Below are 56,480 nucleotides of genomic sequence, written 5' to 3' on the forward strand. Positions count from 1 at the left end.
CCGGGTGGGCGACGGGGGCGACGGGGGCGACGGGGTAGAGTCGACTGTTAGTCGACTACCGCGCGCAGCGCGGGGATTTTCGCCGTCGGAACGAAGAGCAGTCGACTAACAGTCGACTCTACCCAGTCGACCGTATCCGTATCCCGGCCGATTCCATCCCAGCCGACGCACCGCCGTCGGCGAACGCGCCTTCAATACGCCCCCAGCCTTTCCGGCCGGGGGCGCAGGCGGATCAGTCGACGCTGATCCCGGCCAGGCGCTGCAGCGCCTCGGCGTACTTGGCGCGGGTGCGCTCGATGATCTCGGCCGGGATGGTCGGGCCCGGGGCGGTCTTGCCCCAGTCCAGCGTCTCCAGGTAATCGCGCACGAACTGCTTGTCGTAGCTCGGCGGGCTGGTGCCCACTTCGTACTCGTCGGCCGGCCAGTAGCGCGAGGAATCCGGCGTCAGCATCTCGTCCATGATGTACAGGCGGCCATCGGCGTCGGTACCGAACTCGAACTTGGTATCGGCCAGGATGATGCCGCGCTCGCGGGCGTAGTCGGCGGCGAACTTGTAGATGCGCAGGGTGGCATCGCGTACGCGCTCGGCCAGATCGGCACCGACCTGCTTCACCATCGCATCGAAATCGATGTTCTCGTCATGGTCGCCGACGGCGGCCTTGGTCGAAGGGGTGAAGATCGGCTCCGGCAGCTGCTCGGCCTGGCGCAGGCCATCGGGCAGGTCGATGCCGCTGACCTTGCCGGTGCGCTGGTAGTCCTTCCAGCCGCTGCCGATCAGGTAGCCGCGGGCGATCGCTTCCACCGGCACCGGCTTCAGCTTGCGCGTGACCACCGCGCGCTTGGCGTACAGGGCCGGGTCCACGCCTTCGGGCAGCACGCTGGCCACGTCGATGCCGGTCAGGTGGTTGGGCATCAGGTGCGCGGTCTTGGCGAACCAGAAGTTGGAGACCTGGCAGAGCATCTCACCCTTGCCCGGAATCGGGTCGGGCAGGACCACGTCGAACGCCGACAGGCGATCGGTGGCTACCATCAGCAGGTAGTCGCCCGGCGGGGTTCCGGCTGGCAGCCGCTCGCGCGGGATATCGAACACATCACGCACCTTGCCGCGATGGCGCAAGGGCAGGCCGGGGAGATCGGATTGCAACAGCGTGGTTGGCACGGGCACTCCTGGGGCGTTGTCGATACGGCTGCTGCCCAACGGACCCGGCGGGCCCGCTGACCAGCGGGCGGCCTAGTGTAAAGCCGTCCGGGCCCGCTGTGACGTAAAATGAGCGTCCATTTCGTCGGTCGACCCCGGAGCGCCATGCGCTGGTACGGAAAACTGCTCGGATTCATTGCCGGCGCCCTGCTGTTCCGGCCCAATCCGCTGTTCGGCGCGGTGGTCGGCCTGTTGATCGGCCACGCCTTCGACTCGGACTGGTTCCGCCTGAACAAGGAGAACCCGTACCGGGAGCTGGGGCTGACCTCCGAGGCCACCGATGCCGAGGTCGAGCGCGCCTACCGCAGGCTGATCTCGCAGTACCACCCCGACAAGCTTGGCGGCGCCGCCCCCGAGCTGCAGCAGCAGGCCGAGCAGAAGTCGCGGCGCATCAATGCCGCCTACGACCGCATCAAGACCCTGCGCAAGCGCTGACTCCTGAGCCCGCCTGCGGGCGGGAGAACCTTTTCTCCGTTCCGAAGGCCCCGGCCATGTCCAACTGCCTCATCGCCCCGTCCATCCTTTCCGCCAACTTCGCCCGCCTCGGCGAGGAAGTCGACAACGTCCTCGCCGCCGGCGCCGACTGGGTCCATTTCGACGTGATGGACAACCACTACGTGCCGAACCTGACCATCGGCCCGATGGTCTGCCAGGCCCTGCGCAAGCACGGCGTGACCGCACCGATCGACGTGCACCTGATGGTCGAACCGGTGGACCGCATCATCCCGGACTTCGCCGAGGCCGGTGCCACCTACATCAGCTTCCACCCGGAGGCCAGCCGCCACGTGCACCGCACCATCCAGCTGATCCGCTCGCTGGGCTGCAAGCCGGGCATCGTGCTGAACCCGGCCACGCCGGTGGACATTCTCGACTGGGTGCTGGATGACCTGGACCTGGTGCTGCTGATGTCGGTCAACCCGGGCTTTGGCGGCCAGGCCTTCATTCCCTCGGCGCTGGACAAGCTGCGCGTGGTGCGCAAGATGATCGATGCCAGCGGCAAGGACATCCGCCTGGAGATCGACGGCGGCGTGAAGGCCGACAACATCGGCGAGATCGCTGCCGCTGGTGCCGACACGTTCGTCGCCGGCTCGGCCATCTTCAATGCCAAGAGCAGCTACCAGGACGTGATCGCGCAGATGCGCGCGAACGTCGCTGCGGCGCGCTGACAAAAAGGGGATGGAGGGGATTAAGCTCGCCTGATTCCCTCCATCCCTTTTTCGCCCATGGCACTGTTGAACATCCGTCCGGCCACCGTGGCCGATGCTGGCCTGATCCTGCATTTCATCCGCGAGCTGGCCATCTACGAGAAGGCCGAGCATTCGGTGCAGACCGACGAGATCGGCATCGCTGAGAGCCTGTTCGGCGCCGATGCCACGGCGCGTGCGTTGATCTGCGAAGCCGACGGCGAGGCCATTGGTTACGCCGTGTATTTCTACAACTACTCGACCTGGCTGGGCCGCAAGGGCATCTACCTGGAAGACCTCTACGTAAGCCAGGAAAAGCGCGGCGCCGGTGCCGGCAAGGCGCTGCTGAAGTACATCGCCCGCCAGGCCGTGGCCGAAGGCTGCGGCCGTTTCGAATGGTCGGTGCTGGACTGGAACACCCCGGCCATCGAGTTCTACACCGCCGCTGGCGCCAAGCCCCAGGACGAGTGGACCGTATACCGGCTGCAGGGCCAGGCATTGCACGATTTCGCCAACGGCTGAGGCGAGTGCATCCACGCATGGCGTGGATCTACCAGCCGGGTGGGCGCGAGCCGCAACCCGGTGGGTGCGAACCTTGGTTCGCACTCCCTGCGCACTCCAAAAAAAAGCCACGCCAATCACTGGCGTGGCCTCGCTGCATGCGTGGGAGGCTGATCCTGCCTCCATCCGTCGTCCCTGCTATGGCCTTCCATTCTCCAGCAGCTGAATGACACCTGCGTGACATTCACCGCGGGCAAACAGCGCATTGCTAGCCTGTGCCACCCCGTCCTGGAAGTACCGCATGACCACCCCGCGCTGGCGCCTGATCCTCAACGGAAAATCCGCAGGCAATGACGAGCTGCGCGACGCGGTCGGTCATTGGCGTGGGCAGGGCGTGCAGCTGGACGTGCGGGTGACCTGGGAGGACGGCGACGCCGAGCGTTACGTGGCCGAGGCGATCGATCATGGTGTGGACGTGATCGTGGCCGCAGGCGGCGACGGCACGCTCAGCGCGGTCGCGGAAACGCTGGCGCATCGTGAGGAACCGGCCGATGCGCTGCCCACGCTGGCGCTGATCCCGATGGGGACCGCCAACGATTTCGCCACGTCGGCAGGCATTCCGACCGCACCGAAGGATGCCTTCGCCTTGATCGGGCAGACCGCGCCGCGTGCCATCGATCTGCTGCGCGTGGACGCCGATGGCACGCCGTGGTGGTGCGCCAATCTCGCCAGCGGTGGCTTCGGCACGCAGGTGACGGTGGAGACCGACGCCGGCCTGAAAAAGATGCTTGGCGGGCTGGCCTATGTGATCACCGGCATCGCCAAGCTCGGCCGCATCGAGCCGATCAACGCGCGCCTGTCCGGCCCGGATTTCACCTGGGAAGGCGACTTCATCGCGCTGGGCATCGGCAACGGTCGCCAGGCCGGTGGCGGCCAGCAGCTGTGTCCGCAGGCACTGATCGATGACGGGTTGCTGGATGTGACGGTGCTTCCGGAGCTGGAAGGCGAAGTCACCGCCACCCTCGGCCAGATGCTGAAATCGGGCACCCAGGCTGCATTGGAACAGCTGGCCACGCGTGCGCGGCTGCCGTGGCTGCAGGTCGCCTCCGAGCGCCCGCTGACCCTCAACCTGGACGGCGAGCCGGTGCAGGCCCGCCAGTTCCGCATCGACTGCGTGCCGGGCCGGGTACGGATGCATCTGCCGGCCGATTGCCCGCTGCTGGGCGTGCAGGGGTAGAGCCGGCCGGCAGGGTCGACCGGTAGAGTCGACTGTTAGTCGACTTACGCGCGTAGCGCGGGGGTTTTACGCCGTCGGCACGAAGCGCAGTCGACTGGCAGTCGACTCTACCGGTTCCCGCGCCGGTCGCCGCCACATCGGCCCCGGGCGTCCCGTGGTTCAGTTTCCCAGGGTTCCCCTCCCGCCGATCCTGCGATACAGTCGAGGGGTGTCCAGCCTGACGACCCCGCATACCCTTTCTTCCGCACGCCGTTGGTGGCGATGGTGGCCCGTTGCCGTCGTCCGCCCCCATAACGCTGTGTCCCGGAAGGAAAGTCGTCTTGAACTCGCACGCTCAGTTTCAGCTGCAGGCCGCTGAAGGCCACACCCATATTCCCGTCGTCCGTGAAGTGCTGTCCGACCTGGACACGCCGCTTTCGGTCTATCTGAAGCTTGCCGACGGCCCCAATACCTACCTGTTTGAATCCGTCGAAGGCGGCGAACGCTTTGGTCGTTACTCGATCATCGGCCTGCCGGCGCGCCGCGTGTACGCCTTCCACGGCCACACGCTGACCGTGCGCGAGGACGGCCAGGTGGTGGACACCCGCGAGGTGGCCGACCCGTTCGCCGAGGTCGAGGCACTGCGCAGCGCCCACTCGGTGCCGAAGCTGGATGGCCTGCCGGGCTTCACCGGTGGCCTGGTCGGTTGGTTCGGCTTCGAGTGCATCGGCTACATCGAACCGCGCCTGGCACCGCCGGCCGGCCGCGACGAGCTGGGCACGCCGGACATCCTGCTGCTGGACTCCAACGAGCTGGCGGTGTTCGACAACCTCAAGGGCCGGCTGTACCTGATCGTGCATGCCGACCCGCGTGTCGAGGGTGCGTTCGAGCAGGCCCAGGCGCGCCTGGACGCACTGACCGCCAAGCTGCGCGCACCGGGTGCCGGCTATCCCGCGCCGCTCAACAGCGATGTGCTGGACGAGTCCGATTTCGTCTCCGGTTTCACCCGCGAAGGCTTCGTCGATGCGGTCCAGCGCAGCAAGGAATACATCCGCGCCGGTGACATCTTCCAGGTGGTGCTCAGCCAGCGCCTGAGCGTGCCGTTCAAGGCGCGCCCGGTGGATGTGTACCGCGCGCTGCGTGCACTGAATCCTTCGCCGTACATGTACTTCCTCGATGTCGGCGACCTGCAGGTGGTCGGTTCCTCGCCGGAAATCCTGGTACGCCTTCAGGATGGCGAAGTCACCGTGCGCCCGATCGCAGGCACCCGTCCGCGCGGTGCCACCGTCGAGCAGGATCTGGCACTGGAAGCCGAACTGCTGGCCGATCCGAAGGAACGCGCCGAGCACCTGATGCTGATCGACCTCGGCCGCAACGATGCCGGTCGCGTGTCCAAGGCCGGCACGGTGGAAGTGGGCGAGCAGTTCGTGATCGAGCGCTACAGCCACGTCATGCACATCGTCAGCGAAGTGACCGGGCAGCTGCAGCCGGGCCTGAGCTATGCCGATGTGCTGCGTGCCACCTTCCCGGCGGGCACTGTGAGTGGTGCGCCGAAGATCCGCGCGCTGGAAGTGATCCGCGAGCTGGAACCGATCAAGCGCAATGTGTATGCCGGCAGCATCGGCTACATCGGCTGGCACGGCGATGCCGATACCGCGATTGCGATCCGCACCGCGGTGATCAAGGACGGCCGCCTGTACGTGCAGGCCGGCGCCGGCATCGTTTACGACTCGGACCCGGACAAGGAATGGGACGAGACGATGAACAAGGGCCGCGCGCTGTTCCGCGCCGTCGCCCAGGCCGCCAAGGGCCTGTAAGCCTGCCTCGCCGCGGCCGCTGGGCTGTGGTCGTTGCACCGTTCCCGTTCAAGACAAGGAGTACCGCATGAAGCTGCTGAGCGCATTGCTGTGGTCGTCACTGCTGGCCACGATGGCCCCGTCTGCGTGGGCGCAGGCCAATACCATTCCCTCGCAGCCGCACCTGCTGGTGAAGGGCGAGGCGCGCCGCGTGGTGATGCCGGACCGGTTCGGCCTGCAGTTGAACATCGAAGAGACCGACATGGATGCCGACGCCGCGCGCCGCCGCGTGCAGGACAACGTTGCCCGCGTGCTGGCACTGTTCAAGCAGCACAAGGCGGTGGAAGGCAGCGTGCGCGCGGACAACCTGCGGATTGGTCCTGCGACACGCTATGAGCAGAACCGGCAGGTCTTCATCGGTACCCGCGTGTCACGCCAGCTGCGCGCCAGCTTCGCCAGCGTCCAGCAGATGCAGGATGTCCTGGGTGCGCTGAAGGCCAACGAGAACGTGCAGGTCAGCAGCGTGGCTCCGACGTACTCGGGTGAAGTGGCGCTGCGCCGCGAACTCAAGGGTGAGGCGGCGGCCCAGACCCGCCAGTCCGCGCAGGGCCTGGCCAAGGCCTACGGCACCCAGCTGCGTGGTCTGTACAGCATTTCCGATGTGGCGCCGAACTTCGCCTATGGCATCCAGGCAGGCAGTTGGCCCAGCAGTGGGGACCTGGTGACGCCACCTTCGCCGCCCGCGCCCGAGGCCCCGATGAACAGCATCGAGGCCACGGGTTCGCGCCTGCGCGAGTCGGTGGAAGCCGGCCCCATCACCTACACCGAAAACGTATACGCCATTTTCCTGATAAGCGACGGAACCTGACCATGTTGTGGATGATCGACAACTACGACAGCTTCACCTACAACCTCGTGCAGTACCTGCAGACGCTGGGCGCCGAGGTGAAGGTGGTGCGCAACGATGCGATGAGCGTGGACGAGATCGCCGCGCAGAAGCCCGAGCGCATCGTCATCTCGCCCGGCCCGTGCACGCCCAACGAGGCGGGCGTGTCGCTGGAGCTGATCCAGCGCCTCGGCCCGACCACGCCGATTCTCGGCGTGTGCCTGGGCCACCAGGGCATCGGCCAGGTCTACGGCGGCAAGGTCATCCGTGCCGGCAACATCATGCACGGCAAGACCTCGCCCATCCGCCACGAAGGCAAGGGCGTGTTCGCCGGCTTGCCGGACCGTTACCAGGCCACCCGCTACCACTCGCTGGTGGTGGACAAGAACAGCCTGCCCGATGTGCTGGAAGTGACCGCCTGGACCGAGAACGACGACGGCTCGATCGAAGAGATCATGGGCCTGCGCCACCGCCAGTTCCCGGTGGAAGGCGTGCAGTTCCATCCCGAATCCATCCTCACCGAACACGGCCACGCCCTGCTGCGCAATTTCCTGCAGCGCCCGGCGGCCTGATCCAAGGAGCATTCCCATGAGCTTCTCCCCCCAGGAAGCCCTGCAACGCACCATCGAACACCGCGAGATCTTCTTCGACGAAATGGTCGACCTGATGCGGCAGATCATGCGCGGCGATGTCTCGCCGATGATGACCGCCGCGATCCTCACCGGGCTGCGCGTTAAGAAGGAAACCATCGACGAGATCGCCGCTGCGGCCACGGTCATGCGTGAATTCGCGCTGGCGGTGCCGGTGGCCGATACCACCCACCTGGTCGACATCGTCGGCACCGGCGGCGATGGCTCGCACACCTTCAACATCTCCACCTGCGCGATGTTCGTCGCCGCTGCCGCCGGTGCGCGCGTGGCCAAGCATGGCAACCGCAGCGTGTCGTCCAAGTCCGGCAGCGCCGATGCCGTCGAAGCACTGGGCGCGGCCATCGAGCTGCAGCCAGCGCAGGTGGCCGCTGCGATCGAGCAGACCGGCATCGGCTTCATGTTCGCGCCGATCCACCATCCGTCGATGAAGGTGGTCGCGCCGGTTCGCCGCGAGATGGGCGTGCGCACCATCTTCAACATCCTCGGCCCGCTGACCAACCCGGCCAGCGCGCCGTCGGTGCTGATGGGCGTGTTCCACCCCGATTTAGTGGGTATCCAGGCACGCGTGCTGCGCGAACTGGGCACCGAACGCGCCATGGTGGTCTGGGGCCGCGACAACATGGACGAGATCTCGCTGGGCGCCGGCACCCTGGTCGGCGAACTGCGCGACGGCAAGGTGCGCGAATACGAGATCCACCCGGAGGACTTCGGCATCGCCATGTCGGCCAGCCGCAACCTGCGCGTGGACGGCCCGGAGCAGTCCATCCAGATGCTGCGTGCCGTGCTGGACAACGAGCCTGGCCCGGCGCTGGACATCGTCGCGCTGAATGCCGGCGCCGCGCTGTACGTGGCCGGCGTGGCCAGCGACATCGGTGACGGCCTGGCCCGCGCCCGTGCCGCCATCGCCAACGGCAGCGCCCGCCAGCGCCTGCAGCAGTATGTCGAGACCACCCGCGCGCTGGTTGCCTGAGCGCGCGGTTCAGCCTGACCCCCTTGATGGCCGATAATGGCCGTCCTCACCGCCCCCGCACCGAACCGACGACGATGAGCGACATCCTGCAGACGATCCTGGCCCGCAAGGCCGAAGAAGTGGCCCAGCGCCGCGCCCAGCGCCCGCTAGAGGAGCTGCAGGCCGCCCTGGCCAGCGCCCCGCCGGTACGTGGCTTCGTGCGTGCGCTGCAGGCGGCGGTGGCCAACGGCGACCCGGCTGTGATTGCCGAAGTGAAAAAGGCCAGCCCGTCCAAGGGCGTGATCCGCCCGGATTTCCGCCCGGCCGACATCGCCGTCAGCTACGAGTTCGGCGGTGCCAGTTGCCTGTCGGTGCTGACCGACGTCGATTTCTTCCAGGGCGCCGACGCCTACCTGCAGCAGGCCCGCGAGGCCTGCACGCTGCCGGTGCTGCGCAAGGACTTCGTGATCGACGCCTACCAGGTGTACGAGGCGCGCGTGCTGGGCGCCGACTGCATCCTGCTGATCGTCGCCGCGCTGGATGACACCCAGCTGGCCACCCTGTCCGAACTGGCGCTGTCGCTGGGCATGGACGTGCTGGTGGAAGTGCATGACATCGACGAACTGGAGCGTGCGCTGCAGGTGCCGGCACCGATGATCGGCATCAACAACCGCAACCTGCGCACCTTCGAGGTGTCGCTGCAGACCACGCTGGACATGCAGAAGGCGGTGCCCCGTGACCGCCTGCTGGTGACCGAGAGTGGCATCCTGGGCCCGCAGGACGTTGCGTTGATGCGCGATGCCGGCATCCATGCCTTCCTGGTCGGCGAAGCCTTCATGCGCGTCGAAGAGCCGGGCGAGGGCCTGCGTCAGCTATTCTTCGCGGCATGAAAACGCACTATCCGACGCCGCGCGAGGATGCGCCGCTGGTGGTCTTCGACTTCGACCACACCCTCTACGACGGCGATTCGGGCACCCACCTGTTCGCCTCGCTGATCAAGCGCAACCCGCTGCGCATGCTGGCCGCGCTGCTGGTCACGCCGATCGCCGGGCCGCTGGTGGCGATGCTGCCGACCCGTCGAACGGGCATTTCGGTCTATGTGTGGATCGGCAGTTTCGGCCTGCACCGGGCGCGTGATTTCAACAAGGTGATCGATGCCTACGTGCTGCGCAACGAGGCGCAGATGCGCGCCAAGCTGCTGCCGCAGGCGCTGGACGTCTTTGCGGCGCATCGCGCCAAGGGCGACCGTGTCGTGGTCGCTACCGGCGCGCCGCCGGAGCTGGCACGGGCGATCCTGGCCTTCGTGGCCCACCAGGACGTACCGGTGATCGGCACCGAGGTCGGCCCGCGACTGGGCGGTGTCGGCCCGACCCGGCACTGCCACAACGAAGAGAAGATGCGCATGCTGCGCGAGCGCGGCTACGGCGATATCGACATCGCGTATTCCGACAGCACCGCCGACCTGCCGCTGCTGCTGGCCGCGAAAGCGCCGGTGGTGGTGAACCCGAAGCGCTCCAAGGTGGATTTCTTCCGCAGCGTGCTGCCGGCCGGCACCCGCATCCTCAACTGGGGCTGCGTGGACCGCGGCGGCGACAAGGTGTAACGCGCGGAATCCGCAGGGGATGGGATGGCGGAGTGCCGGGCTGCGACCCGGTAGTGCCGGCCGCTGGCCGGCAACCTCATGACTGCGGAAGGGCTTGCGGGGTTGCCGGCCAGCGGCCGGCACTACCGAATCCCGTGCAGCTGGCGCCGGGCATGGCCCGGCGAGCGCTCAGCGGTACAGGTGCCCGTACACCGCATGCCCGATCTGGAACAGGCTGATGCCCAGCACCAGCACGCCAACGGCCACCAGCACCCAGCGTTCCTTCACCCGCTTGACCAGGATGGCCGCCACCGGTGCGGCCATCATGCCGCCGATCAGCAGGCCAGCGACGATCTGCAGGTGCTGCACGCCCATCGACAGCAGGAAGGTGGCCGAGATGGTCAGGGTGACGATGAACTCGGCCGCGTTGACCGTGCCGATGGTGGTGCGTGCCTGGCCGCCGCGGGCGAGCAGGGTGGACGTGGCCACCGGCCCCCAGCCACCGCCGCCGCTGGCGTCCAGCAGGCCGGCGAAGAAGCCCAGCACCGGGACCCGGCGGATTTCGCCCTTGGGCATCCAGCGCCCCGCAGCGCGGGCCAGGATGATGATCGCCAGCACCAGCAGGTACAGGTAGATCAACGGCCGGATGATGTCGCCGGGGATCTGGGTGAGCACGTAGGCGCCCACCGCGCCGCCCACCGCCCCGGGCAGGGCGAGGCGCAGGAACAGGCGCTTGTCGACATTCCCGGCAGCGAGGTGCGACACGCCCGAGGCGCCGGTAGTGAACACTTCGGCGGTGTGGATGCTGGCGCTGACCTGTGCAGGTGGCAGGCCCATGCTCAGCATCACCGACGAGGACACCAGGCCGAAGGCCATGCCCAGTGCACCGTCAACCAGCTGCGCGCCGAGGCCGATGAGGATGAACCACCAGAATTCGCTGCTCAGTTCCATGCACCGAGCCTAGCGGATGCCGGTGTGCGGGGCGTGCGATGGTACGTCGCATGGCGATCCGCCGGGCATGGCCCGGCGCTACCGTGGTGGACGCATCGGGGGTAGCGCCGGGCCATGCCCGGCGCACATGCGGCAATCAACGGGTGCCGTACAGCACCACGGTCTTGCCACGTGCATGCAGCAGGCCGTCGGTCTGCAGCTTCTTCAGCACGCGGCCAGCCATTTCGCGCGAGCAGCCGACCAGGCGGGCCAGTTCCTGGCGCGACACGCGCAGCTGGCTGCCCTGCGGATGGCTCATCGCTTCCGGTTCCTGTGCCAGGTCGTGCAGCGTGCGCACGATTCGATCGGTAACGTCCAGGAACGCCAGGCGACTGGCCTTGCGGCTGGTATCGAGCAGGCGCTTGGAGATCTGCTGGCCCAGCGCGTACAGCAGGCGCGGGGCGTCGGCCGACAGCGGGCCGAGGAACAGCTGGTGCAGGCGCTCGTAGCTGATTTCGGCCAGTTCGCAGGCGGTACGGGTCCGCAGGATCACCTCGCGGCGGTCCGATTCGACGAACAGGCCCATCTCGCCAACGAACTCGCCGGCACCGAAGTAGCCCAGCACAAGCTCGCGATCGTCATCTTCCTCGGCCATGATCGAAACCGAGCCGCTGACAACGTAATACAGGGTTCCCGCCGGGTCACCGGGTCGGAAGACGTCGGTACGGGTGGGATATCGCCGCCGGTGGCTGTGCGCCAGGAAACGATCGATGGTGGCGATATCCAAGGCCAGTGGACTGCTAGCTAGGCGCACGGTTGACACGATAGGGGCGCTCCCTCTGCGCATGAACGGATTCACGGGGTCGATAGCGGAGCTTAACCAGCGCAATTGTTAAGGGCAAACAGTGTGCCAGAACTCTTGCGTCTTCACGTTCCCCCCGGGGGCAGTTTGCCCCATAATTCCCCCTTTCCCTTCTTACACAGGAATCGACCGCCGTGGTCAAGCCGTTGCCTCGCCTGAGGCTGCAGGGTTTCAACAACCTCACCAAGGCGCTGAGCTTCAACATCTATGACGTGTGTTACGCGCGCACCGAAGAGGAGCGTCAGCGTTACATTGAATACATCGATGAAGAGTACAACGCCGACAGGCTGACTCAAATCTTGACCGATGTCGCCGAGATCATCGGCGCCAACATCCTGAACGTGGCCCGCCAGGACTACGACCCGCAGGGTGCCTCGGTGACCATCCTGATCTCCGAAGAACCGGTGATCGACAAGAAGCTGGCCGGCAAGGAGCTGATCTCCGACGCCGTGGTCGCGCACATGGACAAGAGCCACATCACTGTCCACACCTACCCGGAAACCCATCCGCAGGAAGGTATCGCGACGTTCCGCGCGGATATCGACGTGGCCACCTGTGGCGTCATTTCCCCGCTGAAGGCCCTGAACTACCTGATCGAGAGCCTTGAGTCGGACATCGTGATCATGGACTACCGCGTCCGTGGCTTCACCCGCGATGTGAAGGGCAAGAAGCACTTCATCGACCACAAGATCAACTCGATCCAGAACTTCCTGGCCAAGAACATCAAGTCGCGTTACGAGATGTTCGACGTCAACGTCTACCAGGAAAACATCTTCCACACGAAGATGCACCTGAAGGACTTCGACCTGGACCAGTACCTGTTCGAGGAAAAGGCCAAGAACCTGTCGTTCAAGGAACGCATGAAGATCGAAGCGCTGCTCAAGCGCGAGATCGAAGAGCTGTTCCACGGCCGGAACCTGTCCGAGTAAGCCCCATGCGCGATGCCTGCAGGCATCGCCACCAGGCGGGACGACCCGCCCCGTGGAACCAGTGCTTTACGCGCGTTATAGTTCCACGGTGATGTACCGACCCACGGCCCGGTGTGAAAACACCGGGCCGTTTCGTTTTTCTCAAAAAAGGTAAGGAGCCCCCACCCATGCCCTGGATCTACCTGCTGCTGGCCGGCCTGTTCGAAATCGGTTTCGCCCTCGGAATGAAGTACTCCGAAGGCTTCAGCAAACCCCTGCCCACCGCTGCCACGGTGGTATCCGCGCTGATCAGCCTGTACCTGATGAGCCAGGCGATGAAGAGCATCCCGGTCGGCACGGCCTATGCGATCTGGACCGGCATCGGCGCCCTCGGCGTGGCGGTGCTGGGTATCTACCTGTTCAACGACAGCGCCTCACCGGCCCGCCTGGCCTGCGTGGGCCTGATCGTGGCCGGTGTGATCGGCCTGAAGCTGGTCTCGCCGAACTGATCGGTAGTGCCGGCCGCTGGCCGGCAACCTCCAGATCTTCTGCAGTGCCTGCGGGGTTGCCGGCCAGCGGCCGGCACTACCGTGTGGTCACAGCCGGTAGGCGATGGTCTTCATGACCTTGGAGGCCAGCGCCATCGCCCCCGGGATCGGGAACGGCAGGCGGCGTGCGCCGGCCTGCTCGGCGTGGTCCGCATGGCGGGCCTCGTCTTCCTTCATAACCGCGATGACCGCGCGGCTGCGCAGGTCGCCGGCCGGCAGGTCGACCAGGTGCTCGTCCAGGTGGGCCTCCACCTGGCGCTCGGTCTCGACCACGAAGCCCAGGTTCCAGCCATCGCCGCGCAGCCCGGCCAGGGTGCCGATGGTGTAGCTGCCGGCATACCACAGCGGGTTGAACAGGCTCGGACGGCTGTCCAGCTCACCCAGCCGGGTGGCGCACCAGGCCAGATGGTCGGTTTCTTCCTGCGCCGCTTCCAGCAGGTGTTCGCGCGTGGCCGGATCACGGGCCACGGCGGCCTGGCCGAAATACAGGCCCTGCGCGCAGACTTCGCCGACGTGGTTGATCCGCATCAGGCCAGCGGCGTGGCGGCGCTCGGCGCCGTCCATGCCGGGCTCATCGGTGTCCGCGGCCGGGTAGGGGCGGGCCGCCGGCGGGTTGCCGAATACCGTGTCCAGGGCGCGCTGCGCCTCGGTCAGCAGGTGGTCCAGCGGGGTGGTCTGGCGGAGCACGGTCATGGCAGTACGCGGTGGGGCGGAAGACCCCCCGATTCTCGCCCGGCCCCGCGCCCCTGCCAACCCGGCCCAGGGGGCGGGTTGCGCGCCCCCGGCAAGGTGAGTACAATCCCGCCTCTTACGCTTCACCTTTTCACAACGCGTGGCAGAGTTCCGGCGAGCCTTTCGCCGCAATGAGCCCGACCTAACCTAGAGTTCTTCATGAGCACTTTCACTGCCAAGAACGAGACCGTCCAGCGCGACTGGTACCTCGTCGACGCCGAGGGCAAGACCCTGGGCCGTCTCGCCACCGAGCTGGCCCGCCGTCTGCGCGGCAAGCACAAGCCGGTCTACACCCCGCACGTTGATACCGGCGACTACCTGGTCGTCATCAATGCAGAAAAGATTGCCGTCACCGGCAAGAAGCTGCAGGACAAGATGTATCACCGTTTCACCGGCTACATCGGCAACCTGAAGACCGAGTCCCTGGCCCAGGCGCTGGAGCGCCACCCGGAGCGCGTGATCGAGATCGCCGTCAAGGGCATGCTGCCGAAGGGCCCGCTGGGTCGCCAGATGTACCGCAAGCTCAAGGTCTACGCCGGCACTGAGCATCCGCACGCCGCACAGCAGCCGCAGGTTCTGGATATCTAATCATGGCTATCACTCAAAACTACGGCACTGGCCGCCGCAAGTCCTCCACCGCTCGCGTGTTCCTGCGCAAGGGTTCGGGCAACATCACCGTCAATGGCCGTCCGCTGGACGAGTTCTTCGGTCGTGAGACCGCGCGCATGATCGTGCGGCAGCCGCTTGAGCTGACCAAGAACACCGAAAGCTTCGACATCCTGGTCACCGCCGCTGGCGGCGGCACCACCGGCCAGGCCGGTGCGATCCGTCTGGGCATCGCCCGTGCTCTGGTCGAGTACGACGAAACCCTGAAGTCCGAGCTGCGCAAGGCTGGCTTCATGACCCGTGACGCCCGTGAAGTCGAGCGTAAGAAGGTCGGTCTGCACAAGGCCCGCCGCGCCACCCAGTTCTCCAAGCGCTGATTTGCCGCGCCTGGTTGGGCTCCTTCGGGAGCCCGCTGGTTGGAAAAGCAAAAGCCCGGCTTCGGCCGGGCTTTTGTCGTTTCGGGGTCGTGCATGTCCTGGTTGCCGGCCAGCGGCCGGCACTACCCGTCTTTTTGCATGTCCGACCCCGGGGTTCTCTCTGGAGAGGAGCCCCCTTGATGTTCAAGGGGGCGCGCCGACAGGCGCGGGGATAAGGTGGGATGCGTGACCAAACAAAAAAGAAAAAAGCCTGATCTTTCGATCAGGCTTTTTTCTTTTTTGTTTGGCTGCCCCGGATGGATTCGAACCACCGAATGCCTGAGTCAGAGTCAGGTGCCTTACCGCTTGGCGACGGGGCAAAACGTGCAACTATTTTCTCACTTTTCACGCTGAAAAACAACTTGATTTTCAGTGTGGTGGCTATGGGTGGACTCGAACCACCGACCCCAGCATTATGAGTGCTGTGCTCTAACCGGCTGAGCTACATAGCCTTGGTGAGCCCGCTATTCTGCGGATGTGTATCGCCCCTGTCAACACTTTTGTGTCGTGCTTGTGGGCCGACAGAGGGCATGGGATAGTCCCCGACAGTAGATTTTCTTAGGAGTCCGCATCGTGATCGATCCGGACGGCTATCGACCGAACGTCGGCATCGTGCTGATGCGGCAGGACGGCCAGGTGTTCTGGGCACGACGTGTGCGCCGGGATGGCTGGCAGTTCCCGCAGGGTGGCATGAACACCGACGAGACGCCCGTCGAGGCCATGTATCGTGAACTGCAGGAAGAGACCGGCCTGCTGCCTGAGCATGTGGAAGTGCTCGGGGCGACGCCCGGCTGGCTGCGCTACAAGCTGCCGGCGCGGGCCATCCGCCGCAACGAGCGGCAGGTCTGCATCGGCCAGAAGCAGGTCTGGTTCCTGCTGCGCCTGACCGGCGACGAATCCCACGTGAAGCTGGACCACACCGACTCGCCCGAGTTCGACCACTGGCGCTGGGTGGACTTCTGGTACCCGGTGGAGCATGTGGTGATGTTCAAACGTGGCGTCTATGCGCGTGCGTTGCGACATCTGGCGCCGCTGGCGCGCGGGGTGGCCGGGCAGGGGGTTACCGCCATGCCCAAGAGTGCCGCCGAGGCCTGGATGCCGGGCCATACCGCCGGGCATGAGCGCCCGCGCAAGCGCCCGCGGACCCGCGGCTACTGGCCGAAGAAGGCCACCGGCGACGGCCCGGCCAGCTGACGGGCTGAACGGTATCGAGAATGGTTCAGGTCTCTGATTGACAACCATTCTCGTTTCCATTGGAATAGCCAACAGGCCGCTTCTGGCCTGTCAGCCCGGTCCACGCCTGTGTACGTCTGCATCTGCAACGGAGTCACCGACCACCAGATCCGCGAAGCCGCCAGCCATGGCGTCAGCACGGTGGCCGAACTGACCATGCGTACCGGTTGCGGCGCTACCTGTGGTTCCTGCCTGGACATGGCCGGCGACCTGCTGGCCAAGGCACGTGCCACCCACGATCTTCCGCTGCCGGTATTGGGCCTGGCCCAGGTCGCCTGATCGTCTCTTCGCGGCGCATTGACGCCGCGCTTTCGCATCCTTCACGTGCGGCCGCACAGGCCAATGCGCACGATTCGCGTTCCTTCACGACTGCACGCAAGGCGTTAAAGTGCCTGCGTTTTCAGCGTGCAGGAGCATCCCCATGAAGGGCGACACCAAGGTCATCGAATTCCTCAACAAGGTCCTCTACAACGAGCTGACCGCGATCAACCAGTACTTCCTGCACGCCAAGATGCTGAAGAACTGGGGCATCAAGGAACTGGCCGAACACGAGTACAAGGAATCGATCGACGAGATGAAGCATGCCGACATGCTTGCCGACCGCATCCTGTTCCTCGAAGGCCTGCCGAACTTCCAGGCGCTGGGCAAGCTGCGCATCGGTGAGAACCCGACCGAGATCCTGCAGTGCGACCTGTCGCTGGAACGCGATGGCGTGGTCACCCTGCGCGAGGCCGTGGCTTATTCCGATTCGGTCGGCGACTACGTCAGCCGCCAGCTGTTCGTGAAGATCCTCGATTCGGAAGAAGAGCACATCGACTGGCTGGAAACCCAGCTGGACCTGATCGAGCGCATCGGCGAACCGAAGTACCTGCTGAGCAAGCTGGAAGAGTGAGTCAGCCGCCCTGGCCGGCGCGATGCTGTGCCAGGTAGCCCGTCAGTGCCACGCGCGCACGGGCGAACTCCGCCACCAGCAGCGCCACCGCCACTGCGGGGCGCTGCAGGCTGCCGCTGCGGGCTTCATGCTCGATGCGCTGCGCGACTGCCGACAGCGACAGTGCGCCCACGTTCGCGCTGGATGACTTGAGGCTGTGCGCGAGGGCCTGCAGGCGTGGCTCGTCGCCGGCCTGCGCAGCCTGCTGCAGCTGCTGCACCATCGCCGGCGCATCCTCCAGGAACACCGAGATGATCTGGAGGGAGGTGTCGCCGATCACCGCGTGCAGCTCGTCCAGCACGTCGCGGTCCAGCACCGGCTGCGTCACCGCTTGGCTTTTCGTGCCTTGTAGAGCCGAGCCATGCTCGGCTGGCGGTGCTCGATCGGGTGCGAGGGCTTCGCCGTCGGGCAAGCTCGACGCTCCGACATCGCGTGATCGTTGCCCCCAGCGCTGCAGCAGCGCGTGCAGGGTGGCACGTGCAATCGGCTTGGACAGATAGTCGTCCATGCCAGCCTGCAGGCAGCGCTCACGGTCACCGGCCATGGCATTGGCGGTCATCGCGATGATCGGCAGGCGCGGACGCCCGTTCTCCACTTCCTCGGCGCGCCAGCGGCGGGTGGCGGCATAGCCGTCCAGCACCGGCATCTGGCAATCCATCAGCACCACGTCCACATCGCCTTCGCGCAGGGCAAGCAACGCCTGCTCGCCATCGGCGGCGTTGCGCACCTCGCACTGGAACACGCGCAGCAGCTGCTCGGCCACCATGCGGTTGACCGTGTTGTCTTCCACCAGCAGCACGCGCAGGTGCAACGGCGGCAGCGCGGGCGTGGGTTGTGCCTGTCCGGCATTGGCCAGCAGCGCGGCGGGGCGCGCATGCGCGACAGGTGCAGCCAGCAGTGCATGCAGCGCCGCGTCGTCGAAATGCGAGGGCAGCTGCCGCTGGCGCGGGCGTGCCGGAAGGGTATCGTCCTGCAGCCACAGCACCTGCAGCGCGTCGTCCTCGCCACGTTCGGCCAACGCCTGTTGCAGCGTCGCTTCACCGATGCGGCGGGCACGTGCATCGACCAGCAGCCAGGCCGGTGCTGGTTGCCCCGGCCTCGGTACCGCGCGCAGGCGCTCGACCACGGCATCGAACTGCGCCATGGCGTGCACCAGCAGTCCATGATGGGCCGCGATGCGCTCGATGCGTGCCTGCAGGAGGGCATCGCTGCTGAACAGCAGCAGCGAGTCTGGCGTGCGCGCCATGGCCGGCAGGTCGCCGGGCACCTTCAACAACGGGATCTCGAACCAGAACGCTGCGCCCTGGCCTGGTGTGGACTGCACGCCGATGCGCCCATGCATCAGGTCGATGATGCGCTTGCAGATCGCCAGGCCCAGGCCGGTGCCACCGTAGATGCGGGTCGTTGAGGCATCGGCCTGGCTGAAGGACTGGAACAGGCGCGCCTGCAGTGCCGCGTCGATGCCGATGCCGGTGTCGATGATCTCAAAGCGCAGCTGGTGCTGTGCGGCACCTTCGCCCAGGCGCTGCACGCGCAGCTGCACCTGGCCGCGTGCGGTGAACTTGATCGCGTTGGCCAGCAGGTTGCTCAACACCTGGCGCAGTCGTACCGGGTCGCCACGCACCGGCAGGCGCACCGACGGGTCCAGCTGCAGCCCCAGCGACAGGCCCTTGGCGTCGGCGGCGCGCTGCATCAGCTGCACCACGCCATCAAGCAGGTCGCGCAGGTTGAAACTGGTGATCTCCAGTTCCAGTGCCTGCGCTTCCAGTCGCGAGTAGTCGAGAATGTCGTCGACGATGCGCAGCAGCTGCTGCGAGCTGGCCGAGGCGGTGGCCAGCATCTGTCGCTGGTCCTCGCCCAGCGGGCCGCGCGCGATCAGCTCCAGCATCGGCAGGATGCCGTTGAGCGGCGTACGGATCTCGTGGCTCATCGTGGCCAGGAACTCGCCCTTGGCCAGCACCGCCGCCTCGGCGGCCTGCTTGGCCTGCAGCAGCTGTTGTTCCAGCTGCCCCTGGCGTTCGGTGGTGCGGCGCAGCTGGTCGCGTTCGCTGGCCAACGCGCTGCGCTCGCGCTGCAGGAGGGCCAGTGCTTGGTTGCGCGCGCGCAGCCGCAGGCCCAACAGCAGCGCCGTGAGGGAGGCCGCGGCAAGGGCAACCAGCAGCGCGACCCACATCGGCACGTCAGAGCACCGCGTTGTGGAAGTCGAAGTTCAGATCGCTGCCGGCAGACTGCACCATGTTGCCCTGGATGTAGTCGACACCGCCCACCCACATCGCAGCGGCGGCCTGCGGATCTTCGATCTGCTGGCCGATGATCTGCTGCCCGGCGGCGTGCGCCCGTTCGATTGCCCGGCGCAGCTCTTCGCGCGTGGCCGGATTGGCGTGGCTGCTGGAGAAGCGCGCGGCCATGCGCACGAACGACAACGGCAGCTGGGTCAGCAGTGCATCGGCTTCGCCACCGGGTTCGAACTGGCTCAGGCAGAAACGCACGCCGGCCCCTGCCATGCGTTCGCAGAACTGCTGCAGCGGCACGGTGTGGATCAGCGCGTCCGGCAGGCGCACGTCGATCACCAGTGCGTTGCCGGGCAGGCCGCGTTGCTGCAGTGATTCCAGCAGCCAGTCGGCGAAGGCATCGCGCTGCAGCGTGCGCAGTGACTGCGAGACGAACAGGTTCAGCGGCTGCGTCGCGTGCCGGTACAGGTCGAGAAGGCCCAGTGCATGGTCCATCACCTGCTGGTCGAGATCGGCGATGCGCCCGGCAGCCTCTGCGGCCGGAATCACCTGGCCTGCCGCCAGCAGCGTACCGTCGGCCTGGCGAAGGCGCAGCAGCAGCTGGTACTGCGCGGTATTGCCGCCGGCGACGGCGACGATCGGCTGGTAGGCCAGTTCAAGCTGGCCTTCCAGCAGTGCCAGGTGTTCCTGCTCGCTGATCACGTCGCGGTGCACGTGGCCGGCCACGCCGGCACTGAGCAGGCGTGCCTGCAGGGTGGTGCGCTCGACTGCTTCCAGCGCGCTGCTGGCATCGTCGAAGCCCGGCGACAGCGGTGCATAGCCGACCACGCCGCGCAGGTGCACGGATTCGTCATCGCGGATCACGAAGGCCCGCGCCGACAACTGCTCGCGCAGCGCAGCGGCAATGCCTTCCAGGCTGTCTTCGCTGACATTGCGCGCAAGCAGCAGGAAGCTGTTGTCGTTCAGGCGCGCCAGCAGGTGCGGGTGGCCGGCTTCTGCCAGGCGTTGCCCGGCCTGCACCATCAGGCGCTCGAAGGCGGCATAGCCATAGCGCTCGCGCAGGCCCAGTGCACTGGATATCTCGACGAACAGCACGCCGCCCTGGTCGCGGTGGGCAAGCGCGGCGTTGAGCTGCTGCAGTACGTGATGCCGGGTCGGCAGCCCGGTTTCCGGATTGCTGGTGGCCGGGGTGCCGGATACGCCGGGGAGGGTTGCGGCCTGCGCCCGCGCGCGTCGGATGCGGTTGGCCACGGCGGCGATCAGGTGGCGCGGGCGGATCGGCTTGCTCAGGTAGTCGTCGGCGCCACTGTCGAGTACCTCGAACTGGCGTTCCGGGTCCGGGTCGCCGCTGAGGAACACGATGGGCAGCAGCTGCAGGCCGGGCTGCTGGCGGATCAGCGCGGTCAGGCGCATGCCGTCCAGGCCGGGCAGGTGCAGGTCCATCAGGATCAGGTCGGGGCGATGTTCCTTGATCGCCTGCAGTGCGTCATCGGCATCGCTGTGCACGATCGCCTGCATGCCGGCGCCGTGCAGCACGCTCTGTGCGAACAGCGCCTGTGCGCGATCATCCTCGACGATCAGCACGCGGTAGGGCGAATCGGAATGCAGCAGTGCCGGGTCATTGCTGCCGGCTTCGGCCCGCAGCGATGGACCGGGCAGCGGCGGTGGTGCGCTGCCAATCCCTGCGGGTGTATCGACGGCCGCCAGCGGCGCGGCTGATGCCGGTGCTGCCGTGACCGCGGCCGCCGGGCCTGGCGCCCAGCGTTGCCAATGATCGGCCGGAGGGGTTTCAGCGCGTCCCGGGCGGGCGCCCGCGGGGGATTCGTTTGCGGCCATCGATGCTCCTGGTGTTCGCGTCCATTATGCGACAAGCCCGGCGATCAACCGGTGCCGGGCTGGCGTGGACTGTCGGGCGACGCAGTGCGTGCCAGCCAGCGCACGCCCTTCCACAGGGCACGCCAGACCAGCCACACCAGCAGTGCGCCGGCCAGGCTGCAGGCCAGCACCACGATCAGCGCGATCCACGGGTGTGCCAGCGCCAGGGCCAGGCCACCGATCACCACGGTGTCCTCGGCGGCGGAGGCGACCCAGTTGCTGGCCGGTTCCGGCGACGTGTTGAGCAGGGCACGGGTGCCGGCTTTCAAGCCATGGCTGGCCAGCGCAACACCCGCACCGGCAGCGAGCGCACCGGTGCCAAGCTGACCGTCCGGCGACAGTGTGGCCGCGGCGAGGAAGGCGCCCGCAGGCACGCGTGCCAGGGTCTGCACCAGGTCCCAGGCCGAGTCCACGCCGGGGATCTTGTCGGCGAAGAATTCGGTCACCGCCAGTGCCGCCGAGGTGCCCAGCACCCACCACGATTCGGTGGCCTGCAGGGCGGGGGGCAGGTCGACCCAGCCGAGCAGGCCGGCCAGGCCGACGCCGAACACGGTGAGGTAGACGCGGATGCCGGCCAGCCAGGCCAGCAGGATGCCGATCACGAACAGGTGGGCTTCGGTCATGGCGGTGCTCCGGCGACGGAACTGTGCAGGGGGCCACACTATCGGCGATGGCGTGCCTGAACGCCACAGACCACGGTCGGGCGCTGCGCAGGAAACCCACCCGTCCTGTCATACACTAGCCCGTCGTTTGCCACAGGGGCCGTACCGGTGTCGCCCTCGCGATGCCCCGGAATCCACCCATGACCAACCGTCCTCCCATGCGCGTGCAGGTCCGCCTGCCCGGCGCGCCACAACCGCCGGCCGACCGTCGCCGCCTGCTGGTGATCGGCGGCATCTGGCTGCTCAGCCTGGTGCTGGCGGTACTGGGCGGCTGCTGGATGGCCACGCCGCGCGATGCGCAGGGCCAGCGCCTGCAGGCCGCCGAGAAGCGCGCCGAGACGCTGCAGGCACAGCTGACCGAACTGCGCCAGAAGCAGGCCACGCTGGAAGCGTCCGACCGCATCAGCCGCGCCGCCAATACCGAGGTGCAGTCCTCGCTGGCCGAGCGCGATGAGGAAATCGCCGGCCTGCGTGCCGACGTCGCCTTCTATGAGCGCCTGGTGGGCTCGACCAGCCAGCGCAAGGGCCTGAACACCCATTCGATCGAGTTCAGCCCGGAAGCGGCCGGCACCTGGCAGTACACCGCCGTGCTGACCCAGAACCTCAACCGCGGTGCCATCAGCCAGGGGCAGATGCGTTTCACCGTGGAAGGTGTGAAGAACGGCAAGCTGGCCACGATCAGCTGGGATGATCTGCACCAGCGCAGCAAGGTGCCGGGACAGGATTACTCGTTCCGGTACTTCCAGCAGATCACCGGCAGCGTGATGCTGCCGGCTGACTTCACCCCGCAACGCGTGCGGGTGACATTGGGGAGTGGTACGGGGGGTACCACCCAGGTATTCGACTGGAAACAGGCCGGTGCGCCGGCCAGCAAAGGGGAGTAGGCAGATGTTCGGAAGCAGCAAATCCAACCGTGAAGGCCAGCTGGTGGTGGATGCCCTGATCGGCAACCAGGTGGTGATCCGCGGCGATGTGGAATTCAGTGGTGGCCTGTATGTGGAAGGCCGCATCCACGGCAAGGTGATCGCCGCCGAAGACGCCAGCGGCGCGACCCTGACGGTCGCCGAGCATGGCGTGATCGAGGGCGAGATCCGCGCCCAGGTGGTGGTCATCAGCGGTCGTCTCGATGGCGACGTGCATGCCACCGAAAAGGTCGAGCTGACCCCGAGCGCGCGGGTCAACGGCAACGTCCATTACCAGGTGGTGGAGATGAATGCGGGTGCCCAGCTGAACGGCCGCCTGATCCATGCCAGCGCGCCGATGGCGGCCCTGCCGGCCCCTGAAGGCGACGACGCCAATGGTGGCAAGGGTGACACTGCCGCACGCCGCAAGCTGGCCGAGGCGATGGCTTGAAAGCCGTCGTCGGCGCCCCCATGCTGACGGCATGAGCACGCTAGTCTCCCTGCCCGGCGCCACCCCGGCCGCCGCGCCCGATTACCAGTCGCTGGAGCGCCCGCTGATCTTCACCGAGTCGGCGGCCGCCAAGGTCAAATCCCTGATCCAGGAAGAGGGCAACCCCGACCTGGCCCTGCGCGTGTACATCGAGGGAGGCGGCTGTTCGGGCTTCCAGTACGGGTTCGAGTTCGACGAGAACCGCGCCGAGGACGACCTGGCGGTACAGACCAGCGGGGTGACCCTGCTGGTCGACCCGCTGAGCCTGCAGTACCTGATGGGTGCCGAGGTGGACTACACCGAAAGCCTGACCGGTGCGCAGTTCGTGATCCGCAACCCGAACGCGAAGACCACCTGCGGCTGCGGCAGCAGCTTCAGCATGTAGTAGATCCACGCCATGCGTGGATGCGCGGTGTCCACGACCTCGCCCGTGGACCACTCGGGCAGACTGCGCACAGCGCCGACCTTGCCACCTGCATCGATTGGCGGCACGCTTGCCGGATGCCCAATACTCCTTCGCCGCTTTCCGGTTTCGCCTTCGTGGGCGAACCGCTGGAGCGCGCCGATGCCCTGCGCGAAGATGCCGATGCACTGGCGCGCCTGTGGCCGGGCGCGCGCATTCTGGTGCTCGATCAGGACGGCAGCACCTTCATCGGCGATGACGACCAGCCGCTGGCGCTGACCGGCGCCGACATCGGCGGTGGTCCCGGCTCCGCGATCTTCCTCGGCCTGCGCGGGGAACAAGCGTGGTTCTCGGTTGAAGCCGCCAGCGTCACCGTCACCGCACCACGTCGCCTCGACCTGCGCCAGGCCGCCCTGCTGTGGCCGGTGGCTGATGCGACCGCTTTCAGCTACGCCCGTGGCATGTCCTACTGGCACTCGCGCACCCGTTTCTGCGGTGTATGTGGTGGTGCCGTGGCGTTCGCCCGCGGCGGCTTCGTGGGGCGTTGCGCGCAGTGTTCCACCGAGCACTACCCGCGTGTCGACCCCGCTGTGATCGTGGCGGTTGAAAACCAGGGCCGCCTGCTGCTCGGCCGCCAGTCGAACTGGGCGCCACGTCGCTACTCGGTGCTGGCCGGCTTTGTCGAACCGGGCGAGACCTTCGAGCAGACCGTGGTGCGCGAAGTCCACGAGGAGAGCAAGGTGCGGGTGACCGCCTGCCAGTACCTCGGTTCGCAGCCCTGGCCATTCCCGGGTGCGCTGATGGTTGGCTTCCGCGCACAGGCGCACGCCGATCTGCCGACCGTGGATGGTGAACTGGAGGATGCGCGCTGGTTCAGTGCCGAGGAGGTCGGTGCCGCGCTGGCACGTGATGACCAGGACGATGGCGAGGGTATCCGCCTGTCACCGCCGATCTCGATTTCGCGAGGGCTGATCGAGCACTGGTACCGGCAGCAGAAGGGCTGAGCCCGGCCGGCGGGGGCGCCTGTATTGCCGCCACCTGAACACGGCCCGGGTTACAGTCCGGTTCACCGCTGAGGGCGTCGCTGCGACAGGTAAGGTAGCGACGCCGAGCGATCTGTTTCGTAGGGAGACCCGCCATGTTCACCACTCTGGCCGCCGTGCTGGTCGCATTGGCCCTGGGCCATGTCGCTCCGGCCGCTGCTGCCTCGCTGCGCCGTTTCGACGGCTTCCGGCGCTGGCTGGGCTGGCTGGATGCGCGTGGTGGAAAGGCCTGGCAGGGGCCGGCGGGTGTTGCCCTGGCACTGCTGCCGCCGCTGCTGCTGATGGGTCTGCTGGCCTGGCTGCTGCGCGGGGTACTGTTCGGCCTGCCGTCGCTGTTGCTGGGCGTGGCGGTGCTGGCCTGGTGCTGGGGCCCGCGTGACCTGGACCGTGATATCGAGGCCATCATCGATGCCGACGATGCGGCCACGCGGCAGGCTGCAGTGCGCAACCTGCAGTCGGCTGGCGGCAGCCTGCGCGAAGACATTCCGTCGCTGGTCGAGGCGACGGTGCTCAACGCACTGCGGCGCTGGTTCGCGGTGTTGTTCTGGTTCCTGTTGCTGGGCCCGGCCGGCGCGCTGGGTTACCGGCTGCTGGCGCTGATGGCGGAAAGCCCGATGCGCGCACGCGTGCCGGTGGAGCCGCTGGCGCTGGCGCAGCGCCTGCTGGGCTGGATCGAGTGGCCGGTGGCGCAGCTGATGGCGTTCTCGATGGCGCTGGTCGGCAATTTCGATACGGCGTGGAAGGCCTGGCGCCAGGCGCACGGTGAGCGCCTGGCAGGCAGCATCGGGTTCCTGGGCGCGGTGGCGCGGGCCAGCGTCAATGCCGAACTGCGCGAGGATGCGCATGACTACACCGACGCAGGGCTGTTGCCGGTGTGGCAGCGGTTGCCGGACCTGCGCGATGCGATGAGCCTGGTGTGGCGGATGCTGCTGCTGTGGCTGGCGATCCTCGCCCTGCTGGTGATTGCAGGCTGGGTGACGTAGTTGCTTTGCAGGGCTTGCAGCCCTGCACCTGCAGAGGCAACAGCAACAGCAACAGCAGCTCTGGATTGGTGATGGTTGGGCGGGGCGGTGTGGGGTTGCAGGACACGCCGTAAACCCGTCCTTGGGGGCTCGATGGCGCCATCCATGGCGCCAACGGTCCTGCAGCCCCACACCGCCCCACCCCCGACAGATTCCCGCGGCTGTTGGTAGGTGTCGACCTTGGTCGACACGGTAGATCCACGCCATGCGTGGATGCAGAGCGAAGCGATCCGCTTTTGCTTTTGATCTTTTCTTTCTTTTCCGTGGTGGACGCGCACGGAAACTGTCCGTGGCCGGGCGGGTGGGCTGCGCAGGGGCGTGAGCCGCATGGATGCGGCGACCGAGCTTACATGGACGTACTCGCAGCGACCCCTGCGCAGTCCACCCGCCCGGCCTATCCCATGACCGACAAACGCCGCCCACCACGAGGGGCTGCGCCGTTGGCTGGAAACCTAGATCGGCGCCAGTGCAGTGAACGGTGCCCACGGCAGGTTGCGCAGCAGCGCATAGCCGGGCAGCACCCAGAGCCAGAACACGGGATTGGCCAGCACCCGCATCAGCGGGTCGAGCACGCGTGGGCGGATGCCGGCGATGTTCAGCAGCATCAGCAACAGGAACGGCAGGCTGATGACCAGCAGCGGGTTCATCGCCATCGCGCCGGGCAGGTCGAAGTGGACCAGGGAATACAGGCAGCGCGTGCTGCCACAGCCCGGGCAGTACAGGCCGGTCAGCGCGTACAGCGGGCAGCTCGGCAGGGGATTGCCGGCCACATACGGATTGACGTTGCGCAGCACCACCGTGGCACCCACGGCCAGGCCGGCGGAAACCAGCAGCGGCGCCCAGCGGGCAAGTCGGGAACGGGCGGGAAGCGCGGACATGCAACAACGGATCCGGCGCAGGCGCCGGACCCGTCCAGGCGTATCAGTAGCCGCTGTTGCTCATCGCGCCCATGCCGCCGAGCACAACGAAGAACAGCACGTACAGCACGACCAGCACGGCCCAGGCGATGGCCGACCAGATGGCCCACTTCTTGGCCTTGGCGGCCGAATCCTGGGCGCCGGCGATGTCGCCAGCGGCCAGCTTGCCGTTGACCTGGGCGGCGTAGACGATCGACACGATGCCGGCCGGCAGGCAGCAGAACAGGGTGGTCAGGATGGCCCAGACCAGGTTGTTCGGGACCTGCGGAGTAGCGGTATTCATGGGTTCAAGCTCCTTGATGGGTGGTGGTGGTGAATCATTGGTCGGAAAGAGCGCCCAGTACGGCCAAGCCGCCGAACAGCCCGAACCACAACAGCAACAGGACCGGCAGGGCCACGGCCGAAGCCACCGCCCACCAGCCCGCCTTGCGCGACGCGCTGTAAGCCCCCGGCAGATCGCCTGCCGCGCGGCGGCCATCGACCTGGGAGGCATAGACGATCGACACCACGCCCAACGGCAGGCAGCAGAACAGCGTCGTCAGGATCGCCCAGACCAGATGGTTGGGGATGTAGACCGGACGGCTGAGCGGTGGTGGTTGATTCAAAGCGAGACTCCATTCCTTGGTGGCCGGCCTTGGTGAATCAGCCGGACCTCCCCCCTGTGGGTGCGTAATCTACCGCAACCGGCGTTGCATGTATGCGTTTACAGTCACTGCCCGCCGTGTTTGCCACTGGACGGTGGCGTATGCGGGGCGGGTCGCTGGGCCCGCCTGGCGGGCCGATTCCGTCAGGCGTGATCGCCACGCAGGGTCCGCACCTGGGCTTCCAGTGCCTGGGCGCTGGTGGCGTGGCCATCCACGGCCGGTGCCGCCACCACCTCGACGGTGGCGCGGAAACGGCGCGGCACCCGCATGCGGCCCAGGCGGCTGTCGCGCCGGCTCCACATGCTCGACCACATGCCGCGCAGGGCCATCGGCACCACCGGCACCGGCCGCCGTTCGAGGATCTTCTCCACCCCGGACTTGAACGGGGCCATCGCGCCATCCTTGGTCAGTGCGCCTTCCGGGAAGATGCAGACCAGTTCGCCTTCGGCCAACGCGGCGTCGATCTCATCGAACGCGCGCTGCATCAGCACCGGGTCCTCGCGTGCACCGGCAATCGGGATCGCCTTGGCTGTGCGGAAGATCCAGCGCATCACCGGGATGTTGAAGATCTTGTAGTACATGACGAAGCGCACCGGGCGCGGGATCGTCGCCGACAGGATCAGTGCGTCCATGTAGCTGACATGGTTGCAGACCAGCAGCGCGGCGCCTTCGTCGGGCACGTTGGCCTCGATGCCGTGTGGGCGCAGCCGGTACAGGGTGCGCACCATCAGCCAGCTGAGGAAGCGCATCAGGAATTCGGGGACGATGGTGAAGATGTAGATCGCCACCAGCGCGTTGGCGATGGCCAGCGCCAGGAACTGCTGCGGGATGGTCCAGTGCAGCAGCTTGTGCGCGGCCAGCGACAGCAGGGCCGCGCCGACGATGAAGCCGGAGTTCTGGATGTTCAGCGCGGCGAACACGCGCGACATCTGCGCTTTCGGCGTACGGCTCTGGATCAGCGCGAACAGCGGCACCACGAAGATGCCGGTGAACAGGCCGATGCCGATCAGGTCGATGACGATGCGGATGCTGCCGGGCTGCTGCAGGAAGGTGCCGACGGTCAGTCCGTGCGCGGTCGCCTCGCCGTTGCGGGCGAAGTACAGGTCAAGCAGGAAGGCGGTCATGCCGAACGCGCCCAGCGGCACCAGGCCGATTTCCACCGTGCGTGCCGACAGCTTCTCGCACAGCAGCGAGCCGACGCCGGTGCCGACCGAGAACAGGGCCAGCGCGAAGATGTACAGGGTCGGCTCACCGCCCAGATTGGTGACTGCGTAGGCCGGCAGCTGCGAAGTCAGCACGGTGCCGACGAACCAGAACCAGGACACGCCGAGGATCGAGTTGCGCACCGCTTTCTGCTGGCGCGCCATGCGCAGCACCGCCAGCGATTCCGGCAGCGGGTTCCAGTTGATCTTCAGGTTGGGATCGCCGGCATCGACCCTGGGAATCAGCCGTGCGGCGATGTTGCCGCAGATCGCCAGCGCGATGATCGCGCACGCGGCCACCACCGTGCCGTGGCTGCCGGCCACGGTGAACACCAGGCCGCCGACGATCATGCCGGACAGGATCGACATCGAGGTGCCCATCTCCACCAGGCCGTTGCCACCGGTCAGTTCCTCGGGCTTGAGCACCGACGGCAGCACCGAATACTTCACCGGGCCGAACAGCGTGGATTGCATGCCGGTGCAGAACAGCGCCACCAGCAGCACCGGCAGGCTCTGGGTGAGGAAGCCGGTGGCGGCCAGCGACATGATCACGATCTCCATGGTGGTGGTGATCACGATCAGTCGCGATTTTTCCAGTTTGTCGGCGATCTGCCCGGCCAGTGCCGAGAACAGGAAGTACGGCAGGATGAAGATGGCCGGCGCCAGCGTGGCATACAACCCCAGTTCTTCCTCCGGCACGGCCATGAACAGCAGCATGCTGATGATCGCCTGCCGGTACACGTTGTCGTTGAACGCACCGAGCGCCTGGACGACGAAGAACGGCAGGAAACGGCGCTGGCGCAGCAGGGCGAACTGGTTGTGACCGGACATGGAGCCTCCTTGACCGGCGCAGCCTAGCATTCCTGCCCGCGTGTCGGGACTGCGGCGAGGCGCATCCACGCATGGCGTGGATCTACCCAGCCCCCATCGCTGTGGGTGCGGACCTGTGGGTGCGGACCGTTGGTCCGCACACTTTGAAAGATCTCAGACGATATCGTCGACCACGCCGCCATCCACGCGCAGCGCCGCACCGGAGGTGGCCGAAGCCTGCGGGGACGCCAGGTACACCACCATGTTGGCTACTTCCTCGACCGTGGCGGTGCGCTGGATCACCGAAGAAGGCCGGTGTGCCATCACGAACTCGCGGCCGATCTGCTCCAGCGGCTTGCCACTGCGCTGGCGTTCATCTTCGAACATTGCCGCGAAGCCGTCGGACAGGGTTGGGCCGGGCAACACCGCGTTGACGGTGACGCCACTGCCGGCCACGCGCTTGGCCAGGCCGCGCGACAGCGACAACTGTGCGGTCTTGCTGACCCCGTAATGGATCATGTCGGCGGGAATGTTGCGTGCCGATTCGGAGGAAATGAACAGCACGCGGCCCCAGCCGGCGTCGACCATCGCCGGCAGCAACGCCCGCGACAGGCGCACGCCGGACATCACGTTGGTCTGCCAGTAACGCTCCCAGGTTGCATCGTCGGTCTCGAAGAAGTCCTCGGGGCCGAAGATGCCGGCATTGTTGACCAGGATGTCGACCCTGGGCAGGCCGGCCAGCAGCGTGTCGACGCCGTCCGCATCGGAGAGGTCGGCGGCGACGCCGATCACGTCGGCACCCGGAACGGCGGCGAGCAGGCGCTGGCGGGCACGCTCGACGCTGTCGGTGCTGCGGCCATTGAGAATGACCCGCGCACCCGCGGTGGCCAGCCCCTGGGCGATGGCCTGGCCGATGCCGGCGGTGGAGGCGGTGACCAGCGCGGTGCGGCCGGCGAGTTCGATTTTCATGGCGATGATCCGGAGCAGGGGATCACCCAGTATCCGCGCGGGAACGTGATCGAACTGCAGCGCCAGGCGCAACGCGCTGTTGCACACGGCGCAGTAGATCCACGCCATGCGTGGATGGGATGTCCGATCAGCGCTGGGCGATCAGGTCAGGCTGGTCACCGCCTCATTCGCGGCCGCCCGCACCTTCGGCAGCAGGCGCAGCACCAGCGCCATCTGGGTGCGGATCAGCTGCAGCTTCGGCGGCATCGCCTCATCGATCTGTTCCAGCTCGGCGGCCACCGCACGATCAGCGTCGTTGTCATCTTCCGCGACCTGCTGCCGTGCGGCCAGGGCCGCCGCCAGCTGCTGCAGTGCCTTCCGCACGCGATCACCTGCGGCCAAGGCCAGTGGATCGCCGGCGTAGCTGTCCACCTGGTCGCGGTGCGCGCCCAGCGCCGACAAGTGCCCCAGCAGCGTGTTGGAAAGCGCCAGGAAGTGGAAGCCGGCATCCAGGTTGCGGCGCACGTGGCCGGGTTCGCGCAGCATGTTCGACAACGCGGTGGACAGCGCGGCATCGGCGTTGTGCATGTCGCGACGGGCGATGCGGTAGGCCAGGTCATCGCGCATGCCGCTGCGGTACTGGCCCAGCACCGAATCGAGGTAGCGCGCGGCGGTATCCAGCACCCGCGCCAGCACCCGATGCAGCTGGCGGCCCTGCCAGTCGGGCAGGATCAGGAACGCGGCGGCGGCGGCGATCGCGCAGCCCAGCAGCGTATCGACCATGCGCGGCACGATCAGCACGAAGCCATCGCCGATCAGGTTGAAGCAGGTCAGGGCCATTACGGTGATCGCCGCCGATGCCACCAGGTAGCGATCAGTACGGGTGAAGAAGAACAGCAGCGCCGACAGCAGCGCGATCAGCAGCTGCACGTGCAGTTGCGGGAACAGCTGCAGCAGCGCCCAGGTCAGCACGAGGCCGGCCACGGTGCCGACGATGCGCTGTGCCAGGCGCTGGCGGGTGGCGCCGAAGTTGGGCCGGCACACGAATACGATGGTCAGCAGCACCCAGGAGCCGTTCTGTGCGTTGAACAGCCGGATCGCCGCGAAACCGGCGATCAGCGCCAAGGCCATGCGCAGGCCGTGGCGGAACAGCACCGAACCGGGGGTGAGCTGCTGGCGGATACGCACGCCCATCTCGCGCAGGGTGTGCGGATTGCTGTCGCGCAGGCGGGTATCGACGTTGTCCAGGCTGGCCTCGGAGCGCTCGGCATCCAGCAGGCGGCGCTCGATGCTGCGCAGGTTGTGCACCAGCAGGTCCAGCGAACCGAGCAGGCGCTGCCACTGCGGGCGCTGCTGGTCGCGCAGGTAGGCCAGCGCATCGGCCAGGTCGCGCCCCGCCTGCTGGTTGCTTTCGCCATACACGAACGGGCGGCGCAGGCGGATTGCCTCACCCAGCCGCGCGCAGGCCTGGCCCTGCAGATCGAGCAGGCGCTGGCAGCGGTACAGCACGTCGCTGTGGAAGAAGGCATCGACCAGGGCGCCGTACGGGTAGTGCGAGGAACTGGCGCGCTCGTGGAAGTCCTGTGCCATGTAGTACAGGCGCAGGTACAGGCCGGAGTTCACGCCGGGCCGGCCGGAGCGGCCGAAGCGGGCCAGGATCGCCGTCTTGGCCTCGTTCAATGCGCCGACCACGCGCCGGTTCTGCTCGGCCAGATCGAGCTGCCGGCGTTGCAGGTCGGCCTCACGTACCGGCTCGAACAGGGCGGCCTTCAGCTGCAGGTAGCGGCCCAGTTCGATGTAGAGCCGCGCCACGCGTTCGCGCACCGGGCGGTTGGCGAACAGTGCGGTCCACAGGATCGACAGCAGTCCGTACCAGACCGCACCCGCCAGCAGGTGGCTGACGGCGTCCAGCGCGCTGTGCAGATCGGTGGCGCCGTGCTGCTCCAGGCCGATCATGGTGTAGATCGCCAGCGTGACCGTGGCCTGGGCGATGGATGCATAGCGCTCGCCGAGCGCGCCGAGCAGGGTCAGGCAGAAGGTGGACAGTGCCAGCGCGCCGATGAAGATCCACGGCCACGGGAACAGCCAGATCACCGATGCCGCGGCGATGCAGAAGCACAGCAGCGACAGCACCACGGCCTTGGTCCGGCCCCACCAGTTGTCGTCGGTCTCGGCAATGGCGCTGGCGATGATGCCGAGGAAAACGCCGGGCAGGGCGGTCAGTGCATCCAGCTGCCAGCACACGGCAAGCGCTGCGGTCAGGGCGATGAACACCCGCAGGCCATAGCTGGCCTTTTCGTGTGCCCACAGGCGGCTGAGGCGGGATTCGCGTGCGGACATGCAGGCTCGGTGGAAGGATCTCCCACCATTATTGCGGGTGCGGGGTGAAGGGGACAGCCCGCGAAGGAATACCCGGTAGTGCCSGCCGCWGGCCGGCKCTCATGCGCCCGGACGGAGGTGCGAGGAGCCGGCCGGCGGCCGGCGCTACCGGTATGCCGGGCATTACATGTCGAACCGCACGCTCAGCGCAACGGTGCGCGGCAGGCCGGCGCCGGCGTTGGACCAGTACTTCCGGTTGGCCAGGTTCTCGACGCTGGCACGCAGGGTCACCGGGTGGCCCGAGGCAAGCAGCCGGTAGCCGACGCCGGCATTGACCAGCGTGTAGCCGGGTAGCTTCAGCGTATTGTCGGCGTCGTACCAGATATCGCCGTAGTAGCGCACGGCCGCATACGTTTCCAGGCCGTCCACCCACGGCAGCTGGTAGGTGGCGTGCAGTACGCCGCTCCAGCGCGCAGCACCGGCGGTGCGCTTGCCTTCCTGCGAGGCGCTGCCCGGCGACAACCTGTCGTAGGTCGGGTCCAGCCAGGTCACGCCGCCCCCCACCGTCAGCGCGTCTGTCAGGTGCAGGTCGGCACTGGCTTCGATGCCTTCGTACAGCGTGATGCCATCCTGCACCAGGCGCTTGCCGGCCGGCGTGAGCTCATCGATGTTGGCACCACGTTCCAGCCGGAACGCGGCCACGTTCGCATTCCAGCGCGCCGCTTCGACCTTCGCGCCGATCTCGTACTGCGTGCTGATGGTGGGATCGAGCACGTCGCCCGCGTTGATGTAGCTGTTGCCCACGCGGCTGCCGGCCTCCAGCGATTCGATGTAGCTGGCGTAAAGGGTGACCGCCTCGCTGGGCTTGAACATCACGGCGTAGGTCGGGGTGACCGGGTAGGTGTGGTAACGCCCCTTGGTTTCGAAGTCGTTGTAGCGCCAGCCCGCCAGCACAGACCAGCCACCGCCGAGGTTCACCGTATCGCTTGCGAACACCGCCTGCTGCACGGTCTCGTCGCCACGGGTCATCACCCGCGAACCGACGGCGTCGTGGCGGATGGCATGGCGCTGGTACAGGTTGGCGCGGCCGATCAGGCTCCATTCGTAGGGACGGTCCCAGCCCAGCCCGGTCTGGTGGCTGATGCCTGCCACCACCTGGTGCTGCAGCGGACCGGTGCGGAAGCTGCCCTGCAGCATCGCCTGGGCCAGCTTCCACTCGCTCTTGCCGCCCAGTTCGTAGACGTTGACGTCATGGTCGCCGTTGAGATCGTCGATGTAGGCGAAGATCTTGTTGACGTCGTTCCACGAGGTGGTGACGCCGTAACTCACGCTGGCATTCCAGTTGCTGTTGATCTGCCAGTTCAAGCCGGTCGACAGCAGGCTCGATCGGGTGTCGTAGTAGGTGCCGGGCACGCCATTGTCGACGTCGCCGGCAATCGGGCGCGGTGCCGAGGTAAGGCCGCGGAAGTAGTACTGCGGCGCTTCGCCGCTGAGATCGCGCGACTGGAAGACGCCATCCAGGGTCCAGGTCAGGCGATCGGTCAGCCGTGCGTCCAAGGCGAGTGCACCGACCTTGCGGTCCACGCGGCCCCCGTTGAAGGTCTCGCCCTTCTCCCGGTAGGCGTTGAAACGGTAGCCGAACATCTGCTCGTTGCCGAAGCGGCCGCCGGCATCGATGCCGCCACTGACGATGCCCTGCTCGCGCCAGCCCAGCTGGGCGGAGAAGGTGGGCGTATCGGTCGGCTTCTTGGTGATGTAGTTGACGATGCCACCGGGTGCACCGAAACCATAAAGGAAGCCGCCCGGGCCTTTCAGCAGATCGACCTGTTCCATTACCTCCAGCGGCCATTCGGTGCCCCAGGAAGAGACCTGCAGGCCATTGACCCGATAGCTGTCGAAGTTCAGGTCGATGCCACGGTTGCGGATCGGTGAACTCCAGCCACTGGCATAGGCGCTGACCTGGGTGGTGACCGAAGGGTCGAGCAGGAAGGCTTCGCCCAGCGAGACCACCTGGCGCTGCTCGATCTGCTCGCGGCCCACGGCGGTGATCGCAAACGGGGTATCGCGCAGGGCGCGATCACCAAGGGCGCCAGCGTCGGCGTGGGTGCGTTCGGCGGTGACCTTGACCGCATCCAGTTCGGTGGCACTACGGTTGCCGCGGTCCGGTGCGGATTGAGCATGCGCGGCACACGCCACGGACAGGGAAATGGCAAGCAGGGCCGGGCGGCACAGCAGGTGCGATGGCATGGTTCGGTGATCCTCGGCGGGCGGCCACGGGCCATCCGCCCACAGGTGGGGGAAGGGGCAGTGGCTGGGATCACGCAGGCTGGCCGGAGATGGCAGCGGGGCGCCGCGGAGGGGCGCAGGACCATGGCTGGATGAGAATTGTTCTCTTTTCGTTACGGCGCGTCAAATCCGGCGACGTGCGAACCAACAGTCCGCACCCACCATCGGCACCCGCCATTTGCATCCACGGTAGTGCCGGCCGCCGGCCGGCAGATTGGCTGTATGGAGAAAGCCGGCCAGCGGCCGGCGCTACCAGTAGATCCACGCCCTGCGTGGATGGGCCCTTTTACGCCCGCTGCGCGCGCTTGAGCAGCCTTGCCTCGCGCTTGCGTGCGCGCCGTGCCCGCCAGCGTTCGGCCAGGCACGAGAAGATCACGTACAGCGCCGGCGTGCTGAGCAGGGTCAGGCTCTGCGAGAACAGCAGGCCGCCGATCATCGCGATGCCCAGCGGACGCCGCAGCTCGGACCCTTCGCCCAGGCCGATCGCCAGCGGCACCGCCGCCAGGATCGCCACCATCGTGGTCATCATGATCGGGCGGAAGCGCACGATGCTGGCCTCGCGCGCAGCATCGCGTGGTGCCAGGCCGTGCTCGCGCTGCGCCACCAGCGCGAAGTCGATCATCATGATCGCGTTTTTCTTGACGATGCCGATCAGCAGCACCAGCGCGATCATCGAGATCACCGACAGCTCGGTGTTGGTACCGAACAGCGCCAGCAGCGCACCCACGCCCGCCGCCGGCAGCGTGGACAGGATGGTGACCGGGTGGATCAGGCTCTCGTAGAGCATGCCCAGCACCAGGTACACGGTCAGGATCGCGGCAAACACCAGGATCAGCATGTCGCTGGGGTCGGAGTTGAAGCCGAAGCCGGCGTCATCGGCCAGACGGATGTCGCCCGGCATGCGCATGCCGGCCACGGTGGCATCGATGATCGCCTTGGCTTCACCCATGCTCACGTCCGGGGCCAGGTTGTAGCTCAGGTCCATCGTCGTGTACTGGTTTTCATGGGTGATCTGCGACGGCGCCAGGCCCGGCACCTGGGTCGCCACCGCGGTGATCGGCACCATGTCGCCGTTGCGCGCACGCACGTAGACCTCGTCCAGCGCCGCCGGCGTGGCCGTCTGCGAGGGCAGGGCGTTGACCACCACGCTGTACTGGTTGATGTCGGAGTAGATGGTGGAGATCTGGCGCTGGCCGAACGCACCGTACAGCGCGCCATCGATGGCGCCGACGGTGATGCCCAGGCGCGCGGCCTTGGCGCGGTCGATCTCGATGTTCTGGCGCAGGCCGGCGTTGTCCACGTCGGTGCCGACGTCGCGCAGCTTCGGGTTCTTCTTCAATTCCGCCTGCAGCCTGGGCAGCCATTCCTGGAGCGATGCCAGGTCGTTGCCCTGCAGCGAGATGCGGTACTGCGCGCCCTGGCTGGAACCGCCGCCGTCGTTGCTGGGAAGATCCTGGATCGCACGCAGGCGAAGCTGCAGGTCGGGGTAGCGGTCGGCCTTGGCACTCAACCGCGCCAACGCATGCGCGGTGGTTTCGCGGCGACCGTCGCTGCGCGACTTCAGCTCGATGTTGAACTGTGCGCTGGAGCCCTGGCGGCCACTGCCCAGGCGCACGCCCACGGTCTTCACCGCGGGGTCGGCCATCAGCATGTCGGTGATGCGGCGCTGGCGGGCCACCATGTCCTCGAAGGACACGGTGGCGCTGGAGTTGGCGCGGCCCCAGATCAGGCCGGTGTCCTGCGGCGGGAACGCGCCCTTCTTCACCGCGCCGAACAGGAAGACGGTGACGCCGATCAGGATCAGCGGGGTCAGCGACATCAACAGCGCGTGGCGCAGCGAGAAGTCGAGGAACACGGTGTAGACGCGCAGCATGCGTTCGTGGCCGGCATCCAGCCAGCGGCCGAAGCGCGACGGCGGCGCAGCGTGATCGTGGGCACTGAGGAAGCGGCTGCACAGCGCCGGGGTCAGCGTCAGCGAGACGATCATCGACACCACGATGGCCGCCACCAGGGTGACGGTGAACTCGCGGAAGAACGCGCCCATCATGCCGCTGGCGAACAGCAGCGGAATGAACACCGCCACCAGCGAGGCGGTGATCGAGACGATGGTGAAGCCGATCTCCCGCGCGCCGGTCAGCGCCGCCTGCATGCGTGGCATGCCCTCGTCGAGATGGCGCATGATGTTCTCGATCACCACGATCGCATCGTCGACCACGAAGCCGATCGCGATCACCAGCGCCAGCAGGCTCAGGTTGTTCAGGGTGAAGCCCATCACGTACATCACCAGCGCGGCACCGGCCAGCGACAGCGGCACGGTCACCGCGGCGATCAGCGTCGGTGCCAGCCGGCGCAGGAACAGCGCCATGGTCAGCACCACCATCGCCAGGCTGATCAGCAGGGTGATCTGCACTTCATGCAGCGACGAGCGGATGGTGGGCGTACGGTCGAAGTACGGCGTCATCGTGGTGCCCGGCTGCAGGTAGTCGCGCAGGGTCGGGATCTGTGCCTTGACCCGGTCCACGGTCTCCACGATGTTGGCGCCGGCGCGGGTGAACACGTACATCACCACCGCCGGCTTGTGGTCGAACCAGGCCGCCTGGTAGGCGTCCTGCTGGCCGTCGTAGACGTTGGCGATGTCCTTCAGGCGGATCACCCGGCCATCGCCCTGGGTCTTGACCACCAGGTTGGCGAAATCGGCCGCGCGCGCCACCGAATCGTTGGCGATGATCGCGGTGGTGGTGTTGCCATCGCTGAGGAAGCCGGTGGGCGAGGTCACGTTGGCCGCGCGCACCGCGTTGCGCAGGTCATCGGCGGTCAGGCCGAGCGCGTTCATCAGGCGCAGGTTGACGTCCACGCGTACCGCTGGCGTCGACGCACCGGCGATGTCGACCGAGGCGACGCCGCTGATCTGGCGGATGCGCTGGGCCAGCAGCGAGTCGGCGACGTTGTACAGCTCGTCGGCCGACTGCGTCTGCGAGGTCAGCGCGATGGCGATGACCGGGTCGTCGTTCGGATTCGCCTTCTGGTACATCGGCGATCCCATGCCCGAGGGCAGGTCGGCCTGCGCCGAGTTGATCGCGGTCTGTACGTCCAGCGCGGCCGAATCGATGTTGTGGCCGCTCTGGAAGATCATGAACACCAGCGAGCTGCCTTCCGAACTCGACGAGCGCATGCGGTCGATGCCCGGCAGCTGGCCGAGGTGGCGTTCCAGCGGCGCGGTGACCGTGGACGCCATGGTCGCCGCATCGGCGCCGGACTGGCTGGCATGCACGAAGATCACCGGGATCTCGATGTTCGGCAGTGCCGACACGCCCAGGCGCAGGTAGCAGATCAGGCCGACCATGAACAGGCCGATGGCCAGCAGGGCGGTGCCGATCGGGCGACGGATGAAGGGGCCGGACAGGTTCATCGTGCGGTCCCCCGCGGCAGCGGGGCGTGGATCATGCCTGCGGCTCCTGCAGCGAACCGTCGCGCAGCGCGCGCTGTTCGCGGCGGCGCGCCAGCCATTCGGAGAAGCGCTCCATGTACAGGTAGATCACCGGCGTGGTGTACAGCGTGACCAGCTGCGACAGCAGCAGGCCGCCGACGATGGCGATGCCCAGCGGGCGGCGCAGTTCCGAGCCGATACCGGTGCCCAGCGCCAGCGGCAGCGCGCCCAACATGGCCGCGGCGGTGGTCATCATGATCGGGCGGAAGCGCAGCAGGCAGGCACGGCGGATTGCCTCGTGCGCGTTGGCACCGGCGCGGCGGGCCTCGATCGCGAAGTCCACCATCATGATGCCGTTCTTCTTGACGATGCCGATCAGCAGCACGATGCCGACGATGCCATCCACCGACAGGCTCAGCCCGCACAGCATCAGTGCCAGCAGCGCGCCGACACCGGCCGGCGGCAGCGTGGAGATGATCGTGATCGGGTGGATGTAGCTCTCGTAGAGCACGCCCAGCACGATGTAGATCACCACCAGCGAGGCCAGCAGCAGCCACACCACATCGGTCTGGCTGCCGGTGAATTCGGCGGCCTTGCCGATGAACTCGGCATGCAGGTGGGTCGGCATGTCCAGGCTGTCCTTGGTTTCCTGGATCGCGCGCACGGCTTCGGACAGCGAATAGCCCGGCGCCACGTTGAACGACACCGTCACCGCCGGCAGCTGCTGCTGGTGGCTGACCACCAGCGGTGCGCTGCTGACCTTGCCTTCGGCCAGCGCCGACAGCGGGATGATGTTGCCGGCGCCGACGGTGATGCCGGTGTTCTGCGCGCCGATGCCGGTGGCGGTCGACGAGTTGGACGAGGTGACCTGGCCGAAGCTGGTGGCGTTGGTGCCGGTCAGCGCGCCAGCACCGTTGGAGGCCACGGCCAGCTGTTCCATCAGCGCGGTGCTGGTGCGGAACTCCGGTGCGACTTCCAGCACCACGCGGTACTGGTTGAGCTCGGTGAAGATGGTCGAGATCTGGCGCTGGCCGAACGCATCGTAGAGCGTGTCATCGATGGTCTGCATCGGCACGCCCAGCACGCTGGCCTTGTCGCGGTCGATGTTCAGTTCAAGCGCGCGTCCCTGGTTGGACAGGTTGTTGTCGACGTCGGCCAGCTCCGGGCGCTTGCGCAGCGCTTCGGTCAGGCGCGTGGCCTGGGTCGCCACCGTTGCTGAATCCACGTCCGACAGCGAGTACTGGTACTCGGTGGCGGCCACGCGGGTATCCAGGGTCACGTCCTGCACCGGTTTCAGGTACAGCGCCACGCCCGGAATGCCGGCCACCGCCTTCTGCAGGCGCGGCAGGATCTCGTCCAGGCCGTCGCGCTGGCTGCGCTCCTTCAGCACGATCGACAGCTGGCCCTGGTTGAGCGTGGGGTTCATGCTGCCAGCGCCGATGAAGGCCGACACGCCGGTCACATCCGGATCGTGCCGCAGTGCTTCGGCGACCTGCTTGGTGCGCTGCTCCATCTGCGGGAAGGCGATGTTCTGGTCGGCCTGAACCACGCCGGTGATCAGACCGGTGTCCTGTTCGGGCAGCAGGCCCTTGGGAATCAGCACGTACAGCAGCACGGTCAGCACCAGTGCGGCGCCGGCCACGGCCAGGGTCAGGCGCTGGTGGCCGAGTACCCAGTCCAGGCTGTGTTCGTACAGGCCCACGGTACGCGTCCACAGGTTCTGCTTGCCGGCCGCCGCCGCACGCTCATGCGCGTCCTCGCCCTCGGGCAGGGCGTCTGGCTTGAGCAGGTAGGCGCACATCATCGGGGTGAGCGTCAGCGAAATCAGCATCGACAGCACCACGGCGATGCTCAGCACCCACGCGAACTCGTGGAACAGGCGGCCGGTGACGCCGGGCATCAGCAGCAGCGGCAGGAACACCGCCACCAGCGAGACGGTCAGCGACAGCACGGTGAAACCGATCTGGCGCGCACCGATCTCGGCCGCTTCCTTGCCACTCTTGCCCTGCTCGATGTAACGCACGATGTTCTCGATCATCACGATCGCATCGTCGACCACGAAGCCGGTGGCCACCACCAGCGCCATCAGCGAGAGGTTGTCCAGCGACATGCCGGCGAAGGCCATCACCGCGAAGGTGCCGGCCAGCGACAGCGGTACCGCCACCGAGGGAATGATCGTGGCCCACAGCCGGCGCAGGAACACGAAGATCACCGCCACCACCAGGCCGATGGTGAGGATGAGGGTGAACTGCACTTCATGCACCGAGGCGCGGATGGTCTCGGTGCGGTCGTTGAAGATCTCCAGGTGCACATCGGCCGGCAGCACGCCCTGCAGCTGCGGCAGGATCGCGCGGATGCGCTCGACGGTCTGCACGATGTTGGCGCCCGGCTGGCGACGCACTTCCAGCAGCACCGCCGGCTTGCCATCGGCCCAGGCGGCAAGCTGGTCGTTCTCCACGCCATCGATCACCTCGGCCACGTCGGACAGCCGCACCGGGCGGCCGTTCTTGTAGCTGATGATGGTGTCGCGGTACTCGGCGGCGCTGGCCAGCTGGTCGTTGGTGCCGATGCTGTAGGACTGGGTCTTGCCGTTCAACGATCCCTTCGGCGCATTGACGTTGGCCTGGGTCAGCGCGCTGCGCAGCTGCTCCAGGGTCAGGCCCATGTTCGACAGCTGCGCCGGATTGACCTGGATGCGCACGGCCGGGCGCACGTTGCCGGCGATCGAGACCAGGCCCACGCCCTGCACCTGCGACAGGCGCTGGGCCAGGATCGAGTCGGCGTAATTGTTGACGTCGCGCAGCGGGCGCGTGTCGGAGGTCAGTTTCAGGGTGACGATGGCCGCATCAGCCGGGTTCACCCGGTTGTAGACCGGCTGGTAGGGCAGCGACGAGGGCAGGGTGGCCTGGCGGATCGCCGCCTGCACGTCCTGCGCGGCGATGTCGATGTCGCGGTCCATCGAGAACTGCAGGATGATCGTCGACAACCCGGCCGACGAGTCCGACGTCATCAGCTCCAGTCCGGAAATCTGCCCGAACTGGCGCTCCAGCGGCGTGGTGACCAGCGAAGCCATGGTGGTGGCGTTGGCGCCGGGGTACTGGGTGGTGACCACCAGGCTGGGCGCATCGATTTCCGGTAGCGCCGACACCGGCAGCTTGCGGTAACCGAGGATGCCCAGCAGCAACAGGCCCGCCATCAACAGCGAGGTAGCGATCGGGCGGCGGATGAAGATCGTCGAAAAGCCCACGGACTGATCCTTGCTGGCACTTCAATGTCGGCGCCGGCAGGTCCGCCGGCGCGAGGGAGAACCGTGGCCTGCGCTCAGCGCGGACCACCACCGCGACGGCCACCGCCGCCACCGTTCTTCTGCTCGGCTGCCTTCAGCTCGGCCTCGGTCGGTGCGGCCGGGGTTTCGCCCGGCTTCAGCGCGGTGACCTTGCTGCCCGGCTTCAGGCGGAACTGGCCTTCGCTGACCACCCGCTCGCCGCCCTTCAGGCCTTCGGCGATCTGCACCTGGCTGTCGCCCACTTCCACGCCGCTGCGCACGGTCTGCATCTTCACCGTGTTGTCGCCCTGCACGACGTAGACGTACTCGCCGTCCGGCCCACGCAGCACGGCCTGGGTCGGAATGACCACGCCACCGCCAATGGTGCGCAGCTGCATGCGCACGTTGACGAACTGACCCGGCCACAGGCCGTTGTCGGTGTTGTCGAACAGCGCGCGCGCCTTGAACGTGCCGCTGTCGGCACTGATCAGGTTGTCGACCACGTCCAGCCTGCCGTCACCGGACAGCACGTGCGAATCGGCGCGGTCCAGCGCGGCCACCGGCACCGCACCGGCGGCCTGCGCCTGGCGCACGTCGCCGAGCTGGCGTTCGGGCAGGTTGAACAGCACATGGATCGGGTGGACCTGGGTCAGCGTGACCAGGGCGGTACCGGCGCTGACCACGTTGCCCGCGTCGACCGCACGGATGCCGGCGATGCCGGAGATCGGGGCGGTGACCCGGGTGTACTGCAGCTGCACCTGTGCCGAGCGCATGCTGGCATCGTTCGCCGCGACTGCGCTCTCGTACTGTGCCACTTGGTTTCGTTGTGTATCCAGATCGGTCTTGGCGACGAACTGGCGATACTCCGGCGCATTCGAGCGCTGGTAGTTGGAGCGCGCGGTGGCCAGCAGCGCCTCGTTCTGGCGCTTGGCCGCCGCTGCCTGGTCGTAGCTGGCCTGGGCGGTGCGAGGATCGATCACTGCCAGCACGTCGCCCTTCTTCACTTCCTGGCCTTCGCGGAAGTTCAGGCTCATCAGCTGGCCGCCCACCTGCGGGCTGACGGTGACAGTGTTCATTGCCGTCACCGTACCCAGTGCGCTGGCATACACCGGTACGTCCTGGCGCGTGGCCTCGACCACGGTCACCGGCACCGGGCCGGCATCCGGGTCTTCGCCACCCTGGCGCGCTCCCGCCGCCGGCTTTCCAGCCTTGTCCTTGCCCCCGCCGATGACGCGCAGGCCGACCACGGCCAGCACCAGAACCGCCACGACCAGCAGCACGATCTTCCAAACACGTGACATTACGAGGACTCCAAGAGGGCTGGACGGGGCGCGGCCCCGGTTGGCAATGCGCAAAGCATACCTGTGCCACATCACGTTTCCTGCATGACGGATGGGACGGGCGCTAAGACCGGATCCCGCGCGGGAGGTTCCCGTGGCGGCGGTGTTGCCCTACATTCAGCTGGAACCCTCTTGCCGTGGAGATTGCGATGCGCCGTTCGCTGCTGCTGTCCGCCCTGCTGCTGGCCCTGCCGGCCCTTGCCCACGCCCAGGACGGGCAGCGCCCGGAAGTGACCGCCGCCGCACAGCGACTGCAGGCCCGGGTGGTCGAATGGCGCCGTGATTTCCACCAGCACCCGGAACTGTCCAACCGCGAGGTGCGTACCTCGGCCGAGGTCGCCAAGCGCCTGCGTGCGATGGGCCTGAAGCCGAAGACCGGTATCGCCCACCACGGCGTGGTGGCGATCATCGAAGGCGGCAAGCCCGGCCCGAAGATCGCGTTGCGCGCGGACATGGATGCACTGCCGGTGACCGAGCAGACCGGCCTGCCGTTCGCCTCCAGGGCCACCGACCAGTACCGCGGGCAGACCGTGGGCGTGATGCATGCCTGTGGCCATGACGCGCATACCGCCACCCTGCTGGGCGTGGCCGAAGCGCTGGTGTCGATGAAGAAGGACCTGCCGGGGCAGGTGATGCTGATCTTCCAGCCGGCCGAAGAAGGCGCACCGCCGCCGGAAGAGGGCGGTGCCGCGCTGATGCTGAAGGAAGGCCTGTTCGCCGACTTCAAGCCGGAGGCGGTGTTTGGCCTGCACGTGTTCTCCAGTGTGCAGGCCGGGCAGATCGCGGTGCGGGGCGGACCGTTGATGGCGGCCTCGGATCGTTTCGGCATCAAGGTGATCGGTCGCCAGACGCACGGTTCGGCGCCGTGGAACGGCGTTGACCCGATCGTGGCCACCGCCGATCTGGTCGGCACCGCGCAGACCATCGTCAGCCGCCGAGCCAACCTGTCCAAGCAGCCGGCGGTGCTGACCTTCGGCGCGATCAACGGTGGCATCCGCTACAACATCATTCCCGATGAAGTGGAGATGGTCGGCACCATCCGCACCTTCGACGAAGGCATGCGCCAGCAGATCTTCGCCGACCTGCGCAACGTGGCCGAGCACACCGCCGCCGCGCACGGTGCCAAGGCGGTGACCGACATCTACGAATCGGAAGGCAATCCGGCTACGGTGAACGACCCGGCGCTGACCGCGAAGATGCTGCCGAGCCTGCAGGCGGTGGTGGGCAAGGACAACGTGTACGAGCCGCCGCTGCAGATGGGCGCGGAGGATTTCTCGCTGTACGCGAAGGAGGTGCCGGGCATGTTCTTCTTCGTGGGTTCGACCAGCGTGGGTATCGACCCGGCGACGGCGCCGGCGAATCATTCGCCGAAGTTCCTGCTGGATGAGAAGGCGCTGGATGTGGGACTGCGCGCGCTGCTGCAGGTGAGCCTGGATTACCTGCACGGTGCAGGCACTCCGGCGGGGTGAGTGTTTCCGGCAGGGCTTGCAGCCCTGCACCCGCTCAAATCAACGTCAACGTCAAAAGCGGGCATTCCGTGGGATGGCGGGGTGGGTCCGGTGGCAGGGGACGCTGCAAGTACGTCCATGTAAGCTCGATCGCCGCATCCATGCGGCTCACGCCCCTGCCACCGGACCCACCCCGCCTTCGACAGTTTCCCGTGGCTGTTGGAACGACATCCTGCTTTGGTGGGTGTCGACCTTGGTCGACACGGCGGACGTCATGAACGTCTGAAGGATCGGTTTTTGATTTTCTGATCTTTCCCGTGGTGGCGCGGGAAACTGTCCGTTGCCGGGTAAACCCGTCCATGGGGCTCGATGGCGCCATCCATGGCGCCAACGGTCCTGCAGGCCCACACCGCCCCGCCCCCGACAGGTTCACGCGGCTGTTGGTAGGTGTCGACCTTGGTCGACACGGACAGACATCCGGAATGTCTGAAGGATTGGCTTTTGATTTTGATTTTTCTGATCTTTGCCGTGGTGGTGGCCGCATGCAGGGAACTGTCAGGGGCCGGGTGGGTAGGCGGGGCGGGGGTGTCCGCGGCATGGGCCCGAGGCATGCCTCGGGCGGGTTGGGCAGGACGCCCAACCCAGGCCTTGCCGTGTGCGCAGGACAGCGCACACGAGCAAGCCGCGGCCAAGCCCCCAGGGACGGGTTTACGGCGTCCCCCGACCCGCCTGCCCACCCGGCCAAGCCGATAGACCGCCTTCCACGTCCAACCAACAAAACCACCACGAAGGGGCTCCGCCGTTGGCCGGCCTGGCCGAAGGCCGGCCCTCCGCGCGATACAATGCCCACCATGAACACCCCACAGGATTCCAGCCTCGGTCGCGAGGTCAGTTACCCGTCGCAGTACGATTCCGGCCTGCTGTTTCCCATCCCCCGCAGTGGCGCCCGCGCCGAGATCGGCCTGGATGACGCCGCGCTGCCATTCGTCGGCCACGACCGCTGGCATGCCTTCGAGCTGAGCTGGCTCGACCCGCGCGGCAAGCCGCAGGTGGCCGTGGCCACCGTGCAGGTGCCGTGCACATCGCCGCGGTTGATCGAATCGAAGTCGTTCAAGCTGTACCTCAACTCCCTCAACAGCACCCGCATCGATAGCGCCGAGGCACTGCGCGCGCGCATCGTGGCGGATCTGTCGGATTGCGCCGGTGCGCCGGTCCAGGTCGAGTTCGGCCTGCCGGGCCTGCGCGAGACGCCGCTCGGCGAGTCCATCGATGGGCTTGAACTGGAGATCGACTGCTACGGCCCGCCGCAGGCGGACTTCCTCTCGGCCGATGCCGGTGAGGTGGTGGAGGAGACCCTGGTTTCGGCACTGCTGAAGTCCAACTGCCCGGTCACCGGCCAACCGGACTGGGCCACGGTCAGCCTGCGTTACCGCGGGCCGAAGATCGATCGTGCAGGCCTGCTGCGCTATCTGGTCAGCTACCGCGAACACGCCGAGTTCCACGAGCAGTGCGTTGAGCGGATCTTCAGCGAGGTGTCTGCGCGTTGCCAGCCGCAATGGCTGGAAGTGGAAGCCCGCTACACCCGCCGTGGTGGCCTGGACATCAACCCGTGGCGCGCCAGCCCCGGCATCGCCGCCCCGGCCGCGACCTACCGCGAACTGCGCCAGTAACCGCCGCAGGCGGTTACGGGTAGTGCCGGCCGCTGGCCGGCAACCGCAAGGAACCCGCGTCCAGGGCGAGGGCAAGCCGGCCAGCGGCCGGCACTACCGGGCGCCGGCTCTCCCGATTGTTCAGCCGCCCCCCGGGGTGGCTTCACATCTGCACCATCCCCATTTAACAACCTCCATGGCACCGTGCGAACCACGTAGTCATGCAGACGGGAGTTGTGGATGAGTACCGAGAAGAAAGCCGATTTCTCCGGCGTCAGTGCCAGCGTCGACAGTACCGCCGAGCAGGTGCCGAAGGCGGACTTCTCCGGCGTCAGCGCTTCGGTGGACAGTACCGCCGAGATCGTCAGCGGCGGCACCTACACCGTGCAGAAGGGCGACTCGCTGTCGAAGATCGCCAAGCAGCATCTGGGCGACGCCAACGCCTGGAAGAAGATCTTCGAAGCCAACCGCGATGTGCTCGACGACCCGGACAAGATTTTCCCGGGCCAGACCCTGAAGCTGCCGCCGAAGTAAGCCGGCGATCGAACGCCGTCCGACAATCCCTGGGAGGAACCCCGAATGATCAAGACCACCCCGCTCCAGACCGCCCTGATCGCCGCCCTGCTGGGCAGCGTCGCCCTGGTCGGTTGCAAGAAGAAGGAAGAGTCGACCGACACCAACGCCGCTCCGGCGGCCACGGCTCCGGCCGAGCCGGCGGCACCGGCGCCGATGACCGGTGCACCTCCGCCGATGGCGGAAGCAGCAGCGGTCAGCGTTTCCACTGTCACCGTGGGCAAGACCGCTGCGGCTGACAAGTCGGTCGCCCCGGCTGCGCTGTTCTCGCCGAAGGATGACGTCATCGTCTCGGTCAAGACCGATGGCGCCGCCAACAACGTCAATGTGGGTGCCAAGCTGACCTTCCAGGACGGCCAGGTGGCCGGCGAACAGACCGCGACCCTGAATGCCAGCGGCGCGGAAACCACCAACGTCACGTTCAAGAATGCAAAGGGCTGGCCGGCCGGCAAGTACCGCGCCGAGGTCATGGTCGATGGCAAGGCGGCCGGAACGCCGCAGGAGTTCGAGGTCAAGTAAGTCCTGCCGACTCTCTCCCGGCAGGACTCACGATGGACGCAGCCGCGAGGCTGCGTCCTTTTTTATTGGGCGATGGTGGGCTTCATCCACGCATGGCGTGGATCTACCGATGCTGGGCGGTGGGCTTCATCCACGCATGGCGTGGATCTACCGATGCTGGGGCTGGGCTTCATCCACGCATGGCGTGGATCTATTGACGGTGGCGTTTGCGTAGATCCACGCCATGCGTGGATGGATCACAGCGTTGCCGCCGTGCAGTACCGCCGCGTATGGCGCGGCTTTGCCCCGCGCGGCTGAAAACGCGACAATGCAGGGGTTTCCCCGCCGCGCGCCCACCCTGACGGCGACGGGGGAAAGCGACACGGTTGCACGTGGCCCGGCGCTGGCGCCGGCCTTCCCCTGAGCATTGCTACAGAGTCCAAGTCCCCCATGTCCAAGATCCTCTATACGCTGACCGACGAAGCCCCGTTCCTGGCGACCCAGTCGCTGCTGCCGATCGTCGACGCCTACACCGCCACCGCCGGCATCGTGGTGGAAACCCGTGACATCTCGCTGTCCGGCCGCATCCTGTCGCAGTTCCCGGAACTGCTGAGCGATGCGCAGAAGGTCAGCGACGACCTGGCCGAGCTGGGCCAGCTGGCGACCACCCCGGACGCCAACATCATCAAGCTGCCGAACATCTCCGCTTCGGTGCCGCAGCTGAAGGCGGCCATCAAGGAACTGCAGGACCAGGGCTATCCGCTGCCGGATTACCCGGAAACCCCGGCCGACGACCAGCAGCGCGACTACAAGGCGCGCTACGACAAGGTCAAGGGCAGCGCGGTGAACCCGGTGCTGCGCGAAGGCAACTCCGACCGCCGCGCACCGCTGTCGGTGAAGAACTATGCGCGCAAGCACCCGCACCGCATGGGCGCCTGGGCGTCGGATTCGAAGTCGCACGTCGCGCACATGGCCGCCGGTGATTTCTACGGCAGCGAGAAGTCGGCCACCCTGGCCAACGCCGGTTCGCTGAAGATCACCTTCCACGGCAAGGACGGCAGCGCCGTCGTGCTGAAGGAAAAGACCGCGGTCAAGGCCGGCGAGATCGTCGATGCCGCCGTCATGAGCCGCAAGGCACTGGCCGCGTTCATCGGTGAGCAGATCGCCGATGCCAAGGCCCAGGGCGTGCTGTTCTCGCTGCACCTGAAGGCGACCATGATGAAGGTCTCCGACCCGATCATGTTCGGCGTGGCCGTCAACGAGTTCTACAAGGACGTGCTGGCCAAGCACGCCGACGTGCTGAAGCAGGCCGGTTTCGATGCCAACAACGGCATCGGTGACCTGGCCGCGCGCCTGCCGTCGCTGCCCGAAGCCACCCGTGCCGCGATCGAAGCCGACCTGGCCGCCGAGTACGCGCAGCGTCCGGGCGTGGCCATGGTCAATTCGGACAAGGGCATCACCAACCTGCACGTGCCGAGCGACGTGATCGTCGACGCCTCGATGCCGGCGATGATCCGCGACTCCGGCAAGATGTGGAACGCCGAAGGCAAGCTGCAGGACACCAAGGCGGTCATTCCGGACCGCTGCTACGCTGGCGTGTACCAGGCCGTCATCGACGACTGCAAGGCGCACGGCGCCTTCGACCCGGCCACCATGGGCTCGGTGCCGAACGTCGGCCTGATGGCGCAGAAGGCCGAGGAGTACGGCTCGCACGACAAGACCTTCCAGATCGCCGCCGACGGCGTGGTCAAGGTCACCGACGATGCCGGCAACGTGGTGTTCGAGCACGCCGTGGAAGCCGGTGACATCTGGCGCATGTGCCAGACCAAGGACGCGCCGATCCAGGACTGGGTGAAGCTGGCCGTCGAACGTGCCCGCCTGAGCAGCACCCCGGCCGTGTTCTGGCTGGATGCCGCCCGCGCCCACGATGCGCAGGTCATCGCCAAGGTCGAGCAGTACCTGAAGAACCATGACACCAGCGGCCTGGACATCCGCATCCTGCCGCCGGTGGAAGCGACCGCGTTCTCGCTGGACCGCATCCGCAAGGGCGAGGACACCATCTCGGTGACCGGCAACGTGCTGCGCGACTACCTGACCGACCTGTTCCCGATCATGGAGCTGGGCACCAGCGCCAAGATGCTGTCGATCGTGCCGCTGATGGCCGGTGGCGGCCTGTTCGAGACCGGCGCCGGTGGTTCGGCCCCGAAGCACGTGCAGCAGTTCGTGGAAGAGGACTACCTGCGCTGGGATTCGCTGGGTGAGTTCCTGGCCCTGGCCGCGTCGCTGGAACACCTGGGCAACCGCTACGACAACGCTGCCGCCCGCGTGCTGGCCAAGGCACTGGACGAAGCCAACGGCCAGTTCCTGGACAACGACAAGTCGCCCTCGCGCAAGCTGGGTGGCATCGACAACCGTGGCAGCCACTTCTACATCGCGCTGTACTGGGCCCAGGCCCTGGCCGCGCAGGATGAAGACGCCGCACTGAAGGCCCGCTTCGCCCCGCTGGCCAAGGCACTGACCGACAACGAGCAGAAGATTGTCGAAGAACTGATCGCGGTGCAGGGCAAGGCCGTGGACATCGGCGGCTACTACCGCCCGGACGTGGCCAAGGCGAGCAAGGCGATGCGCCCGAGCGCGACCTTCAACGCCGCGCTGGAGCAGCTGCGCGGCTGATCCATCGCCGCCCGGTCGTAACAACGAACCCCGCGCTTCGGCGCGGGTTTCTTTTTTGGCTCTGGGGTCAGATCCCTTTTGCCGTGCAGAAGGGGTCTGACCCCAGGCGATGAAACCGTGACGTCCGTCGGCTGTCGGAATGCCGTCAAAGGGGCATGAAACTTGCCCACGATGGCCGTCGCAGAACCGATATGAGCGGATCTGCAACCGCTCCCGATCTGAGCAGTTGATCACGACGGCTGCCGCTGGCGATGCCCTAGCCTTGGCGACGCGAGACCACCGGGGAGGTGGTCGCACGGGGAACACCGATGGCACGCGTGCTGGTAGTGGGAACCGACATCCAGGGTGAACAGGCCCTGCTGCAGCGCCTGCGCCTGGCCTCGGCCCTGCCGGATGGCCAGATCCGTCGCAGCCAGGACCTGGACGACTGCGACCTGCTGGTCATCCGTGATACGCCGGCGCTGCGCAATGCGGCCCTGCGCATGCGCCAGCAGCGTCCGCGGCTGCAGTGCTGGATCGAGGATCTTGGGGGCCAGCTGCGCGACGGCGATGGCCACCAGGACGTACTTGATGACGGAGCCATCGGCCGCGCCCTGCGCGGGATGCAGTTGGCAGTGGAGCCCCTGGCCATGCACGCACCCGCACCGATCCGTCTGGCCGATGGTGCACACGCCATCACCCGCCTTCTGCGCGAGCGGCTGCCGTTGCGCCAGGGCCAGGCCCTGCTCTGCGATGCCGGAGAGCCGGTGCTGCTGATGGACCTGGAACACGACCAGGCGGTGCTGCTGCAGGAGCCTGCCGCTGCGCTGCTCGAACGCCTGGCCGATGGCTTCGAACGCCTGCAGCTGGATGCGCTCACGCCGGCACGCCTGCAGGCCCTGGCCGCTGATCGGCCACGCCAGCCGCTGCGTCCCCTGCTATGGCAGTGGGCACAGCGCAGCCGCCATTGGCAGGCGCTGGACGAGCGCCTGCGCGGTGCTTCGGTAAAGCTGCTGCGCTGGCCCGACTTCCGTGTGCTGGGCCATGACCACGATGGCTTCCGGCTGTGCTCGCTGCTGCTCAAGCGCGCGTGCACGGTGGATGAGTGCGCGATGCTGCTTGATCTGCCGCCTGCGGCCGTGCGCGACTTCATCCATGCCGCTTACCTGTGCGGTTACGCGCAGCTGCAGGCAGCGCCGGCGGTACCGCTGCCGGCACGTGCCGCCGGCACCGACAACGGCCTGCTCGCCCGCCTGTGGCGTCACCTGCGCGGGAGTGAGCGCAATGCGTGAGCACAAGGTGGTGGTGCTGGGCGGCATGGGCAGTGGCAAGTCGACCCTGGTGCGCAGCATCGCGGCCGGGGCGGTGATCGATACCGATGTGGCCAACAGTGACCGCGTCGGTGCCGACAAGGCGTCCACCACCGTCGCCCTGGATTATGCCGATATCGACCTGCCCAATGGCGAGCGCCTGCGCCTGTATGGCACGCCGGGCCAGCAGCGTTTCGATTTCCTCTGGCCGATCCTGCTGCAGGGCGCCCGCGGCGCCGTGCTGCTGCTGGATGCGCGGCGCGCGGGCGTGGTTGCCGAACTGGAGGATTACCTGCAGGTACTGCGGCCGTTCGCATCGTCATTGGCGCTGGTGGTGGCCGTCACCCATCTGGACCAGGCACCGCACGCCGCGCTGGACGACTGGGCCGCACGCGCCAGCCTCGATGATCAACCGCTGCCTTTGCTGGCAGTGGATGCCCGCGACCGCGAACAGGGACTGCTGCTGATGGATGTACTGATGGGCGAAATGGAAGCGCACGCACTGGTGGCCGCGCATGGCTGACGGGCAGGTTGCGGTACTGCCCGATGCCGACCAGCGTGAGCGCCTGCAGCCGCTGCTGGAGGGCCTGCGGCAGCGGGTGGAAGGCGTGCGCACGGTGGTGCTGGCCAGTGTCGATGGCTTCGCCCTGGTCAGTGCCGGTGCCGATGGGCGCGGCGAACGCCTGGCAGCCATGACCAGCGCGATGCTGGCGCTGGCCGCAGCAGTGGGGCGCGAACTGGTGCTGGGTGATCTGCAGACGCTGATGCTGGAGGCCGCGGGCGGCAAGGTGCTGATGCTGGCGATCCAGGCCGAAGGGCGCGCGCCGCTGCTGCTGATGGCGGCCTGCGACCAGCGCAGCGTGATCGGCCAGGTGCTGTGGCAGAGCAGGGAATGTGGCCAGGCGATCCTGGCCGAACTCGGCGGATCGTGAGCCCGGCCGCAGGGGAACGAGGGGCTCGAACCAACATCGACAAGGGGTGCGACGTGGCTGGATTGAATGAATCGTTGAACGCACTGATGGGCATCGACGGCGCGCAGGCAGTGGCGCTGGTCGACTACGAAAGCGGCATGCTGCTGGGCGAGGCCGGTGCCGGCATGGACATGGAAGTGGCCGCCGCCGGCAACACCGAAGTGATCCGCGCCAAGATGAAGACCGCCGCATCGCTGAATCTCAACGACAGCATCGAGGACATCCTGATTTCGCTGGGCAAGGCGTACCACATCATGCGCCCGGTGGCGAAGAAGAAGGGGCTGTTCTTCTACATCGTGCTCGACCGTACCAAGTCCAACCTGGCCCTGGCCCGGCGCAAGGTGCAGGACGTGGAGGCAGATCTGGCGATCTGAACCGTCGGCTTCTGTGGAGCCGAGCAGGGGCTCGGCTCTACAGCAGAACGAAACCTCATGCCCGGCCGCACTTTGGATCTGTAGAGCCGAGCCATGCCCGGCTGCTTCCGGTCGCGGTCACGGCGCCGGAAGCAGCAGCGCGGTCACGAACGAAAGCGCCTTGCTGTCGCGCGCTGCAAAGTAGGCCGGTGCTTTTTCGGGAAGCCAGACTTCATTGAAGTGGCGGCGGAAGTCCTCGTAGAACTCGTTGGGGTACAGCTTGGCCGGCACCGTGCGCCCATCCGGGTAGGTGTGGTCATACGTCGGCAGTGCATCGGTGTCGACACCCCGGTGGTCCCTCAGCCACTTGCAGAACAGGCGCCCTTCGGAAATGTCCGGCACCAGCGCCTGTGGCAGGGTGTAGCCGGCCTGCTCCAGCGGCGCGATCAGGTTCAACGTCAGCTCGTTGAGCATCGAGAAGTGGGTGTACGGCACCCTGGCCCGGTTCTGCATGTAGCGCTCGATATGCGCGGGCATCACCGCATTGGCGCGACCCTGCTGCCATTCCACCACCCACTGCGAGACCTTCACCGCGAACTTGCGGGACAGCCACTGGCCGAGGTTGATGGCGAGGTACGGATGGATCCAGGTGCCCTGCATCGCCGGGTTTCCACCGGATACCACGTGGATCAGTTCATTCTCTGCCAGCTTCGTCTGCGCCATGAGTTCCTGCAGGAACTCCTCCGTCGATTTCAGCGCCCGATAGTCGGACCAGCGCTTGTTCACGGACTGGCACAGCGCGGTGGCGCTGATGTAGCCGTCGCGCGCCCGCTGCGGGATTACATTGCCTTCCTCCACGCGTGGGATAAACGTCATTTGCTGCATGCGTCACCTTGTGCCGTTGTGAGCATGAAAGGGTAGGCAACGGGGTGGGCCGGGGTCTGTAGGAATCGTTGCGTTTTCGTGGGGCGCATTGGATCCAGCCCTGTAGAGCCGAGCCATGCTCGGCTGTTCTCCGGGCAGGTTGCGGTGAACCAAGCCGGGCATGGACCCGGCTCTACACAAGCCACCCCACGCCAGCGTATGGTGAAGCTGGTCCTACCGGGTGAGCCCTGCATGTCCGAGCCTCACATTGCTGCCGAACTGGCACCGCGCATCGCGGTGGCCATCCGCGATGGTTTCGAGGATTACCACGCTCGATTCGCCGGCGTGACCGCCCGTGCGCGGCAGCGCTTCGAGCAGCGCGACTGGGCCGGTGCCCGGCAGGATGCGGTCGAGCGCATTGCGCTGTACGACCTGTGCGTCGCCGAGCAGATGGATGCACTGCGCCGCCTTGCCGGCGAGGCGATCGGCGAACGTGCGCTATGGCTGCAGGTGCATGCGCAGTACAGCGCACTGCTGCAGGGGCTGATCGACGCCGAGCTGTACAAGACCTTCTACAACACGTTGTCGCGGCGCATGTTCGCCACCCGCGGCGTGGATCCGGCACTGGAGTTCATCGCCTTCGATGTCGAACCCTCCGATGCCATCACCCATCCAGTTGCGCGGCATACCTATGCGGTTTCGCCGACGCGGCCGGTGGAGGCGCTGCAGCGGGTGCTGGCCGACTACCGCTTCGACATTCCCTACGTACATCAGCTGCGCTGTGCGGCAGCCATTGCGGTGCGCCTGCAGGATGACCTCGCCCATTGGGGGGACACGCCGGTGCGCAGCATCGAGCTGCTCGACACCGTGTTCTACCGCGAGCGCCGCGCCTATCTGGTCGGCCGCGTGTTCGGCGAGCATCGGTTCTCGCCGTGCGTGATTGCGCTGGTCAACGACGAGCGTGGCCTGCGCGCCGATGCGGTGTTGACCCGGCGCCGGGACGTGGCCCACCTGTTCGGTGTGTCACGCAGCTATTTCCAGGCCAACCTGGCCACGGTAGGTGATGCAGTGGTGTTCCTGCGCAGTCTGCTGCCGGGCAAGCCCATCGATGAGATCTACACCGTGCTGGGCCGCGCCAAGCAGGGCAAGACCGAGCGCTACCGCACCTTCTTCCGCCACTTCAACGAGCATCCGCAGGAGCGGCTGGTGCATGCCGAAGGCACGCCGGGCATGGTCATGGCGGTGTTCACCCTGCCCAGCTATCCGCTGGTGTTCAAGCTGATCCGCGACCGTTTCGCGTGGCCCAAGGCGATGTCACGGCAGCAGGTGGAAGAGAAGTACGCGCTGGTGTTCAACCTCGATCGTGTCGGCCGCCTGCTCGACGCACAGCCCTATCGCCACCTGCGCTTCCCACGCGACCGCTTCGCTCCGGCACTGCTGGACGAACTGCTGCAGCAATGTGCACAGAGCGTGCGCGTCGATGGCGACGAGGTGGAGATCGCACTGTGCTACGTGCAGCGCCGTTTCCGTCCGTTGAACCTGTACCTGCGCGAGCAGGGCGGGGAGGCGGTACGTGCAGCCGTGCTCGACTACGCGCAGGCGATCACCGACATGGCGCGCAACAACATCTTCCCTGGTGACATGCTGCCGAAGAACTTCGGTGTGTCGCGGCACGGCCGGGCCGTGTTCTACGACTACGACGAACTGTGCCTGGTCAGCGACTGCGTGTTCCGCGCCTGGCCGCAGCCGCGCACACCGGAGGAAGCACTGGCTGACGAACCCTGGTTCCATGTGGGGCCGCGCGACGTGTTCCCCGAACGATTCGGACCGTTCATGGGCCTGCCGGCGGGCGAACTGGCCGCGGTCCGCGAGCACTACCGGCACCTGTTCGACCCTGCCTGGTGGCAGGGCCTGCAGGAGCGTTTCGCCCGCGGTGACTATCCGGATACGCCACCCTATGCAGGCGCGCACCGGTTGGCGTAGCCCGGCCGAACTGTCCCGGATGTGAAGACTGCGCTACGCTCGGCACTCATCACCAAGGATCCGGCAATGATGCGTTCCCCCCTGTTCCTCGCTCTCGCGTTGGCCGTCGGTGCCGGCGCTCCCCTGCTTGCTGGCGATGCCAGCGCACAGACCACGCGCGCGGTGCGTGCCACGGCGGAGATGAGCATGGTGCTCTCTGGCCATATCGAGGTCACGCCCGAGGGTGCGGTCAGTTCGCTGGTACTGGACCAGAAGTCGATGCTGTCTCCGAGCATCGCGTCCTTCGTGGAGGGCACCATCGGTGGCTGGCGCTTCGAACCCACCCTGCGCGATGGCAAGGCGGTGGCCGCACGTGCGCCATTGCGGGTGCGCCTGCGGGGCAAGGCCATGGCCGATGGTGGCTACGAAGTCAGCATGACCAGCGTCAATTTCAGCGAGTACGATGAGAAGGCCACCGATTCGGTGACCCGAGGGCGCATGGCACCCCCGCGTTATCCGGAAGAAGTCTATCGGAGCGGTGGGCAGGGTGAAGTGCTGCTGGTGGTCCGGATCGCGCGTGACGGTACGGTGGCCGATGTCGTTGCCGAGCAGGTGAACATGACCGTGGTCGGACGCGAGCGCACCCTTGCCAAGATGCGCGAGATCCTGGCCAAGGCCGCCGTCAGCAGTGCCCGCAAGTGGACGTTCAAGCCACCGACCACCGGCGAGGCCAGCACCCGCGACAGCTGGACGGTACGCATACCGGTGAATTTCGGCCTGAACGATGATCCCAATGGAGCGGAGCGCTATGGCCGCTGGCGTGCCTTCATTCCCGGCCCGCGGCAGGCCGTGCCGTGGCGGAAGGCAGATGCGATCGAGCAGGCCGGCGGCGACCTGCTGCCCGAGGGCGGCATCTACATGGTGGACGGCGCCAAGCGCGGCCTGCGCCTGCTGACGCCGCTGGAGCAGGGCTGACGATCACTGCGGAGCCGGCCAGCCCGGCTTCGCGTCAATCGGCGTAGGGGTAGACCACCACCCGGTTGCGGCCCTGTTCCTTGGCCAGGTACAGCGCCTTGTCGGCCAGCCGCAGTGCCTGCTCGGCATCGACATGGAAGCTGGGGAAGTGGGCCACGCCCAGCGAGACGGTGATGGTGCCGACCGGTTCAAACGGATGGTCGGCAATGTGCTGGCGCAGACGTTCGCCAGCCTGTCGCGCCGACTCGGCGCTGATGCCCGGCAACAGCAGCAGGAACTCTTCGCCACCGGCGCGGCAGAGGATGTCGCTG

General features: G+C 66.9%; 52 protein-coding genes and 2 tRNA genes (1 of these 54 running past the window's edge). 33 read left to right on the top strand and 21 right to left on the bottom strand.

What is annotated here, in order from left to right; all coding sequences use genetic code 11:
- Nucleotides 1-232 precede the first annotated feature (232 nt).
- The gene (locus D7T59_RS02295) at nt 233-1,159 is read right to left on the bottom strand and encodes a phosphoribosylaminoimidazolesuccinocarboxamide synthase (RefSeq protein WP_029379835.1); all 927 of its coding nucleotides are present in this window, start codon (nt 1,157-1,159) and stop codon (nt 233-235) included.
- Between the two features lie 144 nt (nt 1,160-1,303).
- Here D7T59_RS02295 and D7T59_RS02300 point away from each other — a divergent pair, with 144 nt between their 5' ends.
- The 10 genes from D7T59_RS02300 to D7T59_RS02345 all read left to right on the top strand — a co-directional run bounded on the left by D7T59_RS02300 (nt 1,304) and on the right by D7T59_RS02345 (nt 9,983).
- Entirely contained in the window at nt 1,304-1,633 is a 330-nt protein-coding gene (locus tag D7T59_RS02300; RefSeq protein WP_014038745.1) for a J domain-containing protein, read from the top strand.
- Between the two features lie 56 nt (nt 1,634-1,689).
- Nucleotides 1,690-2,364: a ribulose-phosphate 3-epimerase gene (gene rpe, locus D7T59_RS02305; protein ID WP_164138470.1), complete on the top strand. Its 675-nt coding sequence runs from the start codon at nt 1,690-1,692 to the stop codon at nt 2,362-2,364.
- Between the two features lie 57 nt (nt 2,365-2,421).
- Entirely contained in the window at nt 2,422-2,904 is a 483-nt protein-coding gene (locus D7T59_RS02310; RefSeq protein WP_180850947.1) for a GNAT family N-acetyltransferase, read from the top strand.
- 280 nt (nt 2,905-3,184) lie between these two features.
- On the top strand, nt 3,185-4,120 hold the full coding sequence (gene yegS, locus D7T59_RS02315) for a lipid kinase YegS (protein WP_180850948.1): 936 nt from the start codon (nt 3,185-3,187) through the stop codon (nt 4,118-4,120).
- 320 nt (nt 4,121-4,440) lie between these two features.
- On the top strand, nt 4,441-5,916 hold the full coding sequence (gene trpE, locus D7T59_RS02320) for an anthranilate synthase component I (RefSeq protein ID WP_032127165.1): 1,476 nt from the start codon (nt 4,441-4,443) through the stop codon (nt 5,914-5,916).
- Between the two features lie 67 nt (nt 5,917-5,983).
- Nucleotides 5,984-6,763, top strand: coding sequence for an SIMPL domain-containing protein (locus D7T59_RS02325; protein ID WP_180850949.1), 780 nt, complete (start codon nt 5,984-5,986; stop codon nt 6,761-6,763).
- Between the two features lie 2 nt (nt 6,764-6,765).
- A complete protein-coding gene (locus tag D7T59_RS02330) occupies nt 6,766-7,353 on the top strand; it encodes an anthranilate synthase component II (protein WP_180850950.1) in 588 nt (195 codons plus the stop codon).
- 16 nt (nt 7,354-7,369) lie between these two features.
- Nucleotides 7,370-8,401 (top strand): anthranilate phosphoribosyltransferase, encoded by a 1,032-nt coding sequence (gene trpD, locus D7T59_RS02335; RefSeq protein ID WP_099554079.1) that lies wholly within the window; start codon nt 7,370-7,372, stop codon nt 8,399-8,401.
- A gap of 74 nt (nt 8,402-8,475) precedes the next feature.
- Entirely contained in the window at nt 8,476-9,270 is a 795-nt protein-coding gene (trpC, locus tag D7T59_RS02340; protein ID WP_049426871.1) for an indole-3-glycerol phosphate synthase TrpC, read from the top strand.
- Nucleotides 9,267-9,983, top strand: coding sequence for a haloacid dehalogenase-like hydrolase (locus D7T59_RS02345; RefSeq protein ID WP_164138481.1), 717 nt, complete (start codon nt 9,267-9,269; stop codon nt 9,981-9,983). The genes trpC and D7T59_RS02345 overlap by 4 nt, the downstream gene beginning before the upstream one ends.
- A 168-nt stretch (nt 9,984-10,151) precedes the next feature.
- Here the strand turns inward: D7T59_RS02345 and D7T59_RS02350 are convergent, their stop codons facing one another.
- Both D7T59_RS02350 and crp read right to left on the bottom strand, forming a co-directional pair.
- A complete protein-coding gene (locus D7T59_RS02350) occupies nt 10,152-10,913 on the bottom strand; it encodes a sulfite exporter TauE/SafE family protein (RefSeq protein ID WP_054172646.1) in 762 nt (253 codons plus the stop codon).
- A 136-nt stretch (nt 10,914-11,049) separates the two neighbouring features.
- Nucleotides 11,050-11,739 carry a cAMP-activated global transcriptional regulator CRP gene (crp, locus tag D7T59_RS02355; protein WP_012481435.1) on the bottom strand — a complete coding sequence of 230 codons (690 nt, stop codon included), beginning with the start codon at nt 11,737-11,739 and terminating at the stop codon, nt 11,050-11,052.
- A gap of 149 nt (nt 11,740-11,888) precedes the next feature.
- On the opposite strand from crp, the gene speD reads away from it, so the two are divergent.
- Together speD and D7T59_RS02365 are read left to right on the top strand one after the other, a co-directional pair.
- Nucleotides 11,889-12,683 (top strand): adenosylmethionine decarboxylase, encoded by a 795-nt coding sequence (speD, locus tag D7T59_RS02360; protein WP_005411315.1) that lies wholly within the window; start codon nt 11,889-11,891, stop codon nt 12,681-12,683.
- 167 nt (nt 12,684-12,850) lie between these two features.
- A complete protein-coding gene (locus D7T59_RS02365; RefSeq protein ID WP_049435688.1) occupies nt 12,851-13,171 on the top strand; it encodes a DMT family transporter in 321 nt (106 codons plus the stop codon).
- 87 nt (nt 13,172-13,258) lie between these two features.
- On the opposite strand, the gene coq7 is transcribed toward D7T59_RS02365, so the two are convergent.
- Nucleotides 13,259-13,903: a 2-polyprenyl-3-methyl-6-methoxy-1,4-benzoquinone monooxygenase gene (gene coq7, locus D7T59_RS02370; protein WP_180850951.1), complete on the bottom strand. Its 645-nt coding sequence runs from the start codon at nt 13,901-13,903 to the stop codon at nt 13,259-13,261.
- Between the two features lie 198 nt (nt 13,904-14,101).
- On the opposite strand from coq7, the gene rplM reads away from it, so the two are divergent.
- Together rplM and rpsI are read left to right on the top strand one after the other, a co-directional pair.
- Nucleotides 14,102-14,530 (top strand): 50S ribosomal protein L13, encoded by a 429-nt coding sequence (gene rplM / locus D7T59_RS02375; RefSeq protein ID WP_005414692.1) that lies wholly within the window; start codon nt 14,102-14,104, stop codon nt 14,528-14,530.
- Nucleotides 14,531-14,532: 2 nt separating this feature from the next.
- Nucleotides 14,533-14,925, top strand: coding sequence for a 30S ribosomal protein S9 (gene rpsI / locus D7T59_RS02380; RefSeq protein ID WP_005411311.1), 393 nt, complete (start codon nt 14,533-14,535; stop codon nt 14,923-14,925).
- Nucleotides 14,926-15,209: 284 nt separating this feature from the next.
- Here the strand turns inward: rpsI and D7T59_RS02385 are convergent.
- Nucleotides 15,210-15,284, bottom strand: a tRNA-Gln gene (locus D7T59_RS02385).
- Between the two features lie 55 nt (nt 15,285-15,339).
- Nucleotides 15,340-15,416, bottom strand: a tRNA-Met gene (locus D7T59_RS02390).
- 121 nt (nt 15,417-15,537) lie between these two features.
- On the opposite strand from D7T59_RS02390, the gene D7T59_RS02395 reads away from it, so the two are divergent.
- From D7T59_RS02395 to bfr, 3 genes are all read left to right on the top strand, one after another.
- Nucleotides 15,538-16,158: an RNA pyrophosphohydrolase gene (locus D7T59_RS02395; protein ID WP_099554087.1), complete on the top strand. Its 621-nt coding sequence runs from the start codon at nt 15,538-15,540 to the stop codon at nt 16,156-16,158.
- Nucleotides 16,159-16,266: 108 nt separating this feature from the next.
- Complete coding sequence (locus D7T59_RS02400; RefSeq protein WP_005411309.1) at nt 16,267-16,476, top strand: (2Fe-2S)-binding protein; 210 nt, start codon at nt 16,267-16,269, stop codon at nt 16,474-16,476.
- Between the two features lie 142 nt (nt 16,477-16,618).
- Entirely contained in the window at nt 16,619-17,089 is a 471-nt protein-coding gene (gene bfr, locus D7T59_RS02405) for a bacterioferritin (RefSeq protein ID WP_005419804.1), read from the top strand.
- 1 nt (nt 17,090) lies between these two features.
- On the opposite strand, the gene D7T59_RS02410 is transcribed toward bfr, so the two are convergent.
- The 3 genes from D7T59_RS02410 to D7T59_RS02420 are packed head-to-tail and all read right to left on the bottom strand — an operon-like array spanning nt 17,091 to nt 21,857.
- Complete coding sequence (locus tag D7T59_RS02410) at nt 17,091-19,307, bottom strand: ATP-binding protein (RefSeq protein ID WP_180850952.1); 2,217 nt, start codon at nt 19,305-19,307, stop codon at nt 17,091-17,093.
- A 1-nt stretch (nt 19,308) separates the two neighbouring features.
- Entirely contained in the window at nt 19,309-21,195 is a 1,887-nt protein-coding gene (locus tag D7T59_RS02415; RefSeq protein WP_180850953.1) for an EAL domain-containing protein, read from the bottom strand.
- 44 nt (nt 21,196-21,239) lie between these two features.
- On the bottom strand, nt 21,240-21,857 hold the full coding sequence (locus tag D7T59_RS02420) for a DUF4126 domain-containing protein (RefSeq protein ID WP_106550932.1): 618 nt from the start codon (nt 21,855-21,857) through the stop codon (nt 21,240-21,242).
- Between the two features lie 179 nt (nt 21,858-22,036).
- Here D7T59_RS02420 and D7T59_RS02425 point away from each other — a divergent pair, with 179 nt between their 5' ends.
- The 5 genes from D7T59_RS02425 (at nt 22,037) to ampE (ending at nt 25,717) form a co-directional block, all read left to right on the top strand.
- Nucleotides 22,037-22,780: a DUF6776 family protein gene (locus tag D7T59_RS02425; RefSeq protein WP_100442148.1), complete on the top strand. Its 744-nt coding sequence runs from the start codon at nt 22,037-22,039 to the stop codon at nt 22,778-22,780.
- A 4-nt stretch (nt 22,781-22,784) separates the two neighbouring features.
- On the top strand, nt 22,785-23,249 hold the full coding sequence (locus D7T59_RS02430; RefSeq protein ID WP_180850954.1) for a bactofilin family protein: 465 nt from the start codon (nt 22,785-22,787) through the stop codon (nt 23,247-23,249).
- A gap of 31 nt (nt 23,250-23,280) precedes the next feature.
- The gene (erpA, locus tag D7T59_RS02435; RefSeq protein ID WP_180850955.1) at nt 23,281-23,673 is read left to right on the top strand and encodes an iron-sulfur cluster insertion protein ErpA; all 393 of its coding nucleotides are present in this window, start codon (nt 23,281-23,283) and stop codon (nt 23,671-23,673) included.
- Between the two features lie 116 nt (nt 23,674-23,789).
- Nucleotides 23,790-24,695 (top strand): NAD(+) diphosphatase, encoded by a 906-nt coding sequence (gene nudC / locus D7T59_RS02440; RefSeq protein ID WP_180850956.1) that lies wholly within the window; start codon nt 23,790-23,792, stop codon nt 24,693-24,695.
- Between the two features lie 134 nt (nt 24,696-24,829).
- Nucleotides 24,830-25,717: a regulatory signaling modulator protein AmpE gene (gene ampE, locus D7T59_RS02445; RefSeq protein WP_164138492.1), complete on the top strand. Its 888-nt coding sequence runs from the start codon at nt 24,830-24,832 to the stop codon at nt 25,715-25,717.
- Between the two features lie 491 nt (nt 25,718-26,208).
- Here ampE and D7T59_RS02450 read toward each other — a convergent pair whose 3' ends face one another.
- The 10 genes from D7T59_RS02450 to D7T59_RS02495 form a co-directional block, all read right to left on the bottom strand.
- Nucleotides 26,209-26,634: a DUF2752 domain-containing protein gene (locus D7T59_RS02450; RefSeq protein ID WP_006473646.1), complete on the bottom strand. Its 426-nt coding sequence runs from the start codon at nt 26,632-26,634 to the stop codon at nt 26,209-26,211.
- Nucleotides 26,635-26,677: 43 nt separating this feature from the next.
- A complete protein-coding gene (locus D7T59_RS02455; protein ID WP_005411298.1) occupies nt 26,678-26,956 on the bottom strand; it encodes a CD225/dispanin family protein in 279 nt (92 codons plus the stop codon).
- A gap of 34 nt (nt 26,957-26,990) precedes the next feature.
- Complete coding sequence (locus tag D7T59_RS02460) at nt 26,991-27,278, bottom strand: CD225/dispanin family protein (RefSeq protein WP_005419784.1); 288 nt, start codon at nt 27,276-27,278, stop codon at nt 26,991-26,993.
- Nucleotides 27,279-27,460: 182 nt separating this feature from the next.
- On the bottom strand, nt 27,461-29,350 hold the full coding sequence (locus D7T59_RS02465; protein WP_180850958.1) for an MFS transporter: 1,890 nt from the start codon (nt 29,348-29,350) through the stop codon (nt 27,461-27,463).
- Nucleotides 29,351-29,503: 153 nt separating this feature from the next.
- Nucleotides 29,504-30,298, bottom strand: coding sequence for an SDR family NAD(P)-dependent oxidoreductase (locus D7T59_RS02470; RefSeq protein ID WP_180850959.1), 795 nt, complete (start codon nt 30,296-30,298; stop codon nt 29,504-29,506).
- 141 nt (nt 30,299-30,439) lie between these two features.
- Nucleotides 30,440-32,617, bottom strand: coding sequence for a YccS family putative transporter (yccS, locus tag D7T59_RS02475; RefSeq protein WP_180850960.1), 2,178 nt, complete (start codon nt 32,615-32,617; stop codon nt 30,440-30,442).
- Between the two features lie 162 nt (nt 32,618-32,779).
- A complete protein-coding gene (locus D7T59_RS02480; protein ID WP_180850961.1) occupies nt 32,780-34,843 on the bottom strand; it encodes a TonB-dependent siderophore receptor in 2,064 nt (687 codons plus the stop codon).
- Nucleotides 34,844-35,168: 325 nt separating this feature from the next.
- Nucleotides 35,169-38,291 carry an efflux RND transporter permease subunit gene (locus tag D7T59_RS02485; RefSeq protein ID WP_180850962.1) on the bottom strand — a complete coding sequence of 1,041 codons (3,123 nt, stop codon included), beginning with the start codon at nt 38,289-38,291 and terminating at the stop codon, nt 35,169-35,171.
- A gap of 31 nt (nt 38,292-38,322) precedes the next feature.
- Nucleotides 38,323-41,556, bottom strand: a complete 3,234-nt coding sequence (locus D7T59_RS02490) for an efflux RND transporter permease subunit (RefSeq protein ID WP_180850963.1) — start codon at nt 41,554-41,556, stop codon at nt 38,323-38,325.
- 74 nt (nt 41,557-41,630) lie between these two features.
- Nucleotides 41,631-42,875 (bottom strand): efflux RND transporter periplasmic adaptor subunit, encoded by a 1,245-nt coding sequence (locus D7T59_RS02495; protein ID WP_180850964.1) that lies wholly within the window; start codon nt 42,873-42,875, stop codon nt 41,631-41,633.
- A 188-nt stretch (nt 42,876-43,063) separates the two neighbouring features.
- On the opposite strand from D7T59_RS02495, the gene D7T59_RS02500 reads away from it, so the two are divergent.
- From D7T59_RS02500 to D7T59_RS02540, 9 genes are all read left to right on the top strand, one after another.
- On the top strand, nt 43,064-44,383 hold the full coding sequence (locus D7T59_RS02500; RefSeq protein ID WP_164138945.1) for a M20 family metallopeptidase: 1,320 nt from the start codon (nt 43,064-43,066) through the stop codon (nt 44,381-44,383).
- A gap of 830 nt (nt 44,384-45,213) precedes the next feature.
- A complete protein-coding gene (gene queF, locus D7T59_RS02505) occupies nt 45,214-46,032 on the top strand; it encodes an NADPH-dependent 7-cyano-7-deazaguanine reductase QueF (RefSeq protein ID WP_180850965.1) in 819 nt (272 codons plus the stop codon).
- A gap of 219 nt (nt 46,033-46,251) precedes the next feature.
- Nucleotides 46,252-46,545 carry a LysM peptidoglycan-binding domain-containing protein gene (locus tag D7T59_RS02510; RefSeq protein WP_005411287.1) on the top strand — a complete coding sequence of 98 codons (294 nt, stop codon included), beginning with the start codon at nt 46,252-46,254 and terminating at the stop codon, nt 46,543-46,545.
- A gap of 45 nt (nt 46,546-46,590) precedes the next feature.
- Nucleotides 46,591-47,103 (top strand): hypothetical protein, encoded by a 513-nt coding sequence (locus D7T59_RS02515; protein ID WP_099555121.1) that lies wholly within the window; start codon nt 46,591-46,593, stop codon nt 47,101-47,103.
- A gap of 429 nt (nt 47,104-47,532) precedes the next feature.
- Nucleotides 47,533-49,755 carry an NADP-dependent isocitrate dehydrogenase gene (locus D7T59_RS02520; RefSeq protein WP_180850966.1) on the top strand — a complete coding sequence of 741 codons (2,223 nt, stop codon included), beginning with the start codon at nt 47,533-47,535 and terminating at the stop codon, nt 49,753-49,755.
- 308 nt (nt 49,756-50,063) lie between these two features.
- Nucleotides 50,064-51,026, top strand: coding sequence for a hypothetical protein (locus D7T59_RS02525; RefSeq protein ID WP_180850967.1), 963 nt, complete (start codon nt 50,064-50,066; stop codon nt 51,024-51,026).
- Nucleotides 51,019-51,567 (top strand): GTP-binding protein, encoded by a 549-nt coding sequence (locus D7T59_RS02530; RefSeq protein WP_049429001.1) that lies wholly within the window; start codon nt 51,019-51,021, stop codon nt 51,565-51,567. The genes D7T59_RS02525 and D7T59_RS02530 overlap by 8 nt, the downstream gene beginning before the upstream one ends.
- On the top strand, nt 51,560-51,976 hold the full coding sequence (locus D7T59_RS02535; protein ID WP_180850968.1) for a roadblock/LC7 domain-containing protein: 417 nt from the start codon (nt 51,560-51,562) through the stop codon (nt 51,974-51,976). The genes D7T59_RS02530 and D7T59_RS02535 overlap by 8 nt, the downstream gene beginning before the upstream one ends.
- Nucleotides 51,977-52,029: 53 nt before the next feature.
- A complete protein-coding gene (locus tag D7T59_RS02540) occupies nt 52,030-52,389 on the top strand; it encodes a hypothetical protein (protein WP_049424080.1) in 360 nt (119 codons plus the stop codon).
- Nucleotides 52,390-52,506: 117 nt separating this feature from the next.
- Here D7T59_RS02540 and D7T59_RS02545 read toward each other — a convergent pair whose 3' ends face one another.
- A complete protein-coding gene (locus D7T59_RS02545; protein ID WP_239506830.1) occupies nt 52,507-53,244 on the bottom strand; it encodes a KilA-N domain-containing protein in 738 nt (245 codons plus the stop codon).
- 240 nt (nt 53,245-53,484) lie between these two features.
- On the opposite strand from D7T59_RS02545, the gene aceK reads away from it, so the two are divergent.
- Both aceK and D7T59_RS02555 read left to right on the top strand, forming a co-directional pair.
- Nucleotides 53,485-55,215 carry a bifunctional isocitrate dehydrogenase kinase/phosphatase gene (gene aceK, locus D7T59_RS02550; protein ID WP_106551117.1) on the top strand — a complete coding sequence of 577 codons (1,731 nt, stop codon included), beginning with the start codon at nt 53,485-53,487 and terminating at the stop codon, nt 55,213-55,215.
- A 66-nt stretch (nt 55,216-55,281) separates the two neighbouring features.
- Nucleotides 55,282-56,169 carry an energy transducer TonB gene (locus tag D7T59_RS02555; RefSeq protein WP_180850969.1) on the top strand — a complete coding sequence of 296 codons (888 nt, stop codon included), beginning with the start codon at nt 55,282-55,284 and terminating at the stop codon, nt 56,167-56,169.
- Nucleotides 56,170-56,203: 34 nt separating this feature from the next.
- Here D7T59_RS02555 and D7T59_RS02560 read toward each other — a convergent pair whose 3' ends face one another.
- Nucleotides 56,204-56,480: the 3' end of a sensor domain-containing diguanylate cyclase gene (locus tag D7T59_RS02560; RefSeq protein WP_106551111.1), read on the bottom strand. It continues 1,298 nt past the right edge of the window; the window shows 277 of its 1,575 coding nt (coding positions 1,299-1,575); its start codon lies off the right edge, out of view; its stop codon occupies nt 56,204-56,206.

The sequence above is a fragment of the Stenotrophomonas maltophilia genome, from assembly GCF_013464915.1.
GTDB lineage: Bacteria > Pseudomonadota > Gammaproteobacteria > Xanthomonadales > Xanthomonadaceae > Stenotrophomonas > Stenotrophomonas maltophilia_AT.

Bases quoted from the DNA above. Each gene is read 5' to 3' on its own strand.
- nudC (WP_180850956.1), top strand. From the start codon at position 23,790: ATGCCCAATACTCCTTCGCCGCTTTCCGGTTTCGCCTTCGTGGGCGAA.
- D7T59_RS02420 (WP_106550932.1), bottom strand. From the start codon at position 21,857: ATGACCGAAGCCCACCTGTTCGTGATCGGCATCCTGCTGGCCTGGCTG.
- D7T59_RS02485 (WP_180850962.1), bottom strand. From the start codon at position 38,291: ATGAACCTGTCCGGCCCCTTCATCCGTCGCCCGATCGGCACCGCCCTG.
- erpA (WP_180850955.1), top strand. From the start codon at position 23,281: ATGAGCACGCTAGTCTCCCTGCCCGGCGCCACCCCGGCCGCCGCGCCC.
- D7T59_RS02520 (WP_180850966.1), top strand. From the start codon at position 47,533: ATGTCCAAGATCCTCTATACGCTGACCGACGAAGCCCCGTTCCTGGCG.
- D7T59_RS02330 (WP_180850950.1), top strand. From the start codon at position 6,766: ATGTTGTGGATGATCGACAACTACGACAGCTTCACCTACAACCTCGTG.
- crp (WP_012481435.1), bottom strand. From the start codon at position 11,739: ATGCGCAGAGGGAGCGCCCCTATCGTGTCAACCGTGCGCCTAGCTAGC.
- D7T59_RS02425 (WP_100442148.1), top strand. From the start codon at position 22,037: ATGACCAACCGTCCTCCCATGCGCGTGCAGGTCCGCCTGCCCGGCGCG.
- queF (WP_180850965.1), top strand. From the start codon at position 45,214: ATGAACACCCCACAGGATTCCAGCCTCGGTCGCGAGGTCAGTTACCCG.
- D7T59_RS02515 (WP_099555121.1), top strand. From the start codon at position 46,591: ATGATCAAGACCACCCCGCTCCAGACCGCCCTGATCGCCGCCCTGCTG.
- D7T59_RS02495 (WP_180850964.1), bottom strand. From the start codon at position 42,875: ATGTCACGTGTTTGGAAGATCGTGCTGCTGGTCGTGGCGGTTCTGGTG.
- D7T59_RS02365 (WP_049435688.1), top strand. From the start codon at position 12,851: ATGCCCTGGATCTACCTGCTGCTGGCCGGCCTGTTCGAAATCGGTTTC.
- yegS (WP_180850948.1), top strand. From the start codon at position 3,185: ATGACCACCCCGCGCTGGCGCCTGATCCTCAACGGAAAATCCGCAGGC.
- D7T59_RS02500 (WP_164138945.1), top strand. From the start codon at position 43,064: ATGCGCCGTTCGCTGCTGCTGTCCGCCCTGCTGCTGGCCCTGCCGGCC.
- D7T59_RS02300 (WP_014038745.1), top strand. From the start codon at position 1,304: ATGCGCTGGTACGGAAAACTGCTCGGATTCATTGCCGGCGCCCTGCTG.
- D7T59_RS02525 (WP_180850967.1), top strand. From the start codon at position 50,064: ATGGCACGCGTGCTGGTAGTGGGAACCGACATCCAGGGTGAACAGGCC.
- D7T59_RS02535 (WP_180850968.1), top strand. From the start codon at position 51,560: ATGGCTGACGGGCAGGTTGCGGTACTGCCCGATGCCGACCAGCGTGAG.
- bfr (WP_005419804.1), top strand. From the start codon at position 16,619: ATGAAGGGCGACACCAAGGTCATCGAATTCCTCAACAAGGTCCTCTAC.
- rplM (WP_005414692.1), top strand. From the start codon at position 14,102: ATGAGCACTTTCACTGCCAAGAACGAGACCGTCCAGCGCGACTGGTAC.
- D7T59_RS02310 (WP_180850947.1), top strand. From the start codon at position 2,422: ATGGCACTGTTGAACATCCGTCCGGCCACCGTGGCCGATGCTGGCCTG.
- D7T59_RS02465 (WP_180850958.1), bottom strand. From the start codon at position 29,350: ATGTCCGGTCACAACCAGTTCGCCCTGCTGCGCCAGCGCCGTTTCCTG.
- coq7 (WP_180850951.1), bottom strand. From the start codon at position 13,903: ATGACCGTGCTCCGCCAGACCACCCCGCTGGACCACCTGCTGACCGAG.
- D7T59_RS02480 (WP_180850961.1), bottom strand. From the start codon at position 34,843: ATGCCATCGCACCTGCTGTGCCGCCCGGCCCTGCTTGCCATTTCCCTG.
- D7T59_RS02450 (WP_006473646.1), bottom strand. From the start codon at position 26,634: ATGTCCGCGCTTCCCGCCCGTTCCCGACTTGCCCGCTGGGCGCCGCTG.
- D7T59_RS02470 (WP_180850959.1), bottom strand. From the start codon at position 30,298: ATGAAAATCGAACTCGCCGGCCGCACCGCGCTGGTCACCGCCTCCACC.
- D7T59_RS02430 (WP_180850954.1), top strand. From the start codon at position 22,785: ATGTTCGGAAGCAGCAAATCCAACCGTGAAGGCCAGCTGGTGGTGGAT.
- D7T59_RS02345 (WP_164138481.1), top strand. From the start codon at position 9,267: ATGAAAACGCACTATCCGACGCCGCGCGAGGATGCGCCGCTGGTGGTC.
- yccS (WP_180850960.1), bottom strand. From the start codon at position 32,617: ATGTCCGCACGCGAATCCCGCCTCAGCCGCCTGTGGGCACACGAAAAG.
- D7T59_RS02455 (WP_005411298.1), bottom strand. From the start codon at position 26,956: ATGAATACCGCTACTCCGCAGGTCCCGAACAACCTGGTCTGGGCCATC.
- ampE (WP_164138492.1), top strand. From the start codon at position 24,830: ATGTTCACCACTCTGGCCGCCGTGCTGGTCGCATTGGCCCTGGGCCAT.
- D7T59_RS02350 (WP_054172646.1), bottom strand. From the start codon at position 10,913: ATGGAACTGAGCAGCGAATTCTGGTGGTTCATCCTCATCGGCCTCGGC.
- aceK (WP_106551117.1), top strand. From the start codon at position 53,485: ATGTCCGAGCCTCACATTGCTGCCGAACTGGCACCGCGCATCGCGGTG.
- D7T59_RS02415 (WP_180850953.1), bottom strand. From the start codon at position 21,195: ATGGCCGCAAACGAATCCCCCGCGGGCGCCCGCCCGGGACGCGCTGAA.
- D7T59_RS02325 (WP_180850949.1), top strand. From the start codon at position 5,984: ATGAAGCTGCTGAGCGCATTGCTGTGGTCGTCACTGCTGGCCACGATG.
- trpC (WP_049426871.1), top strand. From the start codon at position 8,476: ATGAGCGACATCCTGCAGACGATCCTGGCCCGCAAGGCCGAAGAAGTG.
- trpD (WP_099554079.1), top strand. From the start codon at position 7,370: ATGAGCTTCTCCCCCCAGGAAGCCCTGCAACGCACCATCGAACACCGC.
- D7T59_RS02555 (WP_180850969.1), top strand. From the start codon at position 55,282: ATGATGCGTTCCCCCCTGTTCCTCGCTCTCGCGTTGGCCGTCGGTGCC.
- D7T59_RS02530 (WP_049429001.1), top strand. From the start codon at position 51,019: ATGCGTGAGCACAAGGTGGTGGTGCTGGGCGGCATGGGCAGTGGCAAG.
- rpsI (WP_005411311.1), top strand. From the start codon at position 14,533: ATGGCTATCACTCAAAACTACGGCACTGGCCGCCGCAAGTCCTCCACC.
- D7T59_RS02510 (WP_005411287.1), top strand. From the start codon at position 46,252: ATGAGTACCGAGAAGAAAGCCGATTTCTCCGGCGTCAGTGCCAGCGTC.
- D7T59_RS02545 (WP_239506830.1), bottom strand. From the start codon at position 53,244: ATGACGTTTATCCCACGCGTGGAGGAAGGCAATGTAATCCCGCAGCGG.
- rpe (WP_164138470.1), top strand. From the start codon at position 1,690: ATGTCCAACTGCCTCATCGCCCCGTCCATCCTTTCCGCCAACTTCGCC.